We start from the raw sequence: 54,595 nt of genomic DNA, 5'->3' as shown, positions 1-54,595 counted from the left end.
CGGGCTGCCTGCCGAGTGACCCCGAGACACGCGGCGACGTCGGTCCACGAGGCGCCGGCGGCGCGAAACTCGGTGACAGCGGCTCGAACAGCGGCCTCCGTGCCGGTTCGCGCGACCGCGAGCTGCTGCAGGCGCATGTCGGTGTCAGTGGGCCTAGTGAACGAGAGCCTCGCTGTCGCGAGGCTGTTCTCCGCCACAGTCGCGTACGAGGCCGACGGCCGCGCTCGGTTGAACGATGGTGAGCGGGACCACCGATCGATGAAGCAGTCGACGTCGCTGACCCAGGGCTCCTGATTCACAGGCATGTGACAACGCGCCTTGTCACAGGGCCGGCAGCTCGGGCCGGCCGTCGGCCTGGATGTGGATGGGCGTGGCCCTGGGCTCGCGCGGGGTTGCGACGTACGCGTACTTGGCCACGCGGACCGAGTAGGTGGCGGCGAAGTGCCAGGCGAGGTCTCGTGCCTGCTCCACCGTGGCGACGGTGAGGACGGCCGCGTTCTGTGCGACGTGCGCGTACAGCACTTCGGCGAGGGACCCGCGGGCGATGGTCATGGCGCTGACCAGCGCGTTCGCCCCGTTGCTGACGTTCTGGGTGGTGTAGATGCTCACGGCGTCCTCCGCTTCGATCCGGCCCGGTCGGTCCGTGCCGTCGATCTGTTAGCGGAGCCCCATACCCCCGGAGTGGAGTGGGTCAAGGGCCGAACGGCCTGGGTCTTGGTTCTTGGTGCGGAGCACCGTCCCCGGCCGGCTACGCGGGGTGATCGGCCCTTGAGGCACGGAGCGGAGGGGTATACCTTCCTCCGCCCAGATCAGCGGCCCCACGCACCCCCGCGGGTGGTTGTGGACGGCGCTCGCGCCGGCCGGGCCCGGGCCGGGCTCGTTCTCTGTGCCACATCTCCACGCGGCCGGGGAACCGGGGTTGCAGCGCGGTTCAGCGGGCGATGGCGAGGCCCCGGGGTCGGCCGGCCGCCGATGCCTGGCGGTCCTGCTCCCAGCGTTCGCGCAGTTCACGTGAGCGCTCACGGAACCGGAGCTCGGACTCGACGGTGCGGCTGGCGGCGTCGGAGATGGTCGCTGCACGGAGGGCCTCGCGCAGGTCGTTGCCAGTGAGGGCGCGCACCGTGCGTTCGGCGTACTCCGCGGCCACCTCGCGGTAGCGGTCGATCGGTTCGAGGGCGAGGCGGTCGGGTCGGCGTGCGGCTTCGACCAGTTCTTCGCCCTCGGACGCGGTGAGGCCGTCGTGTGGGGAGCGTCGTGGTGCGGCTGGCATGCGGTACAGGATCGGCAGGTGTCGCGTCAGGCTCAAGGGCGCTCCCCCGGTTGCCGATCTGCTGTACGTGGGGGCTATGGATCCGTGGCTGGCTGACCGCTACGCCGGTGTCGAGCGTCGGGATGCGTCGCCGGCGACGCGTGCCCCGGCACCGCCGGAGACTCGTCGTGCACGACGTGGCGCGGATGAGGTGCTGCACGAGGTCGGTGTTCGTGCTCGTCGCCGTCGGCGTGTCCGGTTCGCCCTGTGGTTGTTAGCCCTTTCGGGTGGCGCCTGCGTGGCGTACTGGGTCGCGGCGTGCGTCTGGGTGTAGGCATCTCTCATCCGGTCCCGCGCCAACGGGGCTCCAAACAATCAGGTGAGGTGTGCCATGGCTCAGCGCAACGCTGACGTGTTCGTCGAGGGCAACATCGTCAAGTCCGAGCGGAAGAACGGGTCGATGGCGAACCCGGAGAACCCGAGCGCCCCGGCCATCGTGTGGGACTACATCGAGGCCCGCGTGCTGACGCCGGCGTACGACGCGGTGGACGTGCGGTTCCCGACGGACGGGAGCATCCCCCTGCCGAAGCGTGACGAGCTCGTGCGGCTCAACTGCGAGGCGCGCTCGGCCGGCGGGAACCTGCGGCTGACGGTCAAGTCCGTCGAGGCCGCCCTGCTGCCCGCCTGACGTAACCGTCGTTACTCGGCGCAGACAGTGCTGCGCCCCGAGGCCGCGCCAACGGACACTCGGGGCGTCTAGCCCGCCCCAGGTATCCAAACCTTCCCTAGGGGGACTTGTGACCACCGTACCCGAGGTGCGCTCAGCGCGCACTACTACGTCCATTATCGGCACATCGGGTAGGACGTCTGGCAGTTGGATGAGACGGCTCGTCTCAGCCCGGCCCAGCGGTCTGGAGTTGAGGCGCGTGGGTGGAGCCCGACCCTCGAGGGCTCAGTGCTCGGAGAACGGTTCCCACCGGCCGTCTGGCGTGGAGATCTCCGTGCGAACCGGGTCAAGGAACTCCTCGGCTCTGAAGCATGTCAGCGCCCAGCCTGACACCGTGCTGGCTGCTCCCACCTCCCAGTGCCCGTCCTCGGAGCCGACCCTCACCTCCAGGTGCTCAGTGGTCCGCGCGACCGCGTAGTGAACTCGCGGCCCTTCGCTCGGGCGTGGCGCGATCGACCCGCTCAGACGCACACGCGCCTCGTCGGGATCGAGTAGCGCCGCGACGGTTACACTCGCGGCGCTCAGGTCGCTCAGCACGAGCGCGTGCCAGCCGGTTTGCGCGTCGGTGGTCAGGGTGATCGAGCTGGACCCGTCTGCGGTTCGGGCGCGCGCCACGACGCCCGGGGTGTCGGCCTCTGCGAGACCGAGGCGCGCGGCCTCTTCGAGGTCGATGCGGTCCCACGGGGGGTCGTTCACCGTCATCGTCTGGCTCTCATCCGCAGAAGCTCGCGGAGCCGCTGTACTTCGCGGGCACCTCTCACAGTAGAGGCCGCAAGTCGCGGGCGTGCAACCGGTCGACCGCCCGGCGTCCGCACCGCCCTCGATGGCGGCTGGTTGCAGCCCGCCCCTGATCCACGACGCTGCCCGCACCGACCGGCCTCGACTTCAGGCCGACTCGTCTCACGTCGATACGTCTCTGTACCAGTCGCACGGGGCGCGACGGTCCGCCGCTCGGCGCTCACCGACCCAGATCTCACGCGTCCGGGGTCACGCCCGCGTAGTACGCGATCTTCTCGTCCAGCACACCGATCGCCTTCTGCAGCTGGCCCGCGCGTCGCTGGAGCTCGGCCCGGTGCTCGGTGAGGAACGCGACCCTGTCGCCGCTGCCGCCCTCACGGAGCAAGGCGGTGAACTCCCGCAGGTCGGCGATGCCCAGCCCGGCGTCCCGGAGGCAGCTGATCAGGCCGATCCAGAACAGGTCGTCGTCCGTGTACGCGCGGTGCCCGCCGAGCGTCCGGGACACGGGCCCGATCAGCCCCTCGCGCTCGTAGTAGCGCAGCGTGTCCAGGGACAGCCCGGTCCTGGCGGCGGCATCCGCCGGTGCCCACGTCGTCGTCATCGCCTCTCCTCGCGCTCGGGGTCGTCGGGGTCCTCGGGTCAGCGTGCCGCGGCGAACCGCTGCACGTGCTCGTCCTGCAGCGTCACCTGGGTGGCCTCGAGCGCCTCGTCGAGCTGCGCCACGGCGCTGACGCCGATGATCGGGTTCATGCCCTGGTGGAGCAGCCAGGCGAGCACGACCTGGTTGCGCGTGGCGCCGGTCTGCGCCGCCACGTCGTCGAGCTCCCGGAGCACCCGGGTGGTGCCGGGGTGATCGTAGGCGTCGGGGAACGGCTTGTCGGCGCGGACGTACCCTCCGTGGAGCAGCGGCGTGTACACCCAGACGTCGAGCCCCTCGGTGCGCGCGTAGTCGGCGTCGTCCGGCGTGAGGTGCCGGTGGCCCGCGTTCGGCAGCACCGCCTCGGGTCGCGGCAGCACCAGCGAGTGCCGCAGCTGGAGCGCCGTCCACGGCACCACCCCGGTCGACCGCGCGATCGTGCGCGCCTGCTCCACGCGCCAGGCCGGGTGGTTGGCCGCACCGACGCGGGACGCCACGCCGCGGTCGACGAGCTCGCCGAACGCCGTCACGGTCTCCGCCAGCGGGACGCCGCGGTCCTCCGCGTGCGCCCACAGCAGGTCGACCGAGTCGACCCCCAGCCGCTCCAGGCTGCCGGAGACGCCGGCGAGGACCGCGTCGCGCGAGAGCCCCTCGGCGGACTCCGGCCACCGGTGCGGGACCAGGGGGTTCTGTCGGACCTTCGTCGCGATCCTGACCTCGTCCCGCACGCCGGGCCGGGCGCGGAGCCACTCGCCGATCAGCCGCTCGCTGGCGCCGCCGACGCCGGAGGGGTCCGTCCAGAACGAGTAGCAGTCGGCGGTGTCGAGCCACACCCCGCCCGCCTCCACGAACCGGTCCATGAGCGCGAACGCCCGTCCACGGTCGACGACCGTGCCGTAGTCCATCGTCCCGAGCACGAGCCGGGCGGTTGCCGTGTCCTGTGTCATGCGCGCCATCCTGAGACCTGGAGCGCGCTCACGATCAAGCCCCGGCGTCCCGGAGCGACCGGAGCATGCTCCGCAGCAGCCGCAGCGCCTCGGCCTGCTCGTCGTCGGGCATCCCGTCGAGCATCCGCACCTCGACGCCGCGGACGGCCGCCGTCGCACGGTCGAGCGTCTCGCGGCCGCGCGACGTCAGGCGCGTGGGCAGCGTCTTGCCGACGGCCGGCTCGGCGGACCGCGTGACGAGGCCGTCCTGGTCGAGCCCCTGGAGCACGACATTCATCGACTGCCGCGTGACGAACGCGCCGCGGGCCAGGTCGGACGCCGACAGCCCGGGTCGCTGCGCCAGCAGCTCCAGGCACGAGTACTGGGTCACGGTCAGCCCCAGCGGCCGCAGGGCCTCCTCCATGGCGGCGCGCAGGGCGCTGGAGGCCTCCTTCAGCAGGTAGCCCAGGGAGGTCTCGAGGTCGATCCCGGCTGCCTCTTGCGTCATGTCAACATCCTGACATAGGTTGCGTGTCAGGTCTACTGACATCCACTCGAGGAGCACGCATGCCCGTCACCGGCCCCGACTTCATCTCCCTCCAGGTCCGCGACCTCGCGGCCTCGCAGGCGTTCTACGAGCACTACCTCGGTCTGGTGCGCTCGCCCGCGGGGCCGCCGCACGCCGTGGTGTTCACCACCGAGCCTGCGTTCGCGCTCCGCGACCTGCTCCCCGGGACCGACCTCGCCCCGCTCCCCCGTCCCGGTCTCGGCGTGGCCCTCTGGCTGCACGCCACCGACGTGCAGGCGATCCACGACGCCCTCGTGGCGGACGGCCGCACCATCGTCTCCGCCCCGGTGGACGGGCCGTTCGGCCGCACGTTCACCTTCTCCGACCCCGACGGCTACCACGTCACGCTGCACGACCGCGCGTGAGCCCCGCGGCGCCGGCCGCGCTCAACCCCGTCCTGACCCGCCCGGGTGACGCCGGCGTCGGCGCGCGTGGCCCGCTCAGGCCCGCCGCGTCCGGCCGGCCGCGCGCTCACGGCGCAGCATCGCCGTGGCGCTGGCCAGGTACGCCGCCGCGGTGACCGTGAACAGGCAGGCGAGCGTCAGCTCACGCTGATCCCCGGGTGCCCAGCTGAACCACCGGAGGAGCGCCATGACCGTGAACACGCCCGCGAGCACGAACCCGCTCGTCGGGGTGCGGGTCATCCGCCACCAGGGCTTCTTCGTCCGTTCCATGACCTCACGACCGTAGCGCGCTCGCCGACGTCGCGGGCGGAAACGGGCCGGGCACCCCGGCGCGGGTCGTCGCCCGTACCCGGGGGCCGGGCGGCTGGCACGATGCGGTGCATGATCCGGTTCCCCGCCCCGCTCTGGCCCGGCGACCGCATCGGCGTCACGTCCCCGTCGGCCGGCGTCCAGCCCGGTGAGACCGCCCGCATCGACGTCGCTGTCGAGCACCTGCGCGCCGCGGGCTACGACGTCGTCGTGGGCGAGGTCATGGACGGCTCGGGCATCACCGCCGGGCCCGCGTCGCGGCGCGCCGCGGAGCTGACCTCGATGCTGACCGACCCGGCGATCCGCTGCGTCGTCCCGCCGTGGTGCGGCGAGACCGCGATCGACCTCGTGGACCTCCTGGACTGGGACGCGCTCGCCGCGGCGGAGCCGACCTGGCTGGTCGGGTACTCCGACCTGTCGACGCTGCTGGTGCCCCTGACGACGCGGCTCGGCTGGGCCACGCTGCACGGCGACAACCTCGCGGACACCCCGTACGAGACTCCCCCCGGCCTGCTGAGCTGGCTCGACATCGCGTCCGGCGCCGGACCCCACCGGCAGCGGGACTCCGGACTGGTCGCGGACTGGTGGACGTTCGCCGAGGACAGCCGCGCCACCGGTGGAAGCCCGTCGGGCACGGGCACTGGGACCTGGCGTCCGGCGGCACCCTGCACGCGACGGGCCGACTCGTCGGCGGCTGCATCGAGACGATGACCGCCCTCGCCGGCACGCCGTACGGCGACGTCGCCGCGTTCGGGCGCGCGCACGCCGACGACGGGCTCGTCGTCTACGTCGAGGCGGCGGCCGAGGACGCCGCAGCCGTGTGCCGCGCCCTGCACGGGATGCGCCTCGCCGGGTGGTTCGACCACGCGAACGCCGTCCTCGTCGGGCGCACCCGCGCACCCGACCACCCCCGCCTCACCCAGCGCGAGGCGGTGCTCGACGCCCTCGGGCGGCTCGACGTGCCGATCGTGCTCGACGTGGAGAAGGGCACGTGCCGCCCCACCTGCCCCTGGTGAACGGCGCGCTCGCGACCGTGGTCGTGGACGGCGACCGACGGGAGATCGTGCAGCACCTCGTGTGAGCACCCCGGCCCGCGCGACGCCCGCCCGCCACCGGCCGGTCACGCCGGCGGGGACGATCGTCCCGGCGACCGCGGGAGCCGGGGAGCATGCTTCCGGTGTGCCCTCAGGTCCCGCCCCGACCCCGGGACCCGGCGGGCGCACCGCCGCCGCGCACGACGCGGCGAAGCGCGCCGCCTGGGCCGGGACGGCGGCTGCGTACGCGGAGACCTTCGCCGCCTCTGCGCCCGCGCGGTGCCGGCGCTCCTCGACGACGCGGCGGTCCGGCCCGGCGAGGCGCTGCTCGACGTCGGCACCGGCCCGGAACCGGTCGCCCGTGCGGCGGCGGACCGCGGGTGCGCGGTCACGGGCGTCGACCCGGACCCGGAGATGGTCGCGCTCGCACGGGCCGCGGTGCCCGGCGCCCGGTTCCTGGTCGGGGCGCTCCCCCGCCTCCCGTCCGCGGTCGGCTCCGGGTTCGACGTCGTCACCGCGAACTTCGTGCTCAACCACGTGGGCGACCCGCCCGCGGCAGCGGCGGCGCTCGCCGGTGCCGCCCGGCCCGCCGGCCGGGTCGCCGTGTCGGTCTGGCCCGCGCCGCCGGGACCGGCGCAGCAGCTCTGGGCAGACGTGCTCGACCGCGCCGGCGTCGCGCCGGCCGCGACCGCCCTGCCGGAAGGCCGGGACTTCGCGCGCACACCCGACGGCCTGGGAGCCCTGCTGACCGCGTCGGGGCTCGAGCAGGTCCGGGCCCGGGAGGTCGGCTTCGTGCACGTCGCGCCGCCCGACCTGTGGTGGAGCGCCGTCACCCGCGGCGTGGCGAGCATCGGCGCCGCCTACCGGCGCCAGGACGGCGCGGGCCGCGAGGCGGTGCGCCGGGCGTTCGTCGACCTCGCCGCCGGGTACACCGGACGCGACGGCCTGCTGCACCTGCCGGCCCGGGCCGTCGTCGCGTCGGGGCGGGTCACCGCCTGAGCCTCGCCCGGCCGTCCCGGGAACACGCGCCCGCGCCCCGGACCGACGGCCGCCCGGGACGCGCGCTCGTCGGGCGGTGGCCCCTGCCCGGTGGCAGACTCGTCGCGAGTCGAGCCGCCACCGCAGCCACGCTGCCCCGGCGCGCGGCCCGACGCCACCGTTCGGGACGGGGACGGGAACCGCGACCGCCCGGGAGGTCGGTGCGATGCAGGATCGTCCCGGCGGGATCAGCGCCCGCACCGACGGCGGCTCGACCGTCATCCGCCTGCACGGCGAGGTCGACGCGTCCCTCCGCGCGGATGCGGGGCACGCGCTCGCCGCGGCGCTGATCGCCGGCGGACCGGTCGTGCTCGACCTGGGCGGGGTGACGTTCATCGACTCGACGGGCCTGGCGTTCCTCATCCAGTGCCTGCGCGCCTGCGGCCAGACCGGCCAGCGGTGCACCCTGGAGGACGTCCCCGCCGACGTGGCGACGCTGCTCGCGATGCTCGGGGTCGACGCGCTCACGCACGCCGGACCGGGTGGCACGCCCCCACCGGTCCCCCGCGCCGCACCGCGGTGAGGCGGGCGCCCGTGCCGGCGTCGACGTCCTCGACGCCCGGCCCTACGCTCGGACGATGCTGCTCTGCTCGATGAGCGTCTCCGTCGACGGCTACGTGTCCGACCGGGCCGGCCGGCTCGGCTGGGGCACGCCCAGCGACGAGCAGTTCGCGTTCACCCTGGCGCAGGTCGGCGAGCTGGGGGCGTACATCTGCGGGCGCCGGCTGTACGAGACGATGCTCGTCTGGGAGACCGACCCGGAGCTGCGCCGCGCGGAGGCGTCCGCCGCGTTCGCCGACGTCTGGTGCGCGCTGCCGAAGATCGTCCTCAGCCGCACGCTCGACCGGGTCGAGGGCAACGCCCGGCTCGCGTCCGGCTCCCTCGAGGAGGTGGTCGCGGGCGCGCTCGCGGGCACCGACCGGGACGTGTCCATCGGCGGCGCCGACCTGGTCCACCAGGCGCTCGGGCTCGGCCTGCTCGACGAGGTCCGGATGTTCCGCAACCCCGTCGTCCTCGGCGGCGGCACGCCCCTGCTGCCACCGGTGCCCGAGCCGGTGCCCCTGGACCTGGTGGAGACGCGGACGTTCGCGGGCCGCGTCGTCTACGAGCGGTACCGCGTGGTCCGGGGCCCGCACGCTCCGGTCTGACCCGCGCTCACGCGCATCGCCCGGCGAGGACCGCCGCCCCCGGACCCGTGAGGTCGGCGCAGGCCGCCGCACGGCCCGTCATCGCCATGATCAGCGAGAGGGCGGGTCCGCGCACCACCTCCCCCTCGCCCGCCGTCGTCCCCGTGTCGGTGGCCTCGAGGCGCAGCCCGGTCACCCGGGACCGCGCCACGACGACCTGGTCGGTGCCGGCGTAGTAGCGCAGCAGCAGGTCAAGCACCTCGTGCGGGTGGTCCCGCGTCAGGCCGAGCGGGTGCCGGATGTCGGTCCCGTGCACGACGAGCTCGCCCAGCAGGGCGGGCGCGGGCAGCGGCGGGGAGGTGCGGCTGCCGATGGTGGCGCGGAACCGGGCGAGGGTCTCCTGCGGGTCCGCGCCGAGCTGCTCGCGCAGCCGGTCGTCGACCTGGCGGTCGAAGTCGAAGCGGGCCCGCAGCACCCCCAGGAACCAGCGCAGCGGCGACACCGCCCCGCTCACCGTCAGGTGCGCGAGCACCTCGCGCACCGAGAGACCGTCGCACAGCGACGGGGTCCGCCAGTCGTCGTCGTGGAGGGTCCGGAGCTGGTCCGCCAGGGCGGCCCGCTCGTGGTCGACGTGGGTCAGCGTGGTCGCACGATCCATCGGGCCATCCTGCCCTGCCGCCCGCTCACCGGCACGGACGCCTCAGGTCAGGACCTCCACCCCGTCCTCCGTGATCGCGACGGTGTGCTCGCTGTGGGCAGTCAGGCAGCCGGTCGCGCTGCGCAGCGTCCAGCCGTCCGCGTCGGTCACGAGCTCGGCGGTGTCGGCCATGACCCACGGCTCGATCGCGAGCAGCAACCCGGGTCGCAGCCGGTAGCCCCGCCCGGGCCGGCCGGTGTTCGACACGTGCGGGTCCTGGTGCATGGTCGACCCGACCCCGTGCCCGCCGAACTCCGTGTTGACCGAGTAGCCGGCGCCCTCGAGGACGTCCCCGATGGCTGCCGAGACGTCACCCAGGTGCACGCCGGGACCCGCGGTCGCGATCGCCGCGGCGAGCGCGCGCTCGGTGGTGTCGATGAGGGCGACGGCCTCCGGCGGGCGCGTCCCCCCGACGACGAAGCTGATGGCGGAGTCGGCGACGACGCCCCGCAGGGACACCGCGAGGTCGAGGGTCAGCAGGTCGCCCGCCACCAGCGTGCGGGCGTGCGGCAGGCCGTGCAGGACGGCGTCGTTCACCGACGTGCAGATGTAGTGCCCGAACGGCCCGCGCCCGAACGACGGCGCGTAGTCGACGTAGCAGGAGACGGCGCCGGCCTCCTCGATCATCTGCCGTGCCCAGCGGTCGATCTCGAGCAGGTCGGTGCCGGGGCGCGTGCGGTCGCGGAGGGTCCGCAGGATCCGGTGGACGAGCGCCCCGGTGTCGCGGGCCCGCCGCAGCTCGTCGGGGCTGAGGATCTCGATCACGGCTGACCTCCGGTGCGGCCGCCGGCCGGCGGCGGGTGGGACAACTATCCCGGTCAGACTATCCCGCCGCGCCACCCGACCCGCGCAGGCTGTCCCGCCACCCGGGGCCGCCCTAGGATCGCTCGCATGGTCCGTCTGCCCCTCACCGCCGCCGAGGTCGAGCGCGGGCGCCGGCTCGGCGCCGTGCTGCGACGCGCGCGCGGCGACCGGTCGATGGCCCGCACCGCGCTCGACGCCGGCGTGTCGCCCGAGACCCTGCGCAAGATCGAGTCCGGCCGGGTCGCCACGCCCGCGTTCCCGACGATCGCCGCGATCGCGGCGGCCATCGACCTCTCCCTCGACACGCTGTGGGCCGAGGTCAGCGCCCCGGACGGCGGGTCGTCCCAGGCGCTCGCGTCCTGACCGGGCGACCCGTCCGCGTCCGGGCCGCAGCCGGTTCACCCGCCGCCGGGCGGGCGCTCCCGGGGTGCCCGGCAGCACAGTGGAGCATGCGCCCCTCCCCCGACAGCGCCGACGACGTCGCGCTGCCCCGGTTCCGCGAGCTCGACGCGTCCCGCCGTCGGCAGGCCCAGATCGTCGTGCTGCACGACGGCGAGCCGGACGGCACCCGCCTGCGGTGGGCGCTGAGCCTCGCGGACATCGCGGGCCGCCCGCTGGCCCGCGAGCACCTGCGCCTGCCGCCCGGCCAGGACCCGTCGGGTCACCTCGGCGTGGACGTGCACCTGGACTCGGTGGGCATGCAGGTGCACGGCGAGTGGTTCACCGGCACCGACCCCGCGCGCCCGCGGCGCTACGCCCGGGTGGTGCCGAACACGCCCGGCCGGTGAGGGGCTGCGCGCTCAGCCCACCGCGAGGACGTCGACGAGCCCGAGGACCTCGAGGACCCGGCGCGCACGCGGCGGCACGTCCTGGACCCGGAACGGCAGGTCGTCGCGCGCGCACGCCTTGCGGCACTGCAGCAGGAACGACACACCCGACGAGTCGATGAAGGTCACGCCCGCCAGGTCGAGGACGACCGGCTGCGCGGCCGCCCGGACGGCGTCCACCGCGGCGGTGGCCTGCGCCCGGAGCGACAGGTCGATCTCGCCGACGAGTCTGACGGTCGTCACGCCGTCGGTGCGCTCGGTGGTGATGGTGCTCCGCATGGGTTCCCCCCGGCCCTGATGGTCCCCGCTGCTGACCTCGGCGGAGTCGTGCACGCCATGGGTGGATCCTCGACCCGGTGCGGCGACGCCCCGCACGTCCACCCACTGTGTCACGGGCCGGCACCGTTCCGACAGCACCGCAGGTCACGGGCGGTGGTGCGGCGGCTCCTCGTAGCGCACGTGCTCGGCCTGGTGCAGCACGTGGCGCACCAGCGCGGCCACGTGCTCGTTCGCCTGGCGGTAGTGGACCGTGACACCGTCGCGCCGGGTCTGCACGAGCCGGCCGGCCCGCAACCGGGCGAGGTGCTGCGACACGGCCGGAGCGGGCCGTCCGAGCATCTCCGCGAGGGTGCCGACCGAGAGCTCGCGATCGTCCAGCAGCAGCAGGATGCGCAGGCGGGTCGGGTCCGCGAGCAGCCGCAGGACGTCGACGGCGGCCTCCAGGTCGGCGGCGGGCACGAGGGCTGCACCCGTCTGAGCCGCCACGTCGGTCTCGCTGGTCACCTGCTCAGCCTGCCACCCCCGCGGCGACGGGCGCGGGACGCGGCCAGAGCGCCGCGGTGACGGCGGCGGCCACCGCCGCCAGGCTCGCGAGCACCAGTGCGGCGCGACCCAGCCCGAGGGCCCCCAGCACCCCGGCCAGCGGGTAGGTCACGAGCCAGCAGGCGTGCGACAGCGAGAACTGCGCGGCGAACACCGCCGGCTGGTCGGCCGGCCTGACGCTGCGCGCGATGACGCGACCCACCGGCGTCTCGGCAGCGGCCCACCCGGCACCGACGAGCGCGAACAGCGCGCCCACGAGCAGCAGCCCCGCGGTGCCGCGCACGGCGAGCCCGCCGGCGACCGCGGCCGTCCCCAGGGTCAGAGCCGCGAGTCCGCCGAGCACGACCGCACGTTCGGGCCGGCGCTCCAGCACACGAGGGAGCAGGACGGCCACGAGGAGCGAGCCCGCGCCGAGCGCCGCCAGCAGGAGCGCGGCGGTGCGCTCGCCGCCGCCGTACGCCTCGCGCGCCACCGCCACGTACTGCACCAGGGCGAACGCACCGGCGGACGCCACCGAGAGGTCGAGCGCGAGCACCGCCCGCAGGCTCGGTGTGCGGACCATCAGCACGGCGCCCCGCCGCACCCGCGCGCCGAACGGCAGGCCCGCGTCCTCCGGCGCGGGCGCGGCGCCGGCCGGGACCGCGGTGCGGGCGACCAGGGCCGCCGACACGGCGAAGCCCGCCGCGGTCCCGAGGAACAGCTGCTGACCGGGCAGCACCAGCAGGAGCGCCGCGGCCAGCACGGGCGAGAGCAGCATCTCGAGGTCCTCCGCGAGCCGCGACAGCGACAGCGCCTGCGTGTACCGGCGCTCGTCGGCCACGAGGCGGGGGACGACGGCCTGGTACGCCGGCGTGTGCACCGCCGACGCCGCCTGCAGCACCAGCACGAGCGCGTACACCTGGGCCACGGACGTCACGACGGGCAGGCCGAGCACCACGACCACACGCACCACGTCGGCTCCGACGAGGACCGCCCGCGACGGCAGCCGGTGCACCACGGCCGCGGCGACGGGCGCCAGGGCCACGTACGCCAGCATCTTCAGCGCGAACACGGTCCCCAGCACGACGCCGGCCCGTGCCCCGGCCAGGTCGTACGCCAGCAGCCCCAGCGCCACCGTGGCGAGCCCCGTCCCCGTCAGGGACACGACCTGGGCGGTGAACAGGCGGCGGTACGCGCGGTCGCGCAGGACGAGGAGCACGCGTCATGGTGCCACACCTGCGTCTGTGCGCACAGATGCACACCTGCGTGCACGGGGCCGATGGGGCCACGGCGCGGGCCGTCTCCTGGCAGGGTGACGGGGTGCACCCAGCCGTGGCGGACGCCCTCGACCGCTGGAACGCCGCCCACCCCTGGAGCCACAACGACCGGTACGCCCGGTGGCGCGACGCGCTGGCGCCGGGCGGGACGCTCGTCGTCGTCGGGTCCTGCCGCGAGGCGACGCCCGCGGAGGTGCGGGAGTGCGTCGCGCGGGTCCTGCCCGGTGCACGGGTCCGCCGCCGGCTGTTCTGGCGCTGGACCCTCGTGCACCGCGCGTCGGCGGCGGGTGTCAGGTGAGGCGGCCCAGGGCCACGGCGGCGTGCATGAGGGCGGCGACGGACTCCCCGTCGGTCAGCGCGCCGGTGCGCAGCAGCTCCACGACCTCCGGCCACGTCCGGCGCTGCACCTGCACGATGCCCTCCTCCGCCTGCCCGTCCGCCGCGACCGTGCCGGCGTCGGGTGCGGGCCGCACGTCGCGCGCGAGCAGCACGTGCCCGGGCGCGTCGCTGACGCCGTTGAGCGAGTAGACGGCACCGAGCTCCTGCCAGTCGTCCGAGACCAGGCCGGTCTCCTCCAGCAGCTCGCGGCGTGCCGCCGTCAGCGCGTCCTGGCCGTCGGAGCCGCCCGCGGGCACCTCGAGCGAGCGGAGCCCGGTGGTGTAGCGCTCGACCTCGACCAGCACGACCTCGCCCTCGGGCGTGACGGGCACGACGAACACCGCCGGCTGACGGACCTCGACCACGCCGTAGACGCCGGGCCGGCCGTCCGGGCGGGTGACGGCGTCCTCGCGGACGCGGATCCAGGCGTTCTCGTACACGGTCGTCGACGCGCGGGTGTGCCAGGGGGCCACGGGTCCTCCGGGGTCGGGGCTGGGGGCGCGGCCAGCGTAGTGCGCGGCGGCGGACGGACCGGCGGGGGTCGCCGGCGACGCGCACGGCGCCCCTGACCGCACCCGCCGCTCCGCAGGACAGACGCCCCCGGGGACCCCACAATTCCTGCGTGCGCACGATCGGTGTCGAGGAAGAGTTCTTGCTGGTGTCGGAGGCCGGCTCGCCGCGCGCCGTCGCGGCGGCGGTGCTGCAGCACGCCTCCTCTGTGGACGGCGACGACGACCCCGCGCAGCCGGGCGGGTCGCTGGAGAAGGAGTTCGCGCAGGAGCAGGTCGAGACCTCGACGCACCCCTGCACCGACCTCGACGACCTGCTGGAGGAGGTGCGGGGCGGGCGCTGGCGGGCCGATTCGTCCGCGCAGCACGCCGGCGCCCGCATCGCGGCGCTCGCGACGTCGCCGCGGCCCGCCGACCCGACCGTGGTCGTCAACCGTCGCGCCCAGGACATCGCCGCGCAGTTCGCCCGGACGGCGCGGGACCAGCTCACCTCCGGCTGCCACGTCCACGTCGAGGTGGCGGACGCCGAGGAGGGCGTGCGCGTCGTCGACCACCTGCGCCGCTGGAACCCGGTGCTGCTCGCCCTCAGCGCCAACAGCCCCTACTGGCAGGGCGACGACTCCGGGTATGCGAGCTTCCGGTCGCAGATCTGGGGCCGCTGGCCGACCGCCGGCCCGACGGCGCCGTTCGGCGACGCCGCGACCTACCGCCGGAGCGTCGAGGACCTCGTGGCGAGCGGCACGATCCTCGACGACGGGATGGTGTACTTCGACGCCCGGCTGTCCGCCCGGTACCCGACCGTCGAGGTGCGGGTCGCCGACGTCTGCCTGGACCCGCAGGACGCCGTGCTGCTGGCCGCGCTCGTCCGGGCGCTCGCGGAGACCGCGGTGTCGGGGCGCCCCGAACCCGCTCCCCAGCCCCGGACGGAGGTCGTGCGCGTCGCGACGTGGCGCGCCGCGCGCTCCGGCCTGGACGACGACCTGCTCAGCCCCCTGACGGGACGCCCGGCGCCGGCTCGGGCCGTGCTCGACGAGCTGCTGCGGCACGTCGAGCCGGCGCTCGTGGAGGGAGGCGACCTCGAGCGCGTGCGGGACGGGGTCGCCTCCCTGCTCGGGCGCGGCAACGGCGCCCAGCAGCAGCGACGCTGGCGGCACGAGGGGGCGGACGACGCCGAGCTGGTGCGCCGGGCGGTCCGCGCGACCCTCGCCTGAGCCCTGCAGGAGGCCCTCCCCGCGCGTTCACGGGACCTTCACGCCAGACTGGAACACTGAACGGTCCCCGGACGTTGACCGATCTGAGTAAGCCACACGTCTGCACGTCAAGGCACGGAGGTCCTGATGTCGAACCGGTCCCTGCGCGGTATGCGCATCGGGTCCCACAGCATGGAGACGGACGAGGGCGTCGACTTCGCCCCGCGTCTCCAGGCGTACTACGACTGCCCGAACGGGCACACGATCATCCTGCCGTTCTCGGTCGAGGCCGATGTCCCGGTGGTGTGGGAGTGCCGGTGCGGCGCCGAGGCGCTGCTGCGCGACGCGTCCAAGCCGGAGCCGAAGGCCACCAAGCCGCCGCGCACGCACTGGGACATGCTCCTGGAGCGCCGGACCATCAAGGAGCTCGAGGAGCTGCTCGACGAGCGCCTCGACCTGCTGCGCGCCGGCAAGCTGCGCCGCAGCGCCTGAGGCCCAGGGTCACGTCACGCACGGGTCCCGTCCCCCGCACCGGGGGGCGGGGCCCGTCGTCGTGCAGCCCGTCGTCCTCCGGCCCGGCGCCGTCCCGGACCGACCGGGTCCGGGCGCGCCTCACCGTCCTGCGGTGCGACTCCCCTGCCGCAGGAGCCCCCGCAGCTGCTGCCACCGGCGGCGGGCTCCCCAGACCGTCACGCGGACGAGCGCCTCGCCCACGATGGCGCGGCTCATCTTGGAGCGGCCCTCGGCGCGCTCGACGAAGGTGATCGGCACCTCGACGACGCGCCCGCCGGCGAGCAGGACCCGCCACGCCATGTCGATCTGGAAGCAGTACCCGTGGGAGGCGACCTCCCCGAGCGCGAGCCCCCGGAGCGTCTCCGCCCGGTAGGCGCGGAACCCCGCCGTCGAGTCCCGCACCGGCAGGCCCATCGCGACGCGCGCGTACACGTTCGCCCCCCGCGACAGGAGCTGGCGGTGCAGCGGCCAGTTGACCACCCGTCCGCCGCGCACCCACCGCGACCCGATCACCAGGTCCGCCCCGGGCACCCGGGCGAGCAGCGCCGGCAGGTCCTCGGCGCGGTGCGACCCGTCGGCGTCCATCTCGACCAGGACGCGGTACCCGCGCTCGAGCCCCCAGCGGAACCCGGCGACGTACGCGGTCCCCAGACCCTGCTTGCCCGCGCGGTGCAGGACGTGGACGGCGCGGCGCCCGCGCTCGGCCTCGTCGCTCGCGGCGATCCGCTCGGCGAGCTCGCCGGTACCATCCGGGGACGCGTCGTCGACGACCAGCACGTCGGCGCCGGGCACGCAGCGGGCCAGCGCCGCCAGCGCGTGCGGGAGGCTGTCCCGCTCGTCGTACGTGGGGACGACGACGAGCACGCGAGCGGCGGCGGTCACGCGGCGGCCTCCGGACGGTCGGCGCGGCGCACCCGCGCGGCCCCGGCGGCACCCGCGACCGTCATCGCCACGGCCAGGGCGCCCACGACCAGGCTGGGCCACGCGCCGAGACGGGTCGCCGGTGTCAGCGACTCGCGCAGCGGCAGGCGCGCGACCAGCTGCTCGGCGGTGAACAGGCCCGTGTCCGCGGCGACCGTCCCGTTGGGGCTGATGACGGCGCTGACGCCGACGGTGGACACCTGCACGGTCGCCCGGCCGCTCTCGACGGCACGCAGCCGTGACATCGCCAGCTGCTGCGTCGACTCCGCCGAGTACCCGAAGTTCGCGTTGTTGGTCTGCACCACCAGGATCTCCGCCCCCTCCCGCACGCTCTCGCGGACCAGCGGGTCGTAGGCCACCTCGAAGCAGATGACGTCCCCGACCACCACGGTGCGACCGAGCCGCTCGGACTCCAGCGGCACCACCCCGGGCTCCGTGCCCGGCAGCATGTCGTTGCGGACGAGGTCCACGGCCGAGGAGAAGGGGCGCACGAGGTCGCGCAGCGGGATGTACTCCGCGAACGGCGCGGGGTGCTGCTTGGAGTACCGCGCCACCGGACCGGTGCCCGGCTCCCACAGCAGCGACGTGTTGTAGCGCCCGCCGGACTCCGGGTACTCGATCGTCCCGACCAGCAGCGGCGCGCCGACCTCCCGCGCGGCACCGTCGATCGCGGCGGCGGCCTCGGCGTCGACCTGGGGGTCGATGTCGGTGCCGTTCTCGGGCCACAGCACCAGGTCGAGGTCGCCCGGCGCGATCTGGTCGAGCAGGGCGTAGGTGCCGGCCACGTGGTTGTCGAGCACCTCGCGCCGGTTGTCGAAGGCGTGCAGGCCCGGCTCCGACACGTTGCCCTGCACCGCGCCGACCATCAGCGTGCCGTTCTCCGCCCGGGTGTCCATGGGCACCAGGAGCCCGCCGCCGACCAGCGCCGCGGCCACCGCGAGCCGGCCGAGGGCCGGGAGCAGGGCGAACCGGCGCGCCGCGAGCCACGCGAGGGCGAGCGCCGCCCCCGTCGCCACGACGACTGCCGAGACCAGCGGCGCGCCACCCAGCCGGGCCAGCGCGAGCAGCGGCGAGTCGGCCTGCGAGAACGCCAGGCGACCCCAGGGGAAGCCCCCGAACGGCCACAGCGACCGCAGCTCCTCGACCGCGACCCACAGGACCGTGAACACCAGGAGCTGCAGGGACGCGCGCCGCCACACGGCCTCCCCGCGCCGGGCCCACGACCAGGCCGCGCCGAACAGCGCGACGAAGCCGGCCTCGGCCACGGACAGCGCGACCCACGGCACCACGCCGATCGAGACGTCGACCCAGGTGAGCAGCGGGAGGAAGAACGCCGCGCCCCAGACGAGGCCGAGGAGCGCGTTCCACCGGGCGCTGTCGCGCCGCATCGCGAGCATCAGCAGGGCCGTGCCGAGCGGCGCGGCCCACCACCAGCCGAGATCGGGGAAGGCGGTCCAGGTCAGGAGTCCACCGGCGAGCGCCTGGACCGCGCTCCACCAGCGGGAGGGGTCACGAGCAGGCACCGCGCCAGGGTACGGCACCCGGCTGTCACCGGCCGCCGGGTGAGAGACCGACCGGCCGGCCCGCGTGTCCTTCGTACCGCACGGCACCGCGCAGCGGTGCGGCGTTCTCTGATGAACACGCGGGCCCGGCCGGAGCCCGGCGTGGTCCGATCCCTGCCCCCTCCGGGGCGCCTCGTGACGGGCGCCGCCGTTCGGACCACTGCCGAGAACCTACCGAACCGTCCCGTCGTGTCAAGGGTGCCGACGGGCTGGTCAGCGACGTCCGCGCACGTCACCAGCACAGGGAAGCCCTGCCCGGAATGTCTGGATCGCGAGGTCGACCCGGCGTGTCGTCCGGCGTGTCGGACCACCCGTCCGGGTGAGGCCGCGCCGCGGGCCCGCACCCGCGGTTCACCCGTCCGCCGGATCACCCGCCGCGGGGCGGGCCTCCGGCCGGACGGGCGGCCCGCCGCCGGTCACGCCGCCGACCGCCCCGTCCCGCCCGACGCGTCGAACAGGACCCGGCCCGCGCGCACCGTCAGCACGCACACGGGATCCCCGTCCTGCGGCCCCAGCGCCGGGAGTCCCGGGCCGTCCGTGCGCCAGACGGCCAGGTGCGCGGGCGCCCCGACGCGCAGCAAGCCCGTCGCCTCGTCGCCGAGGCCCGCGGCGAGCCAGCCACCACGGGTGTGGGCGTGCACCGCCGCAGCGAGGGGGATCCGCTGGTCGGGCGTGCGGTGCCGGACCGCCGCGCGCACCGCCGCCCAGGGTCCGGCCGGCGTCAACGGGCCGCCGGACCCGAACGCGAGCGGCACCCCGGCGGCGCGCAGGTCCGCGAGCGGCTGGAGCGAGGCGGCCCGGCCGCTCCCCAGGCGGCGGACCGCGGGGCCGTCGTCACCGCCCCACGCGGCCTCCGGCACCGGCTCCACCGCCACGGTCAGGCCGAGCAGGACGAGCGTGGCGAGGGCCGGCGCGTCCAGCATCGACGCGCGCCCCAGCCGGTGGCCGGCCGCCCGCAGCGCCTCGACGCCCTCGACCTCCGCCGCGGCCCGGAAGCCGAGCAGCACCTCGGCCACCGCGCGGTCGCCCGTCACGCGGAACGCCGCCTGCACCCCGGCCCGGGTCACGGCCGCGACGTGGTTGCTCACCTGCTCCGCCGTCAGCAGCAGCTCCCCCGTCCGGTCGCCCGGCGCGCGCACGTCGTCGTACGGCTGCCGCAGCGCCGCCGTCCGCGCGCGGAGCGTGCCGTCGACGGCGAGGTCGCCGCCGATCCCCCGCAGCCCGGGCAGCTCCTCGAGCAGGTCCCGCGCGTCGTCCGTCGTCTCGCACAGCTCCGCGCGGTACGCCGCCACCTGCGGCAGCCCGGAACCCGGCTCGGCCGTCCTCGCCAGCAGCGCCGCCAGGTCCCGCCGGGCGGCCGAGCCCGGGGCGCTGTGCTCGTGCACCGCCACCACCCCGGCGCGCGCGGCCGCGCGGAGCGCGAGGTCCTCCAGGGCGGCGCGGCGTGGCTCGGCGGCCTCCCGGACGGCGCCCCACGCCACCCGCAGGGCCTCGCCGGTCACCACGCCGTCGTCCCGCCACCCGGGCAGCGTGTCCAGCCCGAGCACCCGCGCGAAGGACGAGGACACCACGGCGGCCGTCCGGTCCGCGCTCCCGAGCCAGACGGGCGCGCCCCCGCCGGCGGCGTCGAGCTCGTCCCGGCGGGGCGGCCGGTCCTCCGGCCACAGCGCGTCGTCCCAGCCGGATCCCGCCAGCGGAGCGCCGTCGGCCGCCGCGCGACGGCCGGCCGGCCCCCGCACCGCGTCCCGGACGCGCGCGAGCACGTCGTCCACCCCGCGCGCGCCGGCCAGGTCCACCCCGTCGAGCGCGAGCCCGGACTCGAGCGCGTGCACGTGGGCGTCGACGAAGCCGGGCGTCACGAGCGCCCCGTCGAGCTCGACCACGGCGTCGGCGGCGCCGGCCAGGCCGTCCGCCGCGTCGGCGCCACCCACCCAGGCGACCCGGTCGCCGGAGACGAGGATCGACGTCGCGTCGGGGGCGTCGGGCGTCAGCACCGTGCCGCCCCGGTACAGCGTGGTGGTCACGACCGCACGATAGGGGAAGGCGGCCGACCTCACCCGTCGGCGTCGCGCCGCCCGGGACCGCCGTCGCGGGGACCCGCCCGGCGCCGCGCCGTCAGGTCCCGGCGTAGGCGACGACCCCGCGCCGCACCGCGCCGACCGCCGACCGCGCCGTCTGGCGCAGCCGCTGGTCGGGAGCCGCCTTGGCGACCTGGTCCAGGACGTCGACCACCTGCTTGCACCAGCGGACGAAGTCGCCGGCGGCCAGGTCGGCGTCCCGCAGGACAGCGTCGAGCGAGCGACCCGCGGCCCACCGGTGCACGGCCTGGACCAGCCCCAGGTCGAGGGGCTGCACCGTCTCGAGCCGGTGTGTGCCCTCGAGGTCGTCCAGCTCGGACCAGATCCGGGTCGTCGCGTCCAGCGCGACGCCGAGCCGGCTCGCCGGCCCCCCGGGGACGGCCGGGGTGCGCTCCCGGTCGTCGCGGCGCGCCGAGTACACGACGGCCGAGACCGCCGCGGCGAGACCCGGCACGTCGAGGTCCTGCCACGCGCCCCGGCGCAGGCACTCCGCCAGCAGCAGGTCGTTCTCGGCGTACAGGCGGCGTAGCCACCGGCCGTCCTCGGTGACCCGCGTGCCCTCGTCGGGCACCTTCTCGAGGTACCCGAGGCTGACCAGCACGTCGCAGATCCGGTCGAACACGGTGGCGATCGACCCGGTCCTGCCCTCGATGCGCCGGACGAGCGCGCGGTGCTCGCCGTCGAGGCGCTGCCAGCGCTCGGCCCACCGCGCGTGCTCCTCGCGGTCCGGGCACGCGTGGCAGGGGTGGGCCCGCAGGCGCCGGCGCAGCCCCGCGATCGCCTCGTCCTCGTCCCGCGCGACCGGGCGGCCCTGGCGGCGCGACGGCACGGCCCCCTCGACCCGCCCGGCGGCGATCTCGGCCCGCAGCGCCGCAGCCAGGTCGCGGCGGTGCGAGGCGGCACGCGGCGAGAAACCCTTCGGCACGCGCAGGCGGCCGACCGTGCGCACGCCGTCGCCGACGTCCTGGCTGGACAGGCGCCGCACGTCCCGCTCGGTGGTGAGGACCAGGGGGCGGGCCCCCTCGAAGCCGCCGGCGCTGCCGGGCTCGACCACCACGGCGTGGACCGACCGACGGCCGCCCGGCACCGCGACGACGTCCCCGACGGCGAGCGACGCCAGGCTGCGCGCGGCCGCCTCCCGCCGGGCACCGGCCGCGGCCCGGTGCACGCCCCGCTCCCGCTCCCCCAGCTCCCGGCGCAGCGACCAGTACTCGCGGAAGTCCCCCAGGTGGCAGGACATGGCCTCCGCGTAGCCCTCCAGCGCCTCGGCGTGGCTCTGCGCCTGCCGGGCCAGGCCGACCACCCCGCGGTCCGCCTGGAACTGGGCGAACGACGTCTCCAGCACCTCGCGGGCGCGCACGCGACCCACCTGCGCCACGAGGTTGACGGCCATGTTGTAGGTCGGGCGGAAGGCGGACCGCAGCGGGTACAGCCTCTTGGACGCCAGCCCGGCGAGCGCCATCGGGTCGAGGCCGCCGCGCCCCACGACCACGGCGTGCCCCTCGGTGTCGATGCCCCGGCGACCCGCCCGCCCCGTGAGCTGCGTGTACTCCCCCGGCGTGATGTCGACGTGCTGCGAGCCGTCCCACTTCACCAGCTTCTCGAGGACGACCGAGCGCGCCGGCATGTTGATCCCGAGCGCCAGCGTCTCGGTGGCGAACACGACCTTCACCAGGCCGCGCGCGAACGCCTCCTCGACCGTCTCCTTGAACGCCGGCAGCATGCCCGCGTGGTGCGGCGCGACGCCCCGGACCAGCGCGTCCAGGAACCCCCAGTACCCGAGCACGTCGAGGTCCTCGCGCGGCACGGAGGCGCAGCGGGCCTCGGCGATCTCCCGGATCTCCTCCTGCTCCGCCGGCGAGGTCAGCCGCAGCCCGCCCGCGAGGCACTGGGCCACCGCCGCGTCGCAGCCGGCCCGCGAGAAGATGAAGACGATCGCGGGCAGCAGCCCCGCGTCGTCCAGGACGTCGACCATGACCGGCCGCGGGGCCGGCCGGACGCCGCCGAGGCCCCCCGCGCCACCCGGGCCGCCTGCCCCGCCGTCCCGCCTCCGGCCGCCAGGCCCGCGGAAGCCCCGGTCACCCTGCCCGCGCCGACCGCGGTGCGGGCCGTCGCCCGATCGCTCCGCCCGGCGCAGCAGGTGCGCCAGCTCCGGGTTGATCGGGGGGTTCGCGCCCGGGGCCGTGGGGTCGACGTGGCCGGCGTACAGGTCCAGGAGGTCGTCGCGCACCAGCACGTGCTGCCCGAGCGGGACCGGCCGGTGCTCGCTCACCACGACGGCCGTGTCACCCCGCACGGTGCGCAGCCAGTCGCCGAACTCCTCGGCGTTGGACACGGTCGCGGACAGCGACACCAGCTGCACGTCGTCGGGCAGGTGGATGATCACCTCCTCCCACACCGGGCCGCGGAACCGGTCGGCCAGGTAGTGCACCTCGTCCATGACCACGTACCCCAGGCCGTCGAGCGTGCTCGAGCCCGCGTACAGCATGTTGCGGAGCACCTCGGTGGTCATGACGACCACCGGCGCCTCGCCGTTCTGCGTGGTGTCGCCGGTCAGCAGGCCGACCTGGTCCGCCCCGTGGCGCCGCACGAGGTCGTGGTACTTCTGGTTCGACAGGGCCTTGATCGGGGTCGTGTAGAACGCCTTGCGCCCGGTCCGCAGCGCCAGGTGCACCGCGAACTCGCCGACGACCGTCTTCCCGGCGCCGGTGGGCGCGGCGACCAGCACGCCGCTGCCCCGCTCGACCGCCTCGCACGCCTCGACCTGGAAGTCGTCCAGCGGGAAGTCCATGAGCGTCCGGAACCGGGCGAGCTCGCTGCGCTCGGACCGCGCGCGGCGGCGGGCCACGGCGTACCGGTCGGCGGGAGCGAGCTCCTCGGCGTCGCGGGGGGTGCGGGAGGGGTCGCGTGGTGCCACCCCTGCAGCCTAGGTCGGCAGCGGCGCGAGCACCCGGACGGCGCCCGGGACGACCTCCGCGACGAGCGGCAGGGGGCCGATGCGCTCGCCGTCGGCGTGCGCCTCCGGGGGCGTCCCGCCCAGATGGGGCGCGGGCTCGACCAGCACCCGGCGGCTGCGCAGCACCTGGACCTGCGGGTGGTGCACGTGCCGTCCCGCGTACATGCCCGGGAAGATGCGCAGGACGCCGGCACGGGTGACGGGACCCGCCACGACCACGTCGAGCAGCCCGTCGTCCAGCCGGGCGTCGGGCGCCACGCGGATGCCCCCGCCGATCCACGGGCCGTTCGCGGCGACCACGACCGTCCCGGCCGACTCCCACACGCCCTCGTCCGTGGTGAGGCGGTAGCCGTAGGGGCGGAAGGCCCGCAGCTCGGGCACCAGCGCCCGCACGTACCGGGCGGACCCCCGCGGCCACCGCAGCGCGTTGGCACGGGCGTTCACGGCGGCGTCGATGCCGCAGGACAGCGCACCGAGGTACCACTCGCGGGCGCTGTGCGTGGGGGGGCCGACGCTCACCGCGTCGATCGCCCGCGGGCCGACGAGCAGCGCCCGCTCGATCGCCGTCACCGCGGCCGCCACGTCCCCCCGCGGCAGGCCGAGGGCCCGCGCGACGTCGTTGCCCGTCCCGCCGGCCACGATGCCCAGCGGCAGGTCCGTCTCCGCGACGACGTTCGCGCCGAGGTGCACCAGCCCGTCGCCGCCGACCACCACGAGCGCGTCGAGCCCCGCGACCGCCGCCCGGCGCGCGTGCGCCGTCGCCGTCAGCAGGTCCCGCGCGGTGAGGTCCTCGACGCGGTGACCGCGACGGCGCAGCTCGGCCAGGGCCGCGGTGCCGACGCCGCTGCCCCGTCCGACGCCCGCGACCGGGTTCACGACGACGCCAAGGTGGCTCACCGGTCCACCACGCCGTCCGGGCCGGTGGCGTCCGCGGCCTCCGCCTCCACCGACCGACGGTCGGCGCGGCGGTCGTGCAGCAGCGACAGCCCCACCGCCGCCATGTACAGCCCGGCGGTCGGGGCGGCCAGCACGAGCATCGTCACCACGTCCGGGGTCGGCGTCATGACCGCCGAGAAGATGCAGGACAGCAGCACCGCCCAGCGCCACCCCCTGAGCCACGTCGACCCGCGCACCAGGCCGACCAGGTTGAGGCAGATCATGAGCACGGGGACCAGGAACGCCACGCCGAACGCGAGCACGAACCGCATGACGAAGCTCAGGTACGTCGAGGCGTCGATGAGGTTGGTCGCCTGCTCGGGGACGAACTCGGTGAGCACGGCCACCGCGCGCGGCAGCACGTACCAGGCGAACGCCGCACCGGCCAGGAACATCGGCACCGCGACGCCCACGAACCCGATGGCCGAGCGGCGCTCGCGGCGGGTCAGCCCCGGCGTGACGAACGCCCACAGCTGGTAGAGCCACCACGGGCTGGACACGAGCGCGCCGATGAACAGCGCGACCTTGAACTTCATGTCCATCGCGGACGCCAGGCCGGCGAAGTTCACCGACGCGACGACGTCCCGCTCGGCCGCGGCGTCCAGCAGGGGGTCCTGCAGCGACCGGAACACCGGGTCGTACACGATCCAGCCGAGCACGCCGCCGACGACGACGCCGAGCGCGGCGAGGACCAGCCGCTTGCGGAGCTCGATCAGGTGCTCGCGCAGCGGCATCCTGCCCTCGGGGTTGGCCGAGGGGCGACGCAGGGCCACGGGGGCGTCAGGGGCGCGGGTCGGTGGTCCCCGGCTCCGCGGTGGTGCCGGACGCCGACGTCGCGGGCGGCGGCGTGACCACCGGGGGCGTGAGCGGGGTGCCGGTCGCGCCCGGGGCGGGAGGCGTCACGACGGGTGCGGCGGGCGGCTGCGCGGTGGCGTCGGCGCGGCCCGGCTTGTCGTCGTCGTCCGCCAGGTCGCGCACCTCGCGCTTGAAGATCCGCAGGGACTTGCCGATCCCGCTCGCCAGGTCCGGCAACCGCTTGGAGCCGAACAGCAGGACGATGATGAGGATCAGGATGAGGATCGAAACGGGATGCTCGAAGAGCCTCGCCATGGCAGAACTCCCTGGTGCTGGATCAGCAGTCACGTGAGTCTACAGTCCGCCCGCGGGCCCGACCCCTGGGCGCACCGGTCCGTCACCGGGTCGTCAGCGGCCCGTCAGCGCGTGTAGCCGCGCCACGTCTCCCGCACCGCGCGGTCGCGGGCGCGCCGTCGCTCCCGCCGGGCCGCGGCCTCCGCCCGCAGCACCGACCAGCGGGCCCGCGCCTCGCGGGGCTCGGGCAGCAGCACCGCCTCCCGGGCCGCGCGGGCGGCGCGCTCGGCCTCCTGCGCCTGCTCGGCCAGCGTCGAGGCGTGCTCCGCGAGCTCGCCCAGCACGGCCGAGGCGCGCTCGAGCTCCGTCACGAGCGCCCGGGCCCGGCGCCACAGGTCGCGCCCGAGCAGGAACGCACCCACGAGCGTGCCCAGGACGAGCACCACCCACACGACGACCCACACCATGGCGGCCAACCTATCCCGCCGCGCCGGCCAGCGGCCCGTAGGCCGCCAGCGCCTCGGTCGCCCGGGCGGCGACGTCGCGCGCCACCTCGGGCGGACGCACGCCCAGCAGGTCGTCCGCCGCCTGCAGCAGCAGGTTGCGCAGGAACGCGGGCTGGACCACCCGGACGTCGACCTCGAACGAGCCGTCGGGGAGGTTGCGGACCTCCTCGACCGGGACGGTCTCGGCCACCCAGCGGCCGGTGCTGCGCAGGTGCAGCGTGACGACGTCGCCCGTGGGGTCGGGCCGGAACTCCGCGGTGGCGCCGCGCCCTGCGCCGGGGTGCGGGTCCGCCGGCACGTCGAGCACCTCGGCGCCGATCACGCGGTCCAGCCGGAACAGCCGCTCGTCGCCCGCGCGCAGGCACCACGCCTGGAGGTACGACCGCTCGTCGCTCGTGGTCAGGCGCAGCGGGTCGACGTCCCGGTCGCTGGTCACGTCGGAGGCGTTCACGTAGCGGATGCGCAGCCGGCGGCCCCGGGCGAGCGCGGTGCGGATCGCGGCGACCACCTCCGGCAGCCCGTCGACCGCCAGCCGCACGTCCACCGCGTTCGCCGCCTCCCCCGTCGCGGCCGCCAGCTTGTCGAGCGCCGAGCGCAGCACCGCCGCGTGCTCCGGCTCGAGCGTCGGGCCGAGGTCCGCGACCATGGCGCTCAGGGCCGCCAGCAGGGTCACCGCCTCCCGCGTGCCCAGCCGCAGCGGCTGCGTCATGCCGCGCGACTCGGTGAGCCGGATCTCGCCGCGGTCGTAGGAGTCCGCGTCGAAGTCGATGAGGTCGTGCGGGTAGTACCCGGGGGTGCCGCTCATCCACAGCGTGTCGACGTCCGCCATGACCTGCGACGACGACACCCCGAAGTGCTCGGCCAGTTGGTCGACGGGGACGCCGTCGTGCCGGTCCAGGTACCCGATCATCCCCAGCAGCCGCAGCAGCCGCTCGCTCGCCCGCTCAGCCACGTCCGTCCTCCCCCGTGCCGGGTCCCGCACCCGCGTCCGGTCCCGCCAGCGCCGCGGCGCTCCGCAGCAGCCGCAGCACGGCCGCGCGCAGCGCCGGCGGGTCCGCGACCAGCACCGCGTCGCCGTACCCGGCGACCTCCTCCGCGAGCTCCCACGTCGCGCGGTACGGCACGCGCACCAGGTCGCGGTCGGCGACCACCGCGCGCAGCGCCGGGTCGGCGTCGGCCGGCAGCGCCGTGGCGGAGCCGCGCGCCCGCAGCGCCTCCGCCCGCTCCGGGCGCAGCGCCAGCACCGCCGTGCGCTCCTGCCCCGCGTCCCACGACCGCAGGGCCGACTCCATCTGCTGCGTCGCGGGCGGGTCGAACGCGCCGTCGTCCCCGTCCGGACGCACGCGGCCCTCGATGCGGCTCAGCCGGTACGACCGGGGCGCCGCGCGGTCGACGTCGCGGCCGACCAGGAACCAGCCGCCGCGGCGCGCCACGAGCCGCCACGGCTCGACGAGACGCTCGCGCACCTCCCCCGTGTTCGCCGCGCGGTACGTGAACCGCACCCGCTGCCGGGCCTGCACGGCGTCGAGCAGGGGCCGGAACGCGTCGCCGCCGGCCCGCACCCGCGGCACCAGGCCCGCGGCGAGGTCGGTCGCACCCGAGCCCGCGCCCACCGCGCGCAGCTTGGTCAGCGCCCGCGACGTGTCCGCCCGCACCGAGCGGTCCTGCCAGAACTCGGCCGCCAGCGACAGCGCGCCGAGCTCGGCGGCCGTCAGCTCCAGCGGCGGCAGGGCGTACGCGTCCTGGTCGACCCGGTAGCCGATGTCGTCGCCGTGCCCCGCGGCGGTCACCGTCGTCACGGGGATGCCGAGCTCGCGCAGCGTGTCCTTGTCCCGCTCGAACATCCGCTCGAACGCCTCGTCGGACGCGGCGTCGCCGTAGCCCGCGACGGTGCGGCGGATCTGCTCCTTCGTCATGCGGCCCGGGGTGTGCACCAGGGCGATGACGAGGTTGAGCAGCCGCTCGGCGGGCTGGATCTGTTCGGGCATCGGCACAACCGTAGTGGCCGGTAGCGTGGTCCGGTGATCACGTGGCGCTCGGGTGTGGTGGAGTCGGTCGGACGCGCGTGGCCGGGAGCCGTGGAGCTGTCCGTCGTCGTCGAGGACGGCGTGAGCGGCCCCGACCCGGTGTCGGTGCGGGCGCTCGCCTACCCCGCCCTGGTCGGCTCGCCCGGGCCCGGGGACCGCGTGCTGCTGAACGTCTCCGCGCTCGCCCGGGGGCTCGGCACCGGCGGGTACGCGCTGGTCGTCGCGCCCGGCCGGCTGCCCGCCGACCCGCAGGCCGGCCCGGGGCACCTGGTGAAGGCCCGGTACACCCCGCTGCAGGCCATGGTGCTCGGCGTCGACGACCAGGAGTCGCCGCACCACGAGGTGCTGCGGGACGCCGACGACCTGGCGGGGCTCCCCGTCGTCGTGGCCGACCTGCACTCCGCCCTGCCCGCGGTCGTCGCCGGGGTCCGGTACGCCGACGCGCTGACCGGCGGCCACGGCGGCGAGCCGCTGCGGGTCGCGTACGTCATGTCCGACGGCGGGGCGCTGCCGGCGTGGTTCTCGCGCGCGGTGGCCGGCCTGCGGGAGGCCGGCTGGATCGCCTCGTGCCTGACGGCCGGGCAGGCGTTCGGCGGCGACCTCGAGGCCGTCACGGTCCACACGGCCCTGCTCGCCGCCCGCCACGTCGTGCGGGCCGACGTGGTGGTGGTCGCGCAGGGGCCCGGCAACCTCGGCACCGGGACGCGGTGGGGCTTCTCGGGCGTCGCCGCCGGGGAGGCCGTGAACGCCGCGGCCGTGCTCGGCGGCCGGCCGGTCGCCTCGCTGCGGGTCTCGGGCGCCGACGCCCGGGAGCGGCACCTGGGCGTGTCGCACCACTCCCTGACCGCGTACGGGCGCGTGGCCCTGGCCCCGGCGGACGTCGTGGTGCCCGTGTTCGAGCCGGCGGCACCGGCGGAGGACGGCACCGGCCCCGACGCCGCGCAGACGCCGGCGGGCCTCACCGTCCCGGATCCCCAGGAGCACCCGGGCGCCCACCTCGCGGCCGTGGGCCGGCGGGTGCGGCAGCAGGCGCTCGCCCTGGGCGCCCCCGCCGGCCGGCACCGGCTGGTCGAGGTCCCGGCCGGCGCGGACCTGCTCACCGCGCTGGGCGCCTCGCCCGTCCGGCTCTCCACGATGGGCCGGGGCCTCGCCCAGGACCCGGCGGCGTTCCTCGCGGCCGCCGCGGCCGGGGTGCACGCCGCCCGGCTCGCGCGGGGGGTCGGCGACGACGGGACCGCGCCGCAGGCCTGACGGGACCGCGCCGCAGGCCTGACGGGACCGCCGGACGGGCCCGCCGGGCGGGTAGGCCCGGCGGGTCGGGCCCGGCGGGTCAGGTCGGCGGAGCGCGCGGTCAGTCGTCGCGCGCGGTCCGCGTCCGGGACGCCACCAGCGTCGCCAGGCGCCGCGCCTCGCGCTGCGCCAGCTCGCCGTCGGCGCGCTGCACGCCCATCACCGCGAGCGTGTCGCCGTCGTCCAGGTCGAGCTGCACCCACGGCCGGCCCTCACCGAACCGCACCCAGACGATCTGCGCCCACGGGACGGTGCGCGTGGTGGCGAGGTTGCGCACCCGCAGGCCCTCGGGGGTCGGGGTGGCGGACACCGTCGCCTGCCGCCAGCAGAACCAGACGATGGCGGCGCCGAGCAGCCCGAACCCGAGCCGGTCCCCCGCCCCGAGACCGACCAGGCCGGTGCGGGGCAGCAGCACGAGCAGCAGCACCGTGGCGGCGGCCACGACCACCGCCAGCACGGTCGTCACCCAGCGCGCCGCCCGGGGCCGGAACACGTCGTCCAGCGCCCGTCCGGTCCCTGCGCCGCCCGGCGCCGCCCCGTCGCCCCCCGCACCCGGCACGTCGCGGCCCTACAGCCGGCAGGCGTGGATCGAGGTGACGAGGATCGCGCGCGCGCCCACGTCGTACAGGGCGTCCATGACCTTGTTGGTCTCGCTGCGCCGCACCATGACGCGCACGGCCGCCCAGTCGGTGTTGTGGAGCGGGGAGACCGTCGGCGACTCCAGGCCGGGGGTCACGGCGACGGCCCGGTCCACCAGCTCCAGCGGGACGTCGTAGTCCATGAGGACGTACTCGCGGGCGGTCAGCACGCCCTGCAGCCGCCGGGTCAGGACGTCGAGCCCCGCAGGCTCCGGGCCGTCGGCGCGGCGCACGAGGACGGCCTCCGAGGTGAGGATCGGCGCGCCGAACACGTCGAGCCCGGCGGCGCGCAGCGTCGTGCCCGTCTCGACGACGTCGGCGATGACGTCCGCCACGCCCAGCCGGATCGCGGTCTCGACGGCGCCGTCCAGCCGCACGACCTCGGCGGGCTCGACGCCCTGCGAGGCGAGGTACTGCCCGACGAGCACCGGGTAGGACGTCGCCACGCGCCGGCCGGCGACCTCGCGGACGTCGTTCATCGTGCCCGCCTGCGTCGCGAACCGGAACGTGGAGCGGGCGAACCCGAGCGGCAGGTGCTCCGTGGCGGGCGAGCCGGAGTCGAGCAGCAGGTCTCGCCCGGTGATGCCGACGTCGACGGTGCCGGTGCCGACGTACACGGCGATGTCGCGCGGGCGCAGGAAGAAGAACTCGACGCCGTTGTCGGCGTCGGGCAGGACGAGCTCGCGGGAGTCGCGGCGCTGGCGGTAGCCCGCCTCGCGCAGCATCTCGGCGGCGGGCTCGGCGAGCGAGCCCTTGTTCGGGACGGCGATCCTCAGCACAGGGGGGTCCTCAGGTCGGTGGTGCGGCGGGGGCGGGTCACAGGTGCGCGTACACGTCGTCGAGGGTCAGACCCTTCGCGACCATGAGCACCTGCAGGTGGTACAGGAGCTGGGAGATCTCCTCGGCGGTGCGGTCGTCCCCCTCGTGCTCCGCGGCCATCCAGACCTCGGCCGCCTCCTCGACGATCTTCTTGCCGATCGCATGGACCCCGGCGTCGAGCTCCCGGACGGTCCCGGAGCCGGCGGGCCGGGTGGTCGCCTTCTCGGTCAGCTCAGCGAACAGCGCGTCGAACGTCTTCACGCCCGTCAGGGTAGACGGTCGCCGCGTGCCCCTCCCGCCGCGCCCGCTCCCCGGGACGGCCGCCGCCCGCGGCCCGGGGGCGCCCCCTCAGCCCGCGACGCCGGCCGCGGCGGTCACCTGCTGCGGTGCCTCCCGCCGCCGGGCGCGCCACCACACGACGAACCCGGACAGCACCACGCCCGCGTAGACCAGGTACAGCACCGCGGAGGGGTAGTACCCGGCGCTGAGCAGCAGCGGCACGCCCACCGCGTCCACCGCGATCCAGATGAGCCAGAACTCGATCCAGCCGCGGGCCATGCCGTACGTGGCGAGCAGCGAGCCGACGAAGATCCAGGCGTCCGCCCACGGGCCCCACGACCCGAGCGCGTCGAACACGAGCGCGCAGACGACGGTCCCGACCACGCCGATGCCGATGATCTGCACCCACCCGGACCGCCCGGCCCACCGCGGGACGACCGCCGGCGCGTCCGGCGCACCGTGCTCGCGCGACGCCCGCCGCGTGCGGGACCACCGCACCCAGCCGTACACCGCCACCGCGACGAAGAACACCTGGCGTCCGGCCTGCCCGTACAGGTCGCGCGCCTGCGGGGTGTGGAAGACGCCGCCGAGGAACACGGTGAACAGCAGCACGTTGCCGACGATGCCGACCGGCCACGCCCAGATCCGCCGCCGCAGCCCGCCGAGCGCCGACGCGAGGCCGAACAGGTTGCCGACGACCTCGCGCCACAGCACCGGGTGACCGGCGACGACGAGCTGCGCGTCGAACAGCCAGGTGAGCAGGTTCACAGCGCGCGCAGGGCGACGACCGTCGCCACCGCCGCCTCGGCCGCCTCGGCGCCCTTGTCCTCGTGCGACCCCGGCAGGCCGGCGCGGTCGAGCGCCTGGGCCTCGTCGTCGCACGTGAGGACCCCGAAGCCGACGGGCACGCCCGTCGTGACGGCGACGTCGGTGAGGCCCGAGGTGGCGGCCTGGCAGACGTACTCGAAGTGCGGCGTGCCGCCGCGGATCACGACGCCGAGCGCGACCACGGCGTCCACCTCCCCGCTGCGCGCCGCCCGGGCGGCCGCGACGGGCAGCTCGAACGTGCCCGGGACGCGGACCTCCCGCACGTCCTCGACGTGGGCCGCGGCCAGGGCCCGCCGCGCGCCCGCAAGCAGGCCGTCCATGACGGTGGTGTGCCAGGACGCCGCGACGACGACGACCCGCAGGCCGGTGCCGTCCGTGGTGATCTGGGGTGCGCCGCTGCCGCTCATCGTGGGTCCTCCGGGGTGTGGTCGAGGCCGGGCAGCAGGTGTCCCATCGCCCGGGCCTTGGTGCGCAGGTAGGTCTCGTTGTGGGGGGTGCGCCCGACCTCCAGGCCGCGGACCTCCGCGACCTCGATGCCGTGCGCCGTCAACCCGGCGACCTTCGCGGGGTTGTTCGTCAGCAGGGTGATGCGGCGGGCGCCCAGGTCCTCGAGGATCGCCGCGGCGGCGCCGTACTCCCGCCGGTCCGCGGGCCAGCCGAGGTCGAGGTTGGCCTCGACCGTGTCCCGGCCCGCGTCCTGCAGGGCGTAGGCGCCGATCTTCGCGACGAGGCCGATGCCCCGGCCCTCGTGGCCGCGCAGGTACACCACGGCGCCGCCGTCGCGGGCGGCGAGCTCCAGGGCCGCGTCGAGCTGCGGTCCGCAGTCGCACCGCTCGGAGCCGAACGCGTCCCCCGTCAGGCACTCGGAGTGGACCCGCACCACGGGCTGCTCGACCAGGCCGGTCGCCGCGACGAGCGCCACGTGCTCGGCGCCGGTGCGCAGGTCGCGGTACGCGTGCACCGTGAACGCGCCGTGCCGCGTGGGCAGCTGGGCGGTGTGCGCCCGGTGCACCCGCCGCTCCGGCGCGGTGGCGGCCGACTCGGGACCGGGCGCCGGTTCCGACGGCAGGTCCCCGTGGGCGGTGCGCCAGGCGATCAGGTCGGCGATCGTCAGCACCACGAGCCCGTGCTCGCGCGCCAGGGCGGCGGTCTGCGGGAGCCGCATCATCGTGCCGTCGTCGTTCACCAGCTCCGCGATCGCGGCGACCGGCTCGACGCCCGCGAGCCGGCACAGGTCGACCGCCGCCTCGGTGTGGCCCGCGCGGTGCAGCACGCCGCCCGGCACCGCGCGCAGCGGCAGCACGTGCCCCGGCCGGATGAGGTCCTCGCGTCCCGAGGCCGGGTCGGACAGCAGGCGCAGCGTCTGCGTGCGGTCGGCCGCGGAGATGCCCGTCGTGACGCCGTGCGCGGCGTCGACGGTGACCGTGTACGCGGTCCGCCGGGGGTCCTGGCTCTGCGGGACCATCAGCGGCAGGTCGAGGGCGTCGGCACGGGCGCCGGTCATCGGGGCGCAGAGGTAGCCCGAGGAGTGGCGGATGGTCCAGGCGACCCACTCGGGCGTGGCCCGGTCCGCGGCCAGGATCACGTCCGCCTCGTTCTCGCGGTCCGGGGAGTCCGCGACGAGCACCGGCCGGCCCGCGCGCAGCTCGGCCAGCGCCTGCTCGACGGTGCCGAGCACGACGTCCTCGTCGGCGGCCGCGGCGCTCACCGCGCACCCCCCTCGACCGGCGCGGTGCCCGCGACCGCCCCGGCCGTCAGCAGCCGCTCGACGTACTTCGCCAGCACGTCGACCTCCAGGTTCACGCGGGTGCCCGGCGCGGCGTCCCCGAGCGTGGTCGCGGCGAGCGTGGTGGGGATCAGCGAGACGCCGAACCAGTCCGGGCCGACCGCCGTCACCGTGAGGGAGACCCCCGCGACCGCGACCGAGCCCTTCTCCGCGACGTACCGGGCCAGCGCGGGGTCCAGGGCGATCTCCACCTCGTCCCAGCGCGGGCCGGGCGTGCGGCGGCGGACCGTCCCCACGCCGTCGACGTGCCCCTGCACGACGTGCCCGCCCAGCCGGGCGTCGGCCCGCACGGCACGCTCCAGGTTCACGGGGTCCCCGGGTCGCAGGTCGCCGAGCGCGGTGCGGCGCAGGGTCTCCGGCATCACGTCGACGACGAACGTGCCGTCCCCGGGCAGCACCGCGACCGTGAGGCAGACCCCGCCCACGGCGATCGAGTCGCCCGGCGCGGCGTCGGACACGACCAGCGGGCCGCGGACGGTCAGCCGGGCGTCACCCGCGCCCCCGTCCGCCGCTCCCTGCGTGCCGGGTGCCAGGTCGAGCGCCACCACGGCGCCGACCTCCTCCACGATGCCGGTGAACATCAGCGGTCCTCCTCCTCGGTGTCGGCCACGACGAGCACGTCGGGCCCCAGCGGCAGCACCTCGCGCGGGTGCAGCCGGATCGCGTCGTCGACGGTCCTCACGCCGAGGTCGCCGACGGCGCTGCGGCCGGCCCCGAGCAGGACGGGCGCGACGTACGCGTGCACCTCGTCGACGACCCCGGCGCGCAGGAACGCCGCGGCGAGCGTCGGCCCGCCCTCGACGAGCGCGTGCCGGACCTCGCGGGCGTGGAGCGCGGCGAGGGCCTCGCGGGGGTCGCGGGTGCGCAGGTGCACCACCTCGCCGCCGGGACCCGCGAGCCGGCCGTCCAGCGGCAGGGCGCGCTCACCGACGACGACGCGGAGCGGCTGGTGCTCCGCGAGCGAGCCGTCCGGCGTGCGGGCGGTGAGCGACGGGTCGTCCGCGAGCACGGTCCCGGTCCCGACCACCAGCGCGTCGACCTCGGCGCGCAGGGCGTGGGCGTGGGCGCGCGCCTCCGGCGAGGTGATCCACCGCGACGTGCCGTCCGCGGCGGCGACCCGGCCGTCCAGCGTCGCCGCGGTCTTCAGCGTGACGAACGGACGCCCGCGCCCGACGGCGAGCAGCCACGGGCGCAGCAGCGCGCGGCCCGCCGCCTCCTCGACCCCGGCGACCACCTCGACCCCCGCCGCGCGCAGGCGTGCCGCTCCCCCGGCGGCGTCCGGGTTCGGGTCCGCGACCGCCACCACGACGCGGCGCACACCCGCCTCGATCAGCGCGCGCGAGCAGGGCCCGGTACGTCCCGTGTGGTCGCAGGGCTCGAGCGTCACGACGGCCGTCGCGCCCCGGGCGCCGGTGCCGCGCTCGCGGGCGTCGGCCAGCGCCGCCACCTCCGCGTGCGCGGTCCCGGCCCCGCGGTGCCAGCCCTCGCCGAGGACCTCGCCGTCCGGGCCGAGCAGCACGCAGCCCACGCGGGGGTTCGGTCCGTGGGCGGGGCCGCGCCGCGCGAGGTCGAGGGCGCGCAGCATCGCGTCCCGCTCGACCGCCGTGGCGTCCACCGCCCCGCTCCCTCCGTCGCCGTCAGGCTCCGGGGTGCGGGCGGCGCGCTGGTGCACGACGACCACGGCGCACCCGGCTCACGCCGAGCACGCCGCCACGTCTCCTCCCATCCGGACTGTCACCGTCGGTCCTGGAGTTCCACCAGGTCAACCGCTCACGCCGAGGCGCTTGCGGGTCGCGGACTGTCACCGCCGGCTCGGAATTGCACCGACCCCGGAGCACGTGTGTGTACTTCGCCAACGATGATGCCACAGCCGGCATTCCCGGCGTGACGGCCGTTCGTCCCGGCCGGGGTGCCGCGTGGCGCGGCCGGGCCGCACCCGCGCCGGGTCACCGCCGGAGCAGCGCCTCGTCCGCGAGCCCCCGCAGGGTGTCGATCTCCGCCGCGACGTCCGGCGCACCGTACACGGCCGACCCCGCCACGAAGACGTTCGCGCCCGCCTCGGCCACCGCCGCGATCGTGCCGCGCGAGACGCCCCCGTCCACCTGCACCCACGTCGCGGCGCCCTGCTCGTCGATCGCGGCGCGCAGCCGGCGGATCTTGGGCAGCGTCCCCTCGATGAAGGACTGCCCGCCGAACCCGGGCTCGACGGTCATGACCAGCACCATGTCGAACTCCGGCAGCAGGTCCAGCAGCGGCTCGACCGGGCTCGCGGGCCGCAGCGCGATGCCGGCCCGGGCGCCCGCCGACCGCAGCTCGCGCGCCAGCCGGACCGCCGCCTGCGCCGCCTCCGCGTGGAACGTCACCGACGCCGCACCCGCCCGCGCGTAGTCCACCGCCCACCGGTCGGCGTCCTCGATCATCAGGTGCACGTCGAGCGGCACCGGCGACACCTCGGCGATGCGCCGCACCACCGGCAGCCCGAGCGTGAGGTTCGGCACGAAGTGGTTGTCCATCACGTCGACGTGCGCGTAGTCGGCCCGGGCGATGCGGCCGAGATCGCGCTCGAGGTTGACGAAGTCGGCGGACAGGATGCTGGGGCTGATCAGTGCGGGCACGCGCCCCAGCGTATCGAGCACGCCGCGGGGGCGCCGGGGCGTGCCGGCCGGGACCGTCGCGCCCCCGACGCGCGTCGCCCCGCCGTCAGGACGTCCGGCGCAGCAGCGTGAGGTGCATCGCGTCCGTCCCGTGCACGTGCGGCCAGAGCTGCGCGTCCTCCCGGTCCGGCAGGTCGAGCCCGGGGGCGGTGCGGTGCAGCACCTCGGGCGCGGGCAGCACCTCGGTCTCCAGGCCCGCGCGGCGGGCGGCGCGACGCGCGTCCACCACCGCGAGGCTCGTCTCGGCGAGCACCGGCGAGCACGTCACGTACGCGACGACCCCGCCGACGCGCACCGCGCGCAGCGCCGACGCCAGCAGCTCCCGCTGCAGCGAGCCGAGCGCCGCGAGGTCGGCGGGGGTGCGCCGCCAGCGCGACTCCGGGCGCCGGCGCAGCGCACCCAGCCCGGTGCACGGGGCGTCGAGCAGGACGCGGTCGTAGGCGCCCGGCTCGTCGTCGCCGGCCTGGCGCCCGTCGCCCACCCGCACCTCCTCGACGGCACCCGCCGGCGCGGCCGCGAGGGCCTGGCGCACGAGCCGGGCGCGGTGCGGCTGCACCTCGTTGGCGACCAGCCGGGCGCCCCGCCCGCCGGCGAGGGCCGCCAGCAGGGCCGCCTTCCCGCCGGGGCCGGCGCACAGGTCGAGCCACCGGGCGTCGCGGCCGTCGAGCGGGGCGTCCGCGAGGGCGAGCGCGACGAGCTGGCTGCCCTCGTCCTGCACGCCCGCGCGTCCGGCCCGCACCGGGGCGAGCGCCGCCGGGTCGCCGCCCCCCGCGAGGGTGACGGCCGTGGGCGCCCACCGGCCGGGCTCGGCCCCGTCACCGGCCGCGGCCAGCAGCTCGTCCGGCGCGACCAGGCCGGGCCGGGCCACGAGCGTCACGCGGGGCGCCTCGTTGTCGGCCGCGAGCAGCGCGGGCAGCTCGGCGGCGTCGCGGCCGTGCCCCACGAGCGCCTCGCGGAGCGCCCGGGTCACCCAGGCCGGGTGGCTCTCGACCACCGACAGCCGGGCGACCTCCGCCGCGGTCCCCTGCTCCCGCGCGGCCGCGGCGTCCCCGACCCGCGCCAGCCAGACGTCCAGCGGCTCCCGGGCGACGGCGCGCAGCACGGCGTTGACGAACTGCGCGGGACCGGCCCCGACCCGCTCCCGCACCAGGCCGACGGTCTCCGACACCGCCGCGTGCGGCGGCACCCGCATCCCGAGCAGCTGGTGCGCGCCGAGGCGCAGGGCGTCCAGCACGGGCGGGTCTACCCGGTCCAGCGGCCTGCCGGCGCACTGCGCGATCACCGCGTCGTACCGGCCGCGCAGCCGCAGCGTGCCGTACGCCAGCTCGGTGGCGAAGCCGGCGTCCCGCCCGCGGATGCCGCGCTCGCGCAGCAGCGGCGGCAGCACGAGGTTCGCGTAGGCGTCCGAGTCGGCCACCGTGCGCAGCACGTCGAACGCGACGGTGCGCGCCGGGTCCGTCCCGCGACGCCGCTCGGCGGGCGCCGCGGCGGTGCGCCGGCGCGGGCCGCGACGGCCGCCCTGCGGCGCGCTCACGCGGCGTCCCCGCCCAGCACCGTGCCGGGCGCGAGGCGGGCGCCCCGGGCCCAGTCCGGTGCGGGCATCGCGCGCTTGCCCGCGGGACGGACCTCCTCCAGCCGCACCGCGTGCGTGCCGGTGCCCACGAGGACCTCGCCGCGCCCGGCCCGCAGCTCGCCGGGCCGCAGGTCGGTCACCGCGGGCTCGGGCCGCACCGGTCCGAGACCCAGCCGGGACCCGTCCGGCAGGGTCGTCCACGCGCCCGGGGCCGGGGTGCAGCCGCGCACCCGCCGGTCGACCGCCATGGCGGGGTGGTGCCAGCGCACCCGGGCGTCCTCGGTGGTGAGCCGCGGGGCGAGGCTGACGCCGTCGGCGGGCTGCGGGACGGGCGTGAGGATGCCCTCCTCCAGCGCGTCGAGCGTGCGCACCAGCAGCCCGGAGCCGGCCTCCGCCAGCCGTCCCAGCAGGTCCCCGGCGGTGTCGCGCGGGCGGATGGTCTCGGTGAGCGTGCCGTACACCGGGCCGGTGTCGAGGCCGGCCTCCAGCCGGAACGTGCTCGCGCCGGTCACCTCGTCGCCCGCGATGACGGCGTGCTGCACGGGGGCCGCACCCCGCCAGGCCGGCAGCACCGAGAAGTGCAGGTTGACCCACCCGTGCCGGGGCAGGTCGAGCAGCGCCGCCGGCACGAGGTTGCCGTACGCCACCACGGGCGCGGCGTCGGGCGCCAGCTCGGCGAGCCGTGCCCGCACGTCCTCGTCCCGCAGGGTCGCCGGCGTCAGCACCTCGATCCCGGCGTCCAGGGCGCGCTGCTTGACGGGGCTCGCGGCGAGCGTGCGGCCGCGGCCGGCGCGGGCGTCGGGTCGCGTGAGGACCGCGACGACCTCGTGGCGGGAGGCGATCAGGGCGTCCAGCGAGGGCAGCGCCACCGCGGGCGTCCCGGCGAAGAGCAGGCGCATGGGCACCGATCCTAGGCCGTCGGGGGCAGGACCCCGTGGGCCACCAGCTCGGCCCGCAGCTCCGCCGCGCCGGTGAACAGCACCGCCTGGAACCCCTCCGCGGCCGCCGCGGCGACGTTCACCGGGCTGTCGTCGGTGAACAGCGTCCTCGCCGGCACCAGGCCGTACCGGTCGGCGAGCAGCCGGAACACGCGCGGGTCCGGCTTGGCCACCCCCTCGCGGCCCGACACCAGCACCGCCTCGAGCCGGTCGACCACGGGCGCGACCGGTGCCGCGTGGTGGAACGTCTCGGCGGACCAGTTGGTCAGCCCCAGCACCCGGACACCCGCGGCCCGCAGCTCGTCGACGACGGCCGCGCTGCCCGGAACGGGACCCGGCAGGGACAGGGGGAACCGCTCGACGTAGAGGTCGAGGGTCGCGACGTGCTCCGGGTGGCGGCGGGCCACCTCCGCGCGCGCCTCGGCCCACGGCCGTCCCGCGTCCTGCTGGTGGTTCAGCTCCGCGAAGCCGACGTCCGCGAAGAACCGCTCGACCTCCGCCTCGTCCAGCACCCCCGCGAACGGCAGGACGGGGTCCCACCGCACCAGGACGTTCCCCAGGTCGAACACCACCGCGTCGACGGCGCCGCTCACAGCATCTCCTCCGGGTCGAGCCGCACCCGCACCGTCCCGCCCTCCCGGCGGGCGCTGCGCACGGCGAGGGACGCGGCGAGCGACCGGGCCAGCGCCCGGCCCTCCGCCACGGGGACCCGCACGAGCGTGCGCACGGGCGGGTCGAGCGAGTCGTCGCCCGGCAGCGGCACCGGGCCCAGCACGTCGGCACCGGGCGGCAGCTCGACGCGCGCGAGCACGCCCGCCACCACCTCGCGCGTGCCGGTGAGCTCCGCCACGCGGACCGCCGGCGGCAGGCCGACCTCCGTCCGCTCGGCGAGCTCCCGCTCCGCGAGGCCCGCCGGGTCCCACCGCACGAGCGCCTGGGTGGGGCGCTCCGCGCCGTCGCCGACGAGCAGCACCACGCCCCCGTCGGGCCCCGGCCGCACGAGCGCCGCCGCCGCGAGCCACCGCCGCAGCGCGTCCTCGGTGGCGCGCAGCGACGTGGACCCGGTCGTCACCGCGGCGTCCAGCAGCACGGCCGCCGCGTACCCCGCCGGCGCGACGGGCTCGGCGCCCGGGGTGGACACCACGAGCGCGGGCCGGTCCGGGACCTCCGCCAGCACGCCCCCGGCGGACCGGGCCCCCGACGTGCGGACGGTCGCCCCGGGGAACGCCCGCCCCAGCTCCTCCGCCGTGCGGTCGGACCCCACGGCCACCGACCGGAACGTCCCGTTCCCGCACGCGTCGCACCGCCACCGGGTCGCCAGCCGCCCGCACCAGCCGCACTGCGCCGTCCCGTCGCCGGACGGCAGCTGCAGCGGGCCGTGGCAGTGCCCGCAGCGCGCGACCTGACGGCACCGGGCGCACGCCACCGCGGGCAGGTAGCCGGCCCGCGGCACCTGCACGAGGACGGGACCGTGCGCCAGCCGCTCGCGGATGGTGCGCCAGGCCTCCCCCGGCAGGCGCGCGGCGGCCGCGGCGCCCTCGCGGGCCAGCTCCACGCTCGTGAGGGCGCGCACGCGCGGCGTGCGGGCGCGCACCACGGTCCGGTCGGCGGTGACCGGACGCACCCAGCCCGACGCGACGAGCGCCTGGACCTCGACGGAGCGGCCGTGCGCGGCCAGCAGCAGCGCGCAGCCCTCGGAGTCGGAGCGCAGCGCGAGCACCTCGCGCACGTGCGGGTACGGCGCGCGCGGCTCGGCGTGCAGGTCGTCGCCGTCGTCCCAGCACACCGCCAGGCCCAGGTCCCGCACGGGCGCGAACGCGGCGGCGCGCGTGCCGACCACCACCCGCGCGAGCCCCCGCAGCGCGGCGAGGTACGACCGGTACCGGCGTGCCGGCCCGTCGTCCGCCATGAGCCGCACGTGGGAGGCGTCCGTGCCGTCGGGCGTCCACGCGGGCACGCCCGCGGCCTCCAGGGCGGCGCAGACGCGGTCGACGTCGCGGGCGTCCGGGACCACGACGAGCGCGCCGCGCCCGCTCGACAGGGTCGCGGCGACGGCCTGCGCCACCGCGGCCGGCCACCGCTCCCCCGCCGGCCCCGGCAGCGCGGACCACGCGGCACGCGGCGCACCGCCGGCCGCGAGGTGCGCGAGGAACGCCGGGCCGCCGCGGTAGGGCGCCCAGGCGGTCCCGGCCGGCGCGGGCCGCTCGGCGACGGGCGCCGCCGGGTCGACGACGGCACCCGGCTCCGCCGGCGTCGTCGCGGCACCCGGCTCCGCCGGCGTCGTCGCGGCACGCGGTCCCGCCGGGGCGCCGGGCACCTCGCTCTCCGTGCGGGCGTGCCGCGGCGGGATCGCGAGCCGCAGCACGTCGGGCAGCGTGCCCGCGTACCGGTCCGCGACCGCCCGCGCGAGCCGCGCGACCGCGGGCGTCAGCACCGGCTCGGCGGACACGACCCGGCGCAGCGGGACGAGCCCGCCGTCGTGGTCGGCCTCGGCGACACGCTCGAGCAGGTACCCCTCGACGTCCTGCGACCCGAACCGCACCTTGACGCGCGTGCCCGGGCGCGCCGCCTCGTCGAGCGCGGCGGGGACCAGGTACTCGAACGGGCGGTCGAGGTGCGGCGGCGAGAGCTCGACGGCCACCCGCGCGACCGGCAGCGCACCCGCCGGTTCGACGTCGACGTCCCGCGCCCGCGCGCGCCGCCGCGGGCGGGCCGGCGCGTCGAGCCCCGCGAGCACGGGCTGCTCGGGGACGCCCGCCGGTTCCCCGCGCGCCGCCGCGCCGGTCACGTCGGTCAGGACAGCGCCGCGCGCAGGGCGTCCGCGCGGTCCGTGCGCTCCCACGTGAAGCCGGGCAGCTCGCGCCCGAAGTGCCCGTACGCCGCGGTGCGGCGGTACACGGGCCGCAGCAGGTCGAGGTCGCGGATGATCGCGGCCGGGCGCAGGTCGAACACCTGGCGGATCGCGTCGGTGAGCCGGACGTCCGGCACCTCACCGGTGCCGAACGTCTCGACGTACAGCCCCACGGGGTGCGCCTTGCCGATGGCGTACGCCACCTGCACCTCGCACCGCCGCGCCAGCCCGGCCGCGACGACGTTCTTCGCCACCCAGCGCATCGCGTACGCGGCGGAGCGGTCGACCTTCGACGGGTCCTTGCCCGAGAACGCGCCGCCGCCGTGCCGCGCCATGCCGCCGTAGGTGTCGACGATGATCTTGCGACCGGTCAGGCCGGCGTCGCCCTGCGGTCCGCCGACCACGAACTGCCCGGTCGGGTTCACGAGCAGGCGGTACCCGTCGGTGTCCAGGTCGATGCCGGCCTCGGCGAGCACGGGGGCGACGACCTCGGCGGCGATCGCGGGCTCGAGCTGGGTCTCGAGCTGCACGCCCGGACCGTGCTGGGTGGACAGCACCACCGTGTCGAGCCGGACCGCCCGGTCGCCCTCGTAGCCGATGGTGACCTGCGTCTTGCCGTCCGGGCGCAGGTCCGGGACCACGCCCTCCTTGCGCACCACGGCGAGGCGCTCGGCCAGGCGGTGCGCCAGCCAGATCGGCAGCGGCATGAGACCGGGGGTCTCGTCGCTGGCGTAGCCGAACATGAGTCCCTGGTCGCCGGCGCCCTGCAGGTCGAGCGGGTCGTGGTCCTCCGCGTCGTGCCGCGACTCCCACGCCTTGTCGACGCCCTGCGCGATGTCGGGCGACTGCTGCCCGATGGACACCGACACGCCGCACGAGTCGGCGTCGAAGCCGATCTCCGAGGAGGTGTAGCCGATGCCGCGCACCACCTGCCGGACGATCTGGGGGATCTCGACGTAGGCGCTGGTGGTCACCTCGCCGGCGACGTGCACGAGGCCGGTGGTCACCATCGTCTCGACCGCCACGCGGGCACCCGGGTCCTGCTCGAGGATCGCGTCCAGGATCGCGTCGGAGATCTGGTCGCAGACCTTGTCCGGGTGGCCCTCGGTGACGGACTCGGACGTGAAGAGGCGCATGTCGGCGGTCATGCGCACAGGCTATCGGCCCCCGCCGACCGTCAGCGGCCGAGCCTGTGGACCACCGCGTCCCACAGCCCGTCGGCGACGGCGTCCTTGGTCCCCGCGACGTGCCCGACGACCTCCCCCGTGGCGTCCAGCACGGTCACGGCGTTGTCGTCCGTCCCGAAGCCGAGCCCGCCGCCGACCGCGTTGACGGCCAGCAGGTCGGCCCCCTTGCGGCGCGCCTTCTCCCGGCCGTGGTGCAGCACGTCGCCGGTGGCGTCGCCCGTCTCGGCCGCGAAGCCCACGACGACCTGCCCGGGCCGGGGCGGGTCCGCGACCAGCCCGGCGAGCACGTCCGGGTTCTGCACCAGCTCCAGCGGCGCGACGCTGCCGTCGGCGGACTTCTTGATCTTGTGGTCGCTGCCCGCGGCGGGGCGGAAGTCGGCCACCGCGGCGGCCATGACGACCACGTCGGCGTCGACGGCGCACCCGCGCACGGCGTCCTGCAGCTGGGCGGTCGTCTCGACGGGGAGCACCCGCACGCCGGCGGGCGGCCGGACCTGCAGGTTCGCGGCGACGAGCGTGACGCGCGCGCCGCGGGCCAGCGCCGTGCGGGCGAGCGCGACCCCCTGGCGCCCGGACGACCGGTTGCCGAGGAACCGCACCGGGTCCAGCGGCTCGCGGGTCCCGCCCGCGGAGACCACGACCGTCAGGCCGAGCAGGTCCGGCGTGCGGGGCTTGCCCTCGGGGTCGACCAGCGCGAGGGCGGCGTCGACGACCGCCTCCGGCTCGGGCAGCCGGCCCGGGCCGCTGTCGGCGCCGGTCAGCCGGCCGCTGTCGGGGTCGAGCACGTGCACGCCCCGCTGCCGCAGGGTGGCGACGTTCGCCCGCGTCGCCGGGTGCTGCCACATCTCGGTGTGCATCGCCGGCGCCATGAGCACCGGGCACGTCGCCGTCAGCAGCGTCGCGGCGAGCAGGTCGTCGGCGCGGCCCGAGGCGGCGCGCGCCAGCAGGTCCGCCGTGGCGGGCGCGACGACGACCAGGTCGGCCTGTCGCCCGAGGCGCACGTGCGCCACCTCGTCGACGTCGTCGAACACCTCGGGCGTCACCGGGTGCCCGGACAGGGCCTCCCACGTGGCGCGCCCGACGAACTCAAGCGCGGCGCGCGTGGGCACGACGCGGACCTCGTGGCCCGCCTCGGTGAGCAGGCGCAGCACGTGCGCCGCCTTGTACGCGGCGATGCCGCCCGCGACGCCCAGGACGATGCGCACGCCGCGCCCCGGGGCCTCAGCCCTCGTTCTGGGCGGTGACCGTCAGGAGGCCGGCGTCGATCTCGCGCATCGCGATGGACAGCGGCTTCTCCTGCGGGCGGGTCTCCACCAGCGGGCCGACGTACTCGAGCAGGCCCTCGTTGAGCTGGGAGTAGTAGGCGTTGATCTGGCGCGCGCGCTTGGCCGAGTAGATGACCAGCGCGTACTTGGAGTCCGCGCGCTCGAGCAGGCGGTCGATGGGCGGGTCGGTGATGCCGATGGGCTCGGCGACGGTTCCGGACACGGTGGCTCCCGTTGTCGAAGGGTGGGGACTGCCGGTCAGTCTACCGCGGCCGGCAGGCCCATCAGGGCGACCAGCTCGTCGGTGGCGCGCCGCACGTCGTCGTTCACGATGACGTGGTCGAACTCGGACTCCGCGGCCATCTCCACCTCGGCGGTCGCCAGCCGGCGAGCGCGCTCCTCGGCGTCCTCCGTGCCGCGCCCGACGAGCCGGCGCACCAGCTCCTCCATCGACGGCGGGGCGAGGAAGACGAACTGCGCGTCGGGCATGGTCGTGCGGACCTGACGCGCGCCCTGCAGGTCGATCTCGAGCAGCGCGGGCTCCCCGGCGGCCAGCCGGTCCTCGACGGGCCGCCGGGGGGTGCCGTAGCGGTTGCGGCCGTGCACGACCGCCCACTCCAGGAGCTCGCCGTCCGCCACCATCGCGTCGAACTGCTCGGGCGACACGAAGTGGTAGTGGACGCCGTCCACCTCCCCCGGCCGCGGCGGGCGGGTGGTGGCGGAGACCGACAGCCAGACCTGCGGGTACCGGGCACGGAGGTCGGCGGACACGGTGCCCTTGCCGACGGCGGTCGGTCCGGCGAGGACGGTCAGCCGGGCGCGCGGCGTCGTCATGCGGTCTGGTGCTCCTGGAGTTGTGCGGCCCTCACCGGGCCGGGGACGGGGAGGGCGTCCGGCTCACCCGAACCGGTCGACCAGCGCCTTGACCTGGTGCGGGCCGAGGCCGCGCACCCGGCGGGTCTCCGAGATGCCGATCTCGGAGATGATCTGGCGCGCCTTGACCTTACCCACTCCGGGGAGGGACTCGAGCAGCGCCAGCACCTTGAGCTTGCCGATCGTCTCGTCCTTCTGGCCCTGCGCGATGACCTCGGACAGCGATCCCTGCGAGTACTTCAGCCGGTTCTTGACCTCCGCGCGGGCCTGGCGGGCGGCTGCCGCCTTCTCGAGAGCCGCTGCGCGCTGCTCGGGGGTGAGAGTCGGAAGTGCCACGTGAGTCACCTTCTCATCACTGTCAGGAGGCAGGGACATGGAACATACGTGATCCGCAGGGACCCCGGTGCGACACCGCGCCAGGACCGACGTGGACCCCATCACCCGAGGATGGCACGCCCCGCCCGTCCCGGCACGTTCCGGCAGCGTGTCGAGCCGAAATCCGGTGGCCGCGCGCCCGGAGCGGCGTGCTCAGGGCCCCGCTCGCGGGCCGCCGTCCCCACCACGGAGCCGTCGTCCCGACCGCAGCGCCGCGGTCCTCACCGCAGCGCGCGCGCCGCCTCGTCGGCCGCCCGCCGCGCCGCGTCCCGCAGCGCCCGCGCGTCCGGCCCCGCGGCGAGCACGCCCCGCGAGCTGGAGGCCAGCACCGCGGGGCGCGCCGAGCCGAACACCGCGGCGAGCTCGGCCGCTCCCGCCCCCTGCGCGCCCACGCCGGGCGCGAGCAGCGGGCCGCGCACGGCCGCGAGGTCGACCCCCAGCCGCTCGGCCGCGTCGCCGGTGGTCGCGCCGACCACCAGCCCCGTCGACCCCAGCGACCCGCCGTGGGTCGCGAGCTCGGCCGCGTTGGCCGCCGCCGCCTCCCGGGCCACCCGGTCCGCCACGGCGACGCCCTCGGCGTCCCGGGCGTGCTGGACGGCGGCGCCCTCAGGGTTCGAGGTGAGCGCGAGCACGAACAACCCGCGGCCCGTGGCGGCGGCCGCCTCGACGGCCGGGGCCAGCGAGCCGAACCCGAGGAACGGCGAGACCGTCAGCGCGTCGCCGGCCAGGGGCGAGCCGTCCCGCAGGTAGGCGTCGGCGTACGCGCCCATGGTGGAGCCGATGTCGCCCCGCTTGGCGTCGACGACCACGAGCGTGCCGGTCTCGCGCCCGGCGGCGACGACCTCCTCGAGGACGGCCACCCCGGCGGCGCCGTGGCGCTCGAAGAACGCGGACTGCGGCTTCACCGCGGCGACCCGGCCGCCCACGGCCTCCATCACCGTCAGCGCGAAGCGCCGCACGCCCGCGGCGTCGTCCGGCAGCCCCCACGCCTCCAGCAGCGAGGCGTGGGGGTCGATGCCGACGCAGAGCGGCCCGTGCTCCGCCATCGCGTCCGCGAGGCGGGCGCCGAAGGGCCTCACGCCGTGGCCCCGGCCGCGCGCCGAGCGGCGGTCGCCGCGTCGTGCTCCTGGAGGCTGGCGACGCCGAACGGCCCGGCGAGCGCCGCCTCGATGCCCTGCACCGCGGCGCCGAGCTGCTGCACCGTCGTGACGATCGCCTTGTCGGCGGCCGTCGTCGCGGCGCGGATCTCGTAGCCGTCGGCGCGCGCGCCCTGCCCGGAGGGGGTGTTGACGACGATGTCGACCTCGCCGGCGGTGATGAGGTCGACGATGGTCGGCTCCCCCGCCGGTCCGCGGCCGCGGGAGAACTTCCGGACCACCCGGGAGGCGATGCCGTTGCGGCGCAGGACGGCCGCGGTGCCCTCGGTCGCGAGGATCTCGAACCCGAGCTCCGCGAGGCGCTTCACCGGGAACACGATCGACCGCTTGTCGCGGTCGGCCACCGAGATGAACGCCCGGCCCGACGTGGGCAGGCCGCCGAACGCCGCGGACTGCGACTTCGCGAACGCCGTCGGGAAGTCCGTGTCGAACCCCATGACCTCGCCGGTGGACCGCATCTCCGGGCCGAGCACGGTGTCGACCACGGTGCCGTCGCCGGTGCGGAACCGCTTGAACGGCAGCACCGCCTCCTTGACGGCGATGGGCGCGTCGAGGTCGATCACGCTCGCGTCGTCGGCCGGCAGCAGGCCCGCGGCGCGCAGGTCCGCGATGGACCGGCCCGTCATGACGAGCGCCGCGGCCTTGGCGAGCGGCACGCCCGTGGCCTTGGAGACGAACGGCACGGTGCGCGACGCCCGCGGGTTGGCCTCCAGCACGTAGAGCACGTCGGAGACCAGGGCGAACTGGATGTTCAGCAGGCCCCGCACGCCGACGCCCGCGGCGATCGCCTCGGTGGACGCGCGGATCCGCTGCAGCTCGGACTCCGACAGGCTCACGGGCGGCAGCACGCACGCCGAGTCGCCGGAGTGGATGCCGGCCTCCTCGATGTGCTCCATGACGCCGCCGAGGAACAGCTCGGTGCCGTCGTACAGCGCGTCGACGTCGATCTCGATGGCGTCGTCGAGGAACCGGTCGATCAGCAGCGGCGGCAGCGCCCCGCCGCGCGCGGTGGCCTCGGCCAGCGCGCGCTCGACGTACTCGGTGAGCTGCTCGTCGGAGTAGACGATCTCCATGCCGCGGCCGCCGAGCACGTACGACGGGCGCACCAGCACGGGGAACCCGATCCGGTTCGCGGTGGCCTTCGCGGCGTCGAGCGTGGTCGCGGTGCCGAACGCGGGCGCCGGCAGCCCGGCGGCGGCCAGGACCGCACCGAACGCCCCGCGGTCCTCGGCGGCGTCGATCGCGGCGGGCGGCGTGCCGAGGATCGGCAGGCCGGCGTCGGCGAGCCGCTGCGCGAGCGACAGCGGGGTCTGCCCGCCGAGCTGCACGATGAGGCCGGCGACGGGGCCGGCCGCCTTCTCCGCCTCGTAGACCTCGAGGACGTCCTCGAAGGTCAGCGGCTCGAAGTACAGCCGGTCGGCGGTGTCGTAGTCGGTCGACACGGTCTCGGGGTTGCAGTTGACCATGACGGTCTCGTACTCGCCCTTGAGCGCCAGCGTCGCGTGCACGCAGGAGTAGTCGAACTCGATGCCCTGCCCGATGCGGTTCGGCCCGGAGCCGAGGATCAGCACCGCGGGCCGCTCGCGCGGGGCGACCTCGGTCTCCTCGTCGTACGCCGAGTAGTGGTACGGCGTGCGGGCGGCGAACTCGGCGGCGCAGGTGTCGACCGTCTTGTAGACGGGCCGGACGCCCAGCGCCTGCCGCACGACGCGCACCACGTCCTCGCTGACCCCGCGCAGGGCGGCGACCTGCGCGTCGGACAGGCCGTGCCGCTTGGCCCGGCGCAGCACGGCCGCGGTGAGCTCGGGCGCCGCGGCGGTCTCGGCCGCGACCTCGTTCACGAGCTGCACCTGGTCGAGGAACCACGGGTCGATGCCGGTGCGGGCGTACACCTCGTCCACCGACACGCCGGCGCGGAGCACCTGCTGCACGTCGATCAGCCGGTGCTCGGTCGGGCGGGAGATCGTGGCGACCAGCGCGTCGAGCGCGTCGCCGGTGAGCGGCTCGCCGTCCCAGTGGAACGTCGACCCCTTCCGGTCGATCGACCGCATGGCCTTGCCGAGCGCCTCGGTGAAGTTGCGGCCGAGCGCCATGGCCTCGCCGACGGACTTCATCGTGGTGGTGAGCGTCGGGTCGGCGGCCGGGAACTTCTCGAACGCGAACCGCGGCACCTTGACCACGACGTAGTCGAGCGTCGGCTCGAACGACGCCGGCGTGGACCCGGTGATGTCGTTCGGGATCTCGTCCAGCGTGTAGCCGACGGCCAGACGCGCGGCGATCTTCGCGATCGGGAACCCGGTGGCCTTCGACGCGAGCGCGGAGGACCGGGACACGCGCGGGTTCATCTCGATGACGATGATGCGGCCGGTGTCGGGGTTCACCGCGAACTGGATGTTGCAGCCGCCGGTGTCGACGCCGACCTCGCGGATGACCGCGATGCCGATGTCCCGCAGCCGCTGGTACTCCCGGTCCGTCAGCGTGAGCGCCGGGGCCACCGTCACCGAGTCGCCGGTGTGCACGCCCACCGGGTCGACGTTCTCGATCGAGCAGACGACCACGACGTTGTCGTGCTTGTCGCGCATGAGCTCGAGCTCGTACTCCTTCCAGCCGAGGATCGACTCCTCCAGGAGCACCTCGGTGGTCGGCGAGTAGTGCAGGCCCTGCCCGACGATGCGGCGCAGGTCGGCCTCGTCGTACGCGATGCCGGACCCGAGGCCGCCCATGGTGAAGGACGGCCGGACTACCACCGGGTAGCCGAGGTCCTCGACGGCGCCGAGGGCGTCGTCGACGGTGTGCACGATCGCGGACCGGGCGGACTCGCCGCCGCAGACCTCGACGACCTGCTTGAACTGCTCGCGGTCCTCGCCCTTCTGGATGGCGGGGATGTTGGCGCCGATCAGCTCGACGCCGTACTGCTCGAGCACGCCCGCCTCGTCCAGCGCGATCGCGGCGTTGAGCGCGGTCTGGCCGCCCAGGGTCGGCAGGATCGCGTCGGGGCGCTCCTTGGCGATGATCGCGGTGAGCACCTCGGTGGTGATCGGCTCGACGTAGGTCGCGTCGGCGAACTCCGGGTCGGTCATGATCGTGGCCGGGTTGGAGTTCACGAGGACGACCCGCAGGCCCTCCTCCTTGAGCACGCGGCACGCCTGGGTGCCGGAGTAGTCGAACTCCGCGGCCTGGCCGATGACGATCGGGCCCGAGCCGATGACGAGGACGGAGTGGATGTCGGTGCGGCGAGGCATCAGGCGCCCTTCGGGGAGTCGGTGACGTCGGTGGCCTGGCCGGCTGCTGCGGCACCTGCGGACGGCTCGCGCATCAGGTCCAGGAACCGGTCGAACAGGTAGGCGGCGTCGTGCGGGCCGGCGGCGGCCTCCGGGTGGTACTGCACGGAGAACGCCGGCAGGTCGAGCGCCGCGAGGCCCTCGACGACGTCGTCGTTGAGGTCGACGTGCGAGACGGTCACGCGGCCGTACCGCCCGCCGTCGTGCGGCGCGACGGACACCTCGTCGAGCGGCGCGTCGACCGCGAAGCCGTGGTTGTGCGCGGTGATCTCGACGCGGCCGGTCGCACGGTCGAGCACCGGCTGGTTCACGCCGCGGTGCCCGTACCCGAGCTTGTACGTGCCGTAGCCCAGTGCGCGCCCGAGGATCTGGTTGCCGTAGCAGATGCCGAAGAACGGGATCCGCCGGTCCAGCACCTCGCGGAGCAGCTCCACCTCGTGCGTCGCGGCGCCCGGGTCGCCCGGGCCGTTGGAGAAGAACACGCCGTCGGGGGCCGTGGCCAGGACGTCGTCGATGGTCGACTGCGCCGGCAGCACGTGCACCTCGATGCCGCGCTCCGCCATCCGGTGCGGCGTCATGGCCTTGATGCCGAGGTCGACGGCCGCGACGCGGGCGACGGGCTCGGCCAGCGGCGCACCGTCCGGCCCGAGGGCCGGCACGACGTACGCGGTGTCGGTGGACACCTCGCCCGCCAGGTCGGCGCCGGACATCGCGGGCAGCGCCTGCACCTGGGCGACGACCTGCTCGGTGGGCAGCGGCCGGCCCTGCTCGTCCAGCAGCGCGTCGCCGGACAGGATCACGGCGCGCATCACGCCGCGCTCGCGGAGGTGCCGGGTCAGGGCGCGGGTGTCGATGCCCGAGATGCCCACGACGCCCTGCGCGGCGAGCTCCTCGTCCAGCGTGCGGTCCGCGCGCCAGCTCGACGCGCGCCGCGCGGGGTCCCGGACCACGTAGCCCGACACCCAGATGCGACCCGACTCCGGGTCCTCGTCGTTGACGCCCGTGTTGCCGATGTGCGGCGCGGTCATCACGACGATCTGGCGGTGGTAGCTGGGGTCGGTCAGCGTCTCCTGGTAGCCGGTCATCCCGGTGTTGAAGACGATCTCGCCGCCCGTCCGCCCGGTGGCCCCGTAGGCCTCGCCGGCGAACGTCCGCCCGTCCTCCAGGACCAGCAGTGCGTCCGTCATGAGCTCTCCTCCTCACCCGCGGGGGCGGGCGCCGTTCCGATGAGTCCGTGGGTGGCCGCGCGCAGCTCGTCCGCCTCGTGGGCGTGCCGCAGCCGCAGACCGGTGTCGAGGCCGCGCGGGTCGTCCTCCGACGAGGGCACCCAGGTCAGGACGACCAACCCCTCGCCGCCGACGACCTTGCCGGCCATGCCGCCGGAGGTGCCGACCGCGCGCAGCGCCGCGCGCGGGACGAACACGTCCGGCGCGCCTCGTCGTCGCAGCACCACACCCGCGTCGCGCACCTGCACCGTCGCCGCCGAGCGGACGCCCAGCCCGTGGGCGCCCACGCGGTCGAGCCAGTCGCCGGCCCGCGTGGTCGAGACGTACGTGGCCTCGAACGCGGCGGTCCGCGCGTCGCCGAGCTCGTCCTCGCCGGGCACCGCGGGGGGCGCCGGCACCTCGCCGGTGCCGCGCGTGAGGCGCCGCCAGCCGCGGGCCATGCCGACCAGCAGGCATGCTCCGAGCAGCACGAGCAGCGTGACCGAGAGCCAGGGCGGCATCAGGGCGTCACCCGGCCGGCGGCGTACCCGGCCCGCGCGGGGTCGTCCTGCGGCACCCCGTCGAGCACGGTCGCGCGGCCCCGCAGGAACGTCGCGACGACGCGCCCGGGCAGCTCCCGCCCGCGCAGCGGCGAGTTCGCCGAGGCGGTCGCCTGCTCCTCGGGGACGACGACGCGCCGGGCCTCGGGGTCGACCAGCACGAGGTTGGCGGGCTCCCCCACCGCGATCGGCCGGCCCTGGTCGGCGACCCGCCCGATGCGCGCGGGCGTCGTCGACAGCACGCGCGCCACGTCGGCCCAGGTCATCCGGCCCGTGTCGACCATCGTCTGCTGCACGACGGACAGGGCGGTCTCCAGCCCGGTCATGCCGAACGCGGCCGCCGCCCACTCGCAGTCCTTGTCCTCGCGGGTGTGCGGGGCGTGGTCGGTGGCGACGATGTCGATGGTGCCGTCGGCCAGGCCCTCGCGGACCGCGTCGACGTCGGCCTGCGTGCGCAGCGGCGGGTTGACCTTGAACACCGGGTCGTAGCCGCGCACCTCCTCGTCGGTGAGCGCGAGGTGGTGCGGCGTCGCCTCCGCGGTGACGTCGATGCCGCGCGACTTCGCCCACCGGACGATCTCGACGGAGCCGGCGGTCGACAGGTGGCACACGTGCAGCCGGGAGCCGACGTGCTCGGCCAGCAGCACGTCGCGGGCGATGATCGCCTCCTCCGCGACGGCCGGCCAGCCCGCGAGCCCGATCTCCGCCGAGACGACGCCCTCGTGCATCTGCGCGCCCTCGGTGAGCCGCGGCTCCTGCGCGTGCTGGGCCACCACGCCGTCGAACGCCTTGGTGTACTCCAGCGCGCGGCGCATGAGCACCGGGTCGTGCACGCACTTCCCGTCGTCGCTGAACACCCGGACGCGGGCCGCGGAGTCCGCCATCGCGCCCAGCTCGGCCAGGTGCTCCCCCGCCAGGCCGACCGAGACGGCGCCCACCGGGTGGACGTCCACCCAGCCGGCCTCGCGGCCCAGGCGCCACACCTGCTCGACGACGCCCGCCGTGTCCTGCGTCGGCGTCGTGTTCGCCATGGCGTGCACCGCGGTGAAGCCCCCGAGCGCCGCCGCGCGGGTGCCGGACGCGACCGTCTCCGCGTCCTCCCGCCCCGGCTCGCGCAGGTGCGTGTGCAGGTCGACCAGACCGGGCAGCAGGACCATGCCCGTGGCGTCGATGACGTGCAGGTCGTCCGGGGCGTTCTCCGCCGCGTCGCCCGCCTCGGCGCCGAGGGCCGCGACCAGGCCGCCCGCGATCAGCACGTCCGTGCGGTCGCCGCCCAGCGGCGCGACGTCCTTGAGCAGGTACTGGGTGGTCATGCGGTCGCTCCGGAGGTCGTGGCGGCGGTGCCGGCGGTGCCGGTGGTGCCGGCCGTGCTGGTGAGGGCGGGGACGGCGCCGGTCGCCGGCGGGGCGCCGGTGTCGCCGTCGCCCGCGAGCAGCAGGTACAGCACCGCCATCCGGACGGCGACGCCGTTCGCGACCTGCTCGACGATCACCGACCGCGGCGAGTCCGCGGCGTCCGCCGAGATCTCCAGCCCCCGGTTCATCGGGCCGGGGTGCAGGACGATCGCGTGGTCCGGCAGCCCGGCCAGCCGCCGCGCGTCCAGGCCGTACAGCCGGGTGTACTCCAGCGGGCTCGGGAAGAACCCGCCCCCCGCCGTCGACATCCGCTCCCGCTGCACGCGCAGCATCATCACCGCGTCGGGGCCCTGCGCGAGCACGTCGTCCAAGCGGTAGGACACCTCCGCCGGCCACGGACCCACACCGACCGGCAGCAGCGTGGGCGGCGCGACCAGCGTCACGCGGGCGCCGAGCGTGTGCAGCAGGTCGACGTTCGAGCGGGCGACCCGGCTGTGCAGCACGTCCCCGACGACGGCCACGTGCAGGCCGTCCAGGTCGTGGCCGACGCCGTCCGGGTTGCCCGGGACCCCAATCAGGTGCCGGCGGATCGTGAACGCGTCCAGCAGCGCCTGCGTGGGGTGCTGGTGCATCCCGTCGCCCGCGTTCACCACCGCGGCGTCCGTCCAGCCCGCGTGCGCCAGCGTGTGGGGCGCGCCCGACGCCTGGTGCCGGATGACGATCGCGTCCGCGCCCATCGCCTGCAGGGTCAGCGCCGTGTCCTTGAGCGACTCGCCCTTGGACAGGCTCGACCCCTTGGCCGAGAAGTTGATGACGTCGGCGCTCAGCCGCTTGGCGGCCGTCTCGAACGAGATCCGCGTGCGCGTCGAGTCCTCGAAGAACAGGTTGACCACAGTGCGGCCGCGCAGCGTCGGCAGCTTCTTCATCTGGCGGCCCTGGGTCGCGGCCATCTGGGCGGCCGTGTCGAGCACCCGGATCGCCGCGGCACGGTCCAGGTCGGCCGTCGAGAGCAGGTGCCTCATCGCGCCGCCCCCTCGATGACCACGGCCGTCCGGCCGTCGGTCTCGGCGAGCAGCACGCGGACACGCTCGGCGGTCGACGTCGGGAGGTTCTTGCCGACGTAGTCCGCGCGGATGGGCAGCTCGCGGTGCCCGCGGTCCACCAGCGCCGCGAGCTGCACCGCCCGGGGCCGGCCCAGGTCGTTCAGCGCGTCCAGGGCGGCGCGGATCGTGCGGCCCGAGTACAGGACGTCGTCCACGAGCACCACGACCTTGCCGTCCACGCCGCGCGCCGGGACGCTCGTCGCGCCGATCGCCCGGGTGGGGTGCTGCGACAGGTCGTCGCGGTACATCGTCACGTCCAGGCTGCCGACCAGCTCCTCGGCCACCAGGCCGGGCTCGACGGCGGCCAGCCGCTGCGCGAGGCGCTGCGCCAGCGGGACGCCGCGGGTCGGGATGCCGAGGACGACGAGGTCGTCGCCGCCCTTGTTGCGCTCGAGGATCTCGTGGGCGATGCGCGTCAGCGCGCGGGCCACGTCCTGCTCGCCGAGCACGACGGTCGCGGTGGTGCCCTCGACGTTCACGTCGTCGGGCACGGGGGTGCCGGAGGTCATCCGGGCCTCTCCTTCCCCGCCTCACGGGACGGTGTTAAAGGAATGCCTGTCCCGGGCACCCTACCGTCCGGCCCGGCGCCCGGCGCGGCACGTCCACGCTCCGGTCGCCGTGACCCTCGCCACGCCCGGGCGCCGGCCCGACGCACGACGGCCCCCGTCCCACGAGGGGGACGGGGGCCGCGCGGCGGAGCGGGTGTCAGGCCAGGAGGGTCGGCTTGAGGTCGACGAGGCGGCCCAGCAG

At 76.2% G+C, this 54,595-nt stretch carries 62 protein-coding genes and 1 riboswitch (1 of these 63 cut by a window edge); of the genes, 13 read left to right on the top strand and 49 right to left on the bottom strand.

Annotated features, from left to right (window positions below; translation table 11 throughout):
* Window positions 1-321: 321 nt before the first annotated feature.
* On the bottom strand, window positions 322-609 hold the full coding sequence (locus P9841_RS01360; protein ID WP_283320335.1) for a hypothetical protein: 288 nt from the start codon (window positions 607-609) through the stop codon (window positions 322-324).
* Window positions 610-931: 322 nt separating this feature from the next.
* The gene (locus tag P9841_RS01355; RefSeq protein ID WP_283320334.1) at window positions 932-1,306 is read right to left on the bottom strand and encodes a hypothetical protein; all 375 of its coding nucleotides are present in this window, start codon (window positions 1,304-1,306) and stop codon (window positions 932-934) included.
* A 334-nt stretch (window positions 1,307-1,640) separates the two neighbouring features.
* Between P9841_RS01355 and P9841_RS01350 the strand changes: the two genes are divergently transcribed.
* On the top strand, window positions 1,641-1,937 hold the full coding sequence (locus P9841_RS01350; RefSeq protein WP_283320333.1) for a hypothetical protein: 297 nt from the start codon (window positions 1,641-1,643) through the stop codon (window positions 1,935-1,937).
* Window positions 1,938-2,201: 264 nt separating this feature from the next.
* Here the strand turns inward: P9841_RS01350 and P9841_RS01345 are convergent, their stop codons facing one another.
* The 4 genes from P9841_RS01345 to P9841_RS01330 form a co-directional block, all read right to left on the bottom strand.
* Window positions 2,202-2,678: a hypothetical protein gene (locus P9841_RS01345; RefSeq protein ID WP_283320332.1), complete on the bottom strand. Its 477-nt coding sequence runs from the start codon at window positions 2,676-2,678 to the stop codon at window positions 2,202-2,204.
* A 271-nt stretch (window positions 2,679-2,949) separates the two neighbouring features.
* Window positions 2,950-3,315 carry a MerR family transcriptional regulator gene (locus P9841_RS01340; protein WP_283320331.1) on the bottom strand — a complete coding sequence of 122 codons (366 nt, stop codon included), beginning with the start codon at window positions 3,313-3,315 and terminating at the stop codon, window positions 2,950-2,952.
* 38 nt (window positions 3,316-3,353) lie between these two features.
* Window positions 3,354-4,298: an aldo/keto reductase gene (locus P9841_RS01335; protein ID WP_283320330.1), complete on the bottom strand. Its 945-nt coding sequence runs from the start codon at window positions 4,296-4,298 to the stop codon at window positions 3,354-3,356.
* A gap of 34 nt (window positions 4,299-4,332) precedes the next feature.
* The gene (locus tag P9841_RS01330) at window positions 4,333-4,785 is read right to left on the bottom strand and encodes a MarR family winged helix-turn-helix transcriptional regulator (RefSeq protein ID WP_283320329.1); all 453 of its coding nucleotides are present in this window, start codon (window positions 4,783-4,785) and stop codon (window positions 4,333-4,335) included.
* A gap of 59 nt (window positions 4,786-4,844) precedes the next feature.
* Here P9841_RS01330 and P9841_RS01325 point away from each other — a divergent pair, with 59 nt between their 5' ends.
* Window positions 4,845-5,210, top strand: coding sequence for a VOC family protein (locus tag P9841_RS01325; RefSeq protein ID WP_283320328.1), 366 nt, complete (start codon window positions 4,845-4,847; stop codon window positions 5,208-5,210).
* Window positions 5,211-5,285: 75 nt separating this feature from the next.
* Here the strand turns inward: P9841_RS01325 and P9841_RS01320 are convergent, their stop codons facing one another.
* Window positions 5,286-5,519: a hypothetical protein gene (locus P9841_RS01320; protein WP_283320327.1), complete on the bottom strand. Its 234-nt coding sequence runs from the start codon at window positions 5,517-5,519 to the stop codon at window positions 5,286-5,288.
* A gap of 111 nt (window positions 5,520-5,630) precedes the next feature.
* Here P9841_RS01320 and P9841_RS01315 point away from each other — a divergent pair, with 111 nt between their 5' ends.
* The 5 genes from P9841_RS01315 (at window position 5,631) to P9841_RS01295 (ending at window position 8,778) form a co-directional block, all read left to right on the top strand.
* On the top strand, window positions 5,631-6,269 hold the full coding sequence (locus tag P9841_RS01315) for an LD-carboxypeptidase (RefSeq protein ID WP_283320326.1): 639 nt from the start codon (window positions 5,631-5,633) through the stop codon (window positions 6,267-6,269).
* The gene (locus tag P9841_RS01310) at window positions 6,266-6,574 is read left to right on the top strand and encodes a S66 peptidase family protein (protein ID WP_283320325.1); all 309 of its coding nucleotides are present in this window, start codon (window positions 6,266-6,268) and stop codon (window positions 6,572-6,574) included. Before P9841_RS01315 ends, P9841_RS01310 begins: the two co-directional genes overlap by 4 nt.
* Window positions 6,575-6,814: 240 nt before the next feature.
* Window positions 6,815-7,591, top strand: a complete 777-nt coding sequence (locus tag P9841_RS01305) for a class I SAM-dependent methyltransferase (RefSeq protein WP_283321821.1) — start codon at window positions 6,815-6,817, stop codon at window positions 7,589-7,591.
* A 205-nt stretch (window positions 7,592-7,796) separates the two neighbouring features.
* Window positions 7,797-8,153 (top strand): STAS domain-containing protein, encoded by a 357-nt coding sequence (locus P9841_RS01300; RefSeq protein WP_283320324.1) that lies wholly within the window; start codon window positions 7,797-7,799, stop codon window positions 8,151-8,153.
* Between the two features lie 55 nt (window positions 8,154-8,208).
* Window positions 8,209-8,778 carry a dihydrofolate reductase family protein gene (locus tag P9841_RS01295; protein ID WP_283320323.1) on the top strand — a complete coding sequence of 190 codons (570 nt, stop codon included), beginning with the start codon at window positions 8,209-8,211 and terminating at the stop codon, window positions 8,776-8,778.
* A gap of 7 nt (window positions 8,779-8,785) precedes the next feature.
* Here P9841_RS01295 and P9841_RS01290 read toward each other — a convergent pair whose 3' ends face one another.
* Complete coding sequence (locus P9841_RS01290) at window positions 8,786-9,415, bottom strand: maleylpyruvate isomerase family mycothiol-dependent enzyme (RefSeq protein ID WP_283320322.1); 630 nt, start codon at window positions 9,413-9,415, stop codon at window positions 8,786-8,788.
* 42 nt (window positions 9,416-9,457) lie between these two features.
* A complete protein-coding gene (gene map / locus P9841_RS01285; RefSeq protein ID WP_283320321.1) occupies window positions 9,458-10,219 on the bottom strand; it encodes a type I methionyl aminopeptidase in 762 nt (253 codons plus the stop codon).
* Window positions 10,220-10,345: 126 nt separating this feature from the next.
* Between map and P9841_RS01280 the strand changes: the two genes are divergently transcribed.
* Window positions 10,346-10,621 carry a helix-turn-helix domain-containing protein gene (locus tag P9841_RS01280; RefSeq protein ID WP_283320320.1) on the top strand — a complete coding sequence of 92 codons (276 nt, stop codon included), beginning with the start codon at window positions 10,346-10,348 and terminating at the stop codon, window positions 10,619-10,621.
* 86 nt (window positions 10,622-10,707) lie between these two features.
* The gene (locus tag P9841_RS01275) at window positions 10,708-11,046 is read left to right on the top strand and encodes a hypothetical protein (protein ID WP_283320319.1); all 339 of its coding nucleotides are present in this window, start codon (window positions 10,708-10,710) and stop codon (window positions 11,044-11,046) included.
* A 12-nt stretch (window positions 11,047-11,058) separates the two neighbouring features.
* Here the strand turns inward: P9841_RS01275 and P9841_RS01270 are convergent, their stop codons facing one another.
* The 3 genes from P9841_RS01270 to P9841_RS01260 form a co-directional block, all read right to left on the bottom strand.
* Window positions 11,059-11,364, bottom strand: a complete 306-nt coding sequence (locus tag P9841_RS01270; RefSeq protein ID WP_283320318.1) for an STAS domain-containing protein — start codon at window positions 11,362-11,364, stop codon at window positions 11,059-11,061.
* Between the two features lie 144 nt (window positions 11,365-11,508).
* Window positions 11,509-11,868, bottom strand: coding sequence for an ArsR/SmtB family transcription factor (locus tag P9841_RS01265; protein WP_283320317.1), 360 nt, complete (start codon window positions 11,866-11,868; stop codon window positions 11,509-11,511).
* A 4-nt stretch (window positions 11,869-11,872) separates the two neighbouring features.
* Complete coding sequence (locus P9841_RS01260; protein ID WP_283320316.1) at window positions 11,873-13,105, bottom strand: MFS transporter; 1,233 nt, start codon at window positions 13,103-13,105, stop codon at window positions 11,873-11,875.
* 101 nt (window positions 13,106-13,206) lie between these two features.
* Here P9841_RS01260 and P9841_RS01255 point away from each other — a divergent pair, with 101 nt between their 5' ends.
* Window positions 13,207-13,461, top strand: coding sequence for a hypothetical protein (locus P9841_RS01255; RefSeq protein ID WP_283320315.1), 255 nt, complete (start codon window positions 13,207-13,209; stop codon window positions 13,459-13,461).
* Here P9841_RS01255 and P9841_RS01250 read toward each other — a convergent pair.
* Window positions 13,454-14,014 carry an NUDIX domain-containing protein gene (locus P9841_RS01250; RefSeq protein WP_283320314.1) on the bottom strand — a complete coding sequence of 187 codons (561 nt, stop codon included), beginning with the start codon at window positions 14,012-14,014 and terminating at the stop codon, window positions 13,454-13,456. The two genes, P9841_RS01255 and P9841_RS01250, sit on opposite strands and share 8 nt — an antisense overlap.
* Window positions 14,015-14,163: 149 nt before the next feature.
* On the opposite strand from P9841_RS01250, the gene P9841_RS01245 reads away from it, so the two are divergent.
* Complete coding sequence (locus tag P9841_RS01245; protein ID WP_283320313.1) at window positions 14,164-15,261, top strand: glutamate--cysteine ligase; 1,098 nt, start codon at window positions 14,164-14,166, stop codon at window positions 15,259-15,261.
* Window positions 15,262-15,387: 126 nt separating this feature from the next.
* Entirely contained in the window at window positions 15,388-15,732 is a 345-nt protein-coding gene (locus tag P9841_RS01240) for an RNA polymerase-binding protein RbpA (protein ID WP_146838390.1), read from the top strand.
* A gap of 120 nt (window positions 15,733-15,852) precedes the next feature.
* On the opposite strand, the gene P9841_RS01235 is transcribed toward P9841_RS01240, so the two are convergent.
* The 10 genes from P9841_RS01235 to P9841_RS01190 all read right to left on the bottom strand — a co-directional run bounded on the left by P9841_RS01235 (window position 15,853) and on the right by P9841_RS01190 (window position 27,789).
* The gene (locus tag P9841_RS01235) at window positions 15,853-16,635 is read right to left on the bottom strand and encodes a polyprenol monophosphomannose synthase (protein ID WP_283320312.1); all 783 of its coding nucleotides are present in this window, start codon (window positions 16,633-16,635) and stop codon (window positions 15,853-15,855) included.
* A complete protein-coding gene (gene lnt / locus P9841_RS01230) occupies window positions 16,632-18,197 on the bottom strand; it encodes an apolipoprotein N-acyltransferase (protein WP_283320311.1) in 1,566 nt (521 codons plus the stop codon). The genes P9841_RS01235 and lnt overlap by 4 nt, the downstream gene beginning before the upstream one ends.
* A 455-nt stretch (window positions 18,198-18,652) precedes the next feature.
* Entirely contained in the window at window positions 18,653-20,260 is a 1,608-nt protein-coding gene (locus P9841_RS01225) for an amidohydrolase (RefSeq protein ID WP_283320310.1), read from the bottom strand.
* A gap of 91 nt (window positions 20,261-20,351) precedes the next feature.
* Window positions 20,352-23,231, bottom strand: coding sequence for a DEAD/DEAH box helicase (locus P9841_RS01220; protein WP_283320309.1), 2,880 nt, complete (start codon window positions 23,229-23,231; stop codon window positions 20,352-20,354).
* Window positions 23,232-23,240: 9 nt separating this feature from the next.
* A complete protein-coding gene (locus P9841_RS01215) occupies window positions 23,241-24,167 on the bottom strand; it encodes a diacylglycerol/lipid kinase family protein (RefSeq protein WP_283320308.1) in 927 nt (308 codons plus the stop codon).
* Entirely contained in the window at window positions 24,164-24,979 is an 816-nt protein-coding gene (tatC, locus tag P9841_RS01210; RefSeq protein ID WP_349306918.1) for a twin-arginine translocase subunit TatC, read from the bottom strand. The genes P9841_RS01215 and tatC overlap by 4 nt, the downstream gene beginning before the upstream one ends.
* Before the next feature lie 7 nt (window positions 24,980-24,986).
* Complete coding sequence (tatA, locus tag P9841_RS01205) at window positions 24,987-25,316, bottom strand: twin-arginine translocase TatA/TatE family subunit (protein ID WP_283320307.1); 330 nt, start codon at window positions 25,314-25,316, stop codon at window positions 24,987-24,989.
* 104 nt (window positions 25,317-25,420) lie between these two features.
* Window positions 25,421-25,762 carry a hypothetical protein gene (locus tag P9841_RS01200; RefSeq protein WP_283320306.1) on the bottom strand — a complete coding sequence of 114 codons (342 nt, stop codon included), beginning with the start codon at window positions 25,760-25,762 and terminating at the stop codon, window positions 25,421-25,423.
* A 10-nt stretch (window positions 25,763-25,772) separates the two neighbouring features.
* The gene (locus P9841_RS01195; protein WP_283320305.1) at window positions 25,773-26,753 is read right to left on the bottom strand and encodes a helix-turn-helix transcriptional regulator; all 981 of its coding nucleotides are present in this window, start codon (window positions 26,751-26,753) and stop codon (window positions 25,773-25,775) included.
* A complete protein-coding gene (locus tag P9841_RS01190) occupies window positions 26,746-27,789 on the bottom strand; it encodes a helix-turn-helix transcriptional regulator (protein WP_283320304.1) in 1,044 nt (347 codons plus the stop codon). The genes P9841_RS01195 and P9841_RS01190 overlap by 8 nt, the downstream gene beginning before the upstream one ends.
* 33 nt (window positions 27,790-27,822) lie before the next feature.
* Here P9841_RS01190 and P9841_RS01185 point away from each other — a divergent pair, with 33 nt between their 5' ends.
* Complete coding sequence (locus P9841_RS01185) at window positions 27,823-29,079, top strand: DUF3866 family protein (protein ID WP_283320303.1); 1,257 nt, start codon at window positions 27,823-27,825, stop codon at window positions 29,077-29,079.
* A 100-nt stretch (window positions 29,080-29,179) separates the two neighbouring features.
* Here the strand turns inward: P9841_RS01185 and P9841_RS01180 are convergent, their stop codons facing one another.
* The 26 genes from P9841_RS01180 to nusB all read right to left on the bottom strand — a co-directional run.
* Window positions 29,180-29,677 (bottom strand): PH domain-containing protein, encoded by a 498-nt coding sequence (locus P9841_RS01180; RefSeq protein WP_283320302.1) that lies wholly within the window; start codon window positions 29,675-29,677, stop codon window positions 29,180-29,182.
* A 9-nt stretch (window positions 29,678-29,686) separates the two neighbouring features.
* Window positions 29,687-30,535 (bottom strand): ATP phosphoribosyltransferase, encoded by an 849-nt coding sequence (gene hisG / locus P9841_RS01175; protein ID WP_283320301.1) that lies wholly within the window; start codon window positions 30,533-30,535, stop codon window positions 29,687-29,689.
* 37 nt (window positions 30,536-30,572) lie between these two features.
* Window positions 30,573-30,836 carry a phosphoribosyl-ATP diphosphatase gene (locus P9841_RS01170; protein ID WP_283320300.1) on the bottom strand — a complete coding sequence of 88 codons (264 nt, stop codon included), beginning with the start codon at window positions 30,834-30,836 and terminating at the stop codon, window positions 30,573-30,575.
* Window positions 30,837-30,923: 87 nt separating this feature from the next.
* Window positions 30,924-31,622 carry a nicotinamide riboside transporter PnuC gene (gene pnuC, locus P9841_RS01165; protein WP_283320299.1) on the bottom strand — a complete coding sequence of 233 codons (699 nt, stop codon included), beginning with the start codon at window positions 31,620-31,622 and terminating at the stop codon, window positions 30,924-30,926.
* Window positions 31,619-32,089 carry a 6,7-dimethyl-8-ribityllumazine synthase gene (gene ribH, locus P9841_RS01160; protein WP_283320298.1) on the bottom strand — a complete coding sequence of 157 codons (471 nt, stop codon included), beginning with the start codon at window positions 32,087-32,089 and terminating at the stop codon, window positions 31,619-31,621. Before ribH ends, pnuC begins: the two co-directional genes overlap by 4 nt.
* Window positions 32,086-33,390 carry a 3,4-dihydroxy-2-butanone-4-phosphate synthase gene (gene ribB / locus P9841_RS01155; RefSeq protein WP_283320297.1) on the bottom strand — a complete coding sequence of 435 codons (1,305 nt, stop codon included), beginning with the start codon at window positions 33,388-33,390 and terminating at the stop codon, window positions 32,086-32,088. Before ribB ends, ribH begins: the two co-directional genes overlap by 4 nt.
* The gene (locus tag P9841_RS01150) at window positions 33,387-34,049 is read right to left on the bottom strand and encodes a riboflavin synthase (protein ID WP_283320296.1); all 663 of its coding nucleotides are present in this window, start codon (window positions 34,047-34,049) and stop codon (window positions 33,387-33,389) included. Before P9841_RS01150 ends, ribB begins: the two co-directional genes overlap by 4 nt.
* On the bottom strand, window positions 34,049-35,053 hold the full coding sequence (gene ribD, locus P9841_RS01145; protein WP_283321819.1) for a bifunctional diaminohydroxyphosphoribosylaminopyrimidine deaminase/5-amino-6-(5-phosphoribosylamino)uracil reductase RibD: 1,005 nt from the start codon (window positions 35,051-35,053) through the stop codon (window positions 34,049-34,051). The genes P9841_RS01150 and ribD overlap by 1 nt, the downstream gene beginning before the upstream one ends.
* A gap of 125 nt (window positions 35,054-35,178) precedes the next feature.
* Window positions 35,179-35,310, bottom strand: a riboswitch (FMN riboswitch).
* Between the two features lie 104 nt (window positions 35,311-35,414).
* The gene (rpe, locus tag P9841_RS01140; protein WP_283320295.1) at window positions 35,415-36,083 is read right to left on the bottom strand and encodes a ribulose-phosphate 3-epimerase; all 669 of its coding nucleotides are present in this window, start codon (window positions 36,081-36,083) and stop codon (window positions 35,415-35,417) included.
* 85 nt (window positions 36,084-36,168) lie between these two features.
* The gene (locus P9841_RS01135) at window positions 36,169-37,656 is read right to left on the bottom strand and encodes an RsmB/NOP family class I SAM-dependent RNA methyltransferase (protein ID WP_283320294.1); all 1,488 of its coding nucleotides are present in this window, start codon (window positions 37,654-37,656) and stop codon (window positions 36,169-36,171) included.
* Window positions 37,653-38,594 carry a methionyl-tRNA formyltransferase gene (gene fmt, locus P9841_RS01130; RefSeq protein ID WP_283320293.1) on the bottom strand — a complete coding sequence of 314 codons (942 nt, stop codon included), beginning with the start codon at window positions 38,592-38,594 and terminating at the stop codon, window positions 37,653-37,655. The genes P9841_RS01135 and fmt overlap by 4 nt, the downstream gene beginning before the upstream one ends.
* 11 nt (window positions 38,595-38,605) lie before the next feature.
* A complete protein-coding gene (locus tag P9841_RS01125) occupies window positions 38,606-39,226 on the bottom strand; it encodes an HAD family hydrolase (RefSeq protein WP_283320292.1) in 621 nt (206 codons plus the stop codon).
* Window positions 39,223-41,421: a primosomal protein N' gene (locus tag P9841_RS01120; RefSeq protein ID WP_283320291.1), complete on the bottom strand. Its 2,199-nt coding sequence runs from the start codon at window positions 41,419-41,421 to the stop codon at window positions 39,223-39,225. The genes P9841_RS01125 and P9841_RS01120 overlap by 4 nt, the downstream gene beginning before the upstream one ends.
* Window positions 41,422-41,426: 5 nt before the next feature.
* Window positions 41,427-42,632, bottom strand: a complete 1,206-nt coding sequence (gene metK, locus P9841_RS01115) for a methionine adenosyltransferase (RefSeq protein WP_283320290.1) — start codon at window positions 42,630-42,632, stop codon at window positions 41,427-41,429.
* 29 nt (window positions 42,633-42,661) lie between these two features.
* Window positions 42,662-43,876, bottom strand: coding sequence for a bifunctional phosphopantothenoylcysteine decarboxylase/phosphopantothenate--cysteine ligase CoaBC (coaBC, locus tag P9841_RS01110; RefSeq protein ID WP_283320289.1), 1,215 nt, complete (start codon window positions 43,874-43,876; stop codon window positions 42,662-42,664).
* Window positions 43,877-43,892: 16 nt separating this feature from the next.
* Window positions 43,893-44,159: a DNA-directed RNA polymerase subunit omega gene (gene rpoZ, locus P9841_RS01105; protein ID WP_283320288.1), complete on the bottom strand. Its 267-nt coding sequence runs from the start codon at window positions 44,157-44,159 to the stop codon at window positions 43,893-43,895.
* A 35-nt stretch (window positions 44,160-44,194) separates the two neighbouring features.
* A complete protein-coding gene (gene gmk / locus P9841_RS01100; RefSeq protein WP_283320287.1) occupies window positions 44,195-44,770 on the bottom strand; it encodes a guanylate kinase in 576 nt (191 codons plus the stop codon).
* 63 nt (window positions 44,771-44,833) lie between these two features.
* Window positions 44,834-45,145, bottom strand: coding sequence for an integration host factor, actinobacterial type (mihF, locus tag P9841_RS01095; RefSeq protein ID WP_166937670.1), 312 nt, complete (start codon window positions 45,143-45,145; stop codon window positions 44,834-44,836).
* A 260-nt stretch (window positions 45,146-45,405) separates the two neighbouring features.
* The gene (pyrF, locus tag P9841_RS01090) at window positions 45,406-46,263 is read right to left on the bottom strand and encodes an orotidine-5'-phosphate decarboxylase (RefSeq protein WP_283320286.1); all 858 of its coding nucleotides are present in this window, start codon (window positions 46,261-46,263) and stop codon (window positions 45,406-45,408) included.
* Window positions 46,260-49,583 (bottom strand): carbamoyl-phosphate synthase large subunit, encoded by a 3,324-nt coding sequence (gene carB, locus P9841_RS01085; protein WP_283320285.1) that lies wholly within the window; start codon window positions 49,581-49,583, stop codon window positions 46,260-46,262. The genes pyrF and carB overlap by 4 nt, the downstream gene beginning before the upstream one ends.
* Window positions 49,583-50,809, bottom strand: coding sequence for a glutamine-hydrolyzing carbamoyl-phosphate synthase small subunit (gene carA / locus P9841_RS01080; protein ID WP_283320284.1), 1,227 nt, complete (start codon window positions 50,807-50,809; stop codon window positions 49,583-49,585). Before carA ends, carB begins: the two co-directional genes overlap by 1 nt.
* The gene (locus P9841_RS01075) at window positions 50,806-51,348 is read right to left on the bottom strand and encodes a PH-like domain-containing protein (RefSeq protein WP_283320283.1); all 543 of its coding nucleotides are present in this window, start codon (window positions 51,346-51,348) and stop codon (window positions 50,806-50,808) included. Before P9841_RS01075 ends, carA begins: the two co-directional genes overlap by 4 nt.
* Window positions 51,348-52,700: a dihydroorotase gene (locus tag P9841_RS01070; RefSeq protein ID WP_283320282.1), complete on the bottom strand. Its 1,353-nt coding sequence runs from the start codon at window positions 52,698-52,700 to the stop codon at window positions 51,348-51,350. The genes P9841_RS01075 and P9841_RS01070 overlap by 1 nt, the downstream gene beginning before the upstream one ends.
* The gene (locus P9841_RS01065) at window positions 52,697-53,764 is read right to left on the bottom strand and encodes an aspartate carbamoyltransferase catalytic subunit (protein ID WP_283320281.1); all 1,068 of its coding nucleotides are present in this window, start codon (window positions 53,762-53,764) and stop codon (window positions 52,697-52,699) included. The genes P9841_RS01070 and P9841_RS01065 overlap by 4 nt, the downstream gene beginning before the upstream one ends.
* The gene (gene pyrR, locus P9841_RS01060) at window positions 53,761-54,354 is read right to left on the bottom strand and encodes a bifunctional pyr operon transcriptional regulator/uracil phosphoribosyltransferase PyrR (protein ID WP_283320280.1); all 594 of its coding nucleotides are present in this window, start codon (window positions 54,352-54,354) and stop codon (window positions 53,761-53,763) included. The genes P9841_RS01065 and pyrR overlap by 4 nt, the downstream gene beginning before the upstream one ends.
* Before the next feature lie 196 nt (window positions 54,355-54,550).
* On the bottom strand, window positions 54,551-54,595 hold the 3' end of the coding sequence (nusB, locus tag P9841_RS01055; RefSeq protein WP_222169438.1) for a transcription antitermination factor NusB. 372 nt of this gene lie beyond the right edge of the window; the window shows 45 of its 417 coding nt (coding positions 373-417); its start codon lies off the right edge, out of view; the stop codon is at window positions 54,551-54,553.

The sequence above is a fragment of the Cellulomonas sp. ES6 genome (genome assembly GCF_030053835.1).
Taxonomy (GTDB): domain Bacteria; phylum Actinomycetota; class Actinomycetes; order Actinomycetales; family Cellulomonadaceae; genus Cellulomonas.
The sequence above is the reverse complement of the archived record's forward strand: the minus strand, read 5'-3'. Positions and strand labels throughout refer to the sequence as shown.

Bases quoted from the DNA above. Each gene is read 5' to 3' on its own strand.
- P9841_RS01350 (WP_283320333.1), top strand. From the start codon at position 1,641: ATGGCTCAGCGCAACGCTGACGTGTTCGTCGAGGGCAACATCGTCAAG.
- P9841_RS01345 (WP_283320332.1), bottom strand. From the start codon at position 2,678: ATGACGGTGAACGACCCCCCGTGGGACCGCATCGACCTCGAAGAGGCC.
- P9841_RS01340 (WP_283320331.1), bottom strand. From the start codon at position 3,315: ATGACGACGACGTGGGCACCGGCGGATGCCGCCGCCAGGACCGGGCTG.
- P9841_RS01335 (WP_283320330.1), bottom strand. From the start codon at position 4,298: ATGACACAGGACACGGCAACCGCCCGGCTCGTGCTCGGGACGATGGAC.
- P9841_RS01330 (WP_283320329.1), bottom strand. From the start codon at position 4,785: ATGACGCAAGAGGCAGCCGGGATCGACCTCGAGACCTCCCTGGGCTAC.
- P9841_RS01325 (WP_283320328.1), top strand. From the start codon at position 4,845: ATGCCCGTCACCGGCCCCGACTTCATCTCCCTCCAGGTCCGCGACCTC.
- P9841_RS01320 (WP_283320327.1), bottom strand. From the start codon at position 5,519: ATGGAACGGACGAAGAAGCCCTGGTGGCGGATGACCCGCACCCCGACG.
- P9841_RS01315 (WP_283320326.1), top strand. From the start codon at position 5,631: ATGATCCGGTTCCCCGCCCCGCTCTGGCCCGGCGACCGCATCGGCGTC.
- P9841_RS01310 (WP_283320325.1), top strand. From the start codon at position 6,266: ATGACCGCCCTCGCCGGCACGCCGTACGGCGACGTCGCCGCGTTCGGG.
- P9841_RS01300 (WP_283320324.1), top strand. From the start codon at position 7,797: ATGCAGGATCGTCCCGGCGGGATCAGCGCCCGCACCGACGGCGGCTCG.
- P9841_RS01295 (WP_283320323.1), top strand. From the start codon at position 8,209: ATGCTGCTCTGCTCGATGAGCGTCTCCGTCGACGGCTACGTGTCCGAC.
- P9841_RS01290 (WP_283320322.1), bottom strand. From the start codon at position 9,415: ATGGATCGTGCGACCACGCTGACCCACGTCGACCACGAGCGGGCCGCC.
- P9841_RS01280 (WP_283320320.1), top strand. From the start codon at position 10,346: ATGGTCCGTCTGCCCCTCACCGCCGCCGAGGTCGAGCGCGGGCGCCGG.
- P9841_RS01275 (WP_283320319.1), top strand. From the start codon at position 10,708: ATGCGCCCCTCCCCCGACAGCGCCGACGACGTCGCGCTGCCCCGGTTC.
- P9841_RS01270 (WP_283320318.1), bottom strand. From the start codon at position 11,364: ATGCGGAGCACCATCACCACCGAGCGCACCGACGGCGTGACGACCGTC.
- P9841_RS01240 (WP_146838390.1), top strand. From the start codon at position 15,388: ATGTCGAACCGGTCCCTGCGCGGTATGCGCATCGGGTCCCACAGCATG.
- tatA (WP_283320307.1), bottom strand. From the start codon at position 25,316: ATGGCGAGGCTCTTCGAGCATCCCGTTTCGATCCTCATCCTGATCCTC.
- P9841_RS01200 (WP_283320306.1), bottom strand. From the start codon at position 25,762: ATGGTGTGGGTCGTCGTGTGGGTGGTGCTCGTCCTGGGCACGCTCGTG.
- P9841_RS01190 (WP_283320304.1), bottom strand. From the start codon at position 27,789: ATGCCCGAACAGATCCAGCCCGCCGAGCGGCTGCTCAACCTCGTCATC.
- ribH (WP_283320298.1), bottom strand. From the start codon at position 32,089: ATGAGCGGCAGCGGCGCACCCCAGATCACCACGGACGGCACCGGCCTG.
- P9841_RS01150 (WP_283320296.1), bottom strand. From the start codon at position 34,049: ATGTTCACCGGCATCGTGGAGGAGGTCGGCGCCGTGGTGGCGCTCGAC.
- ribD (WP_283321819.1), bottom strand. From the start codon at position 35,053: ATGCTGCGCGCCCTCGACCTCGCGCGGCGCGGCCCCGCCCACGGACCG.
- fmt (WP_283320293.1), bottom strand. From the start codon at position 38,594: ATGCGCCTGCTCTTCGCCGGGACGCCCGCGGTGGCGCTGCCCTCGCTG.
- metK (WP_283320290.1), bottom strand. From the start codon at position 42,632: ATGACCGCCGACATGCGCCTCTTCACGTCCGAGTCCGTCACCGAGGGC.
- gmk (WP_283320287.1), bottom strand. From the start codon at position 44,770: ATGACGACGCCGCGCGCCCGGCTGACCGTCCTCGCCGGACCGACCGCC.
- carB (WP_283320285.1), bottom strand. From the start codon at position 49,583: ATGCCTCGCCGCACCGACATCCACTCCGTCCTCGTCATCGGCTCGGGC.
- carA (WP_283320284.1), bottom strand. From the start codon at position 50,809: ATGACGGACGCACTGCTGGTCCTGGAGGACGGGCGGACGTTCGCCGGC.
- P9841_RS01075 (WP_283320283.1), bottom strand. From the start codon at position 51,348: ATGCCGCCCTGGCTCTCGGTCACGCTGCTCGTGCTGCTCGGAGCATGC.
- P9841_RS01070 (WP_283320282.1), bottom strand. From the start codon at position 52,700: ATGACCACCCAGTACCTGCTCAAGGACGTCGCGCCGCTGGGCGGCGAC.
- P9841_RS01065 (WP_283320281.1), bottom strand. From the start codon at position 53,764: ATGAGGCACCTGCTCTCGACGGCCGACCTGGACCGTGCCGCGGCGATC.
- pyrR (WP_283320280.1), bottom strand. From the start codon at position 54,354: ATGACCTCCGGCACCCCCGTGCCCGACGACGTGAACGTCGAGGGCACC.